Genomic DNA, 55777 nt, shown 5'->3' with positions numbered 1-55777 from the left:
AGATGACCGCCCGCCGGGAGCTCTTGGCCGAGGCGATGGACGTGCTCAACGATCGCGAGAAAGACATCCTCCAGCAGCGCCGGCTTTCCGACGACACGGTGACCCTCGAGGACCTGAGCGGGCAGTATGACGTGTCCCGTGAGCGGATCCGGCAGATCGAGGTGCGGGCGTTCGAGAAGCTGCAGAAGCGGATGCGTGAACTGGCGCGCTCGAAGGGCATGCTGAGCGCCTGATCCTTGCCACGGGCGCGCGTCGCGTCCTTGCTCAAATCCGAAGATCGAAGAAGGGGGCTTGGCGGCCCCCTTTTTCTTTGTGCATCCTAGCGTGAGCAAGGGAGGGCACATGGCGCATCTCAGGTGGGGCATACTCGGCGCGGCGAAATTCGCACGGGAGCATATGGGCCCGGCAATCCACGCCGCGCGGGGGGCTGAGCTTGCGGCCGTGTCCTCTCGGGATGCCGCAAAGGTGGCGCCCTTTCAGGAGATGGCTCCGGGATGCCGGGCCGTCGGCGGCTACGAGGCGCTTATCAATGACGCGGGTATCGACGCCGTCTACATCCCGCTGCCCAACCACCTGCATGTGGAATGGGCGCTGAAGGCGCTGGACGCAGGCAAGCATGTCCTCGTGGAAAAACCAGCCACCCTCCGCGCGCCCGAGTTCGACGATCTCATTGCCGCGCGGGAGGCCTCCGGCAAGCTCTGCGCCGAGGCCTACATGATCGTGCATCATCCGCAGTGGCACCGGGTGAAAGCCATGGTGGCGGACGGCGCCATCGGCGCGCTCCGGCACATCGCAGGCGCCTTCTCCTTCGACAATTCATCGGACACCTCCAATATCCGCAACACCGCCGGCATGGGCGGCGGCGCGCTGCGCGACATCGGGGTCTATATCTTCGGATCGGCGCGCTACGTCTCCGGCGAAGAGCCCGAGGTCAGGTCCGCGCGGCTCCGCATGGAGCAGGACTTCGACACCTTCGCCGATGTGCAGGCGATCACGCCGTCCGGGGTCACCTACTCGGCCTATGTCTCCACGCGCTTGCATCCGCGGCAGGTGATGGAGTTTCACGGGACAGAGGGGCTCATCCGCGTGACCACGCCGTTCAATCCCAATGTGTTCGATGGCGCACGGATCGAGCTCCACCAGCCCGATCTGGGCCTGCGCGTGGAGCGCTTCCCGGGCGACAATCACTACGTCTACCAGGTCGAGGCCTTCGGCGCGGCCGTAGCGGGCAAGGGCGCCTATCCTTGCCCGTTGGAATTTTCGCGCGGCACGCAGGTCATGATCGACCGCGTGCTCGAGATCGGGGAGGTGCTGTGATGGCCGACAAGGGTGAATTCGACGACGTGATGCCCGAAGCGCCGAGCAAGCGCGGGGACAAGGTGATCGAGGAGGGGCTGGGGCCGCGCTTCGTGTCCTCGATCATCATCTGGCTCATGATCCAGCTGGCGCAGACGCTCATCGCGTTCATCACGGTGGTGCAGTTCATCTTCCTTCTCATCGACCAGAAGAAGCCCAACCCGCGCCTTGCGGGTTTCGGCGAGGATGTGGGGATCTGGGTGGCGAAGGCCACGCGCTACCAAGCCGGGGCGAGCGAGGTGAAGCCGTGGCCCTGGACCGAGCTCGACTAGACAGCACAGCGCCGCCGAGGCTCGCCCGTGTGGCCTAGCGGCGGGCGGTGTCTCGGATAGGCTTCAATGGAAAGGAGCCTGTCCATGTCTGCGGATTTCTGGAACAGGATCGCCGCCCGCTATGCGCGCGACCCGATCTCCGATATGGCCGGCTACCAGGCGACGCTCGAGCGTACCAAACACTATCTCACGCCCACGGCGCATGTCTTGGAGCTGGGTGCAGGCACAAGCTCCACCGCGCTCGAGCTCGCGTCCCGCGTGGCGCGGTACCATGCCACGGATGTCTCCTCCGAGATGGTGCGCATCGGTCGTCAGAAGGCCGAGGGTACATCGATCGAGATCACTGTCGCCGACGCGGATGCGCCCGAGCTTCACACGGGTGATTACGACGCCGTCCTCGCCTTCAACCTCCTACACCTCGTGCCCGACCCGGCACGTACGCTTGCCCATGTGCGAAAGATGTTGGGCCCGGGTGGCGTCTTCATTTCAAAGACCGCTTGCCTGGGAGATGCAGCCCTCGCGCGCAGGTCTCTCATCGGGGCGATGATCCCGATCATGCAGGTGCTGGGGAAGGCACCGAGGCCGGTCCATTTCCTGCGCGGTCCTGCCCTCCTCGAGATGATCCGTGCAGCGGGCTTCGACATTCTGGAAGAAACCAGCAGCGGCGCGGCACTCCCGCGCCATTACATCGTCGCGCGGAAGGTCTAGCTTCTCGACCTGATAAAGTAGCCTGAGCTGGCCAAAAGCTCCCTGATCTCTTGGGGTGATTTGAGCCCGTCGCGGTGGATCATCGCGTGGCAATTCGGGCAAACGGCCACGAGGTCTTTCTCCGGGTCGACGAGGTGCGCCTCTTGGCGGTCACCGAGCGGATCGAGATGGTGGATATGGATGAACCCCGTGCCGACAGGCCCGTATCGTTCTTCGAAATCCAAGTCGCAGCAGACACATCGGAGCCGCCCGCCATTCTGTCGTTTGTTTGCAAGAACCGCCAAGCGCCTCAGCTCAGGGTCGCGCTGATACCTGTTCGTGGTGATCTGGCGTTCGGCACCGTCGACCCTCGACATGCTCGAAACGTCACCGGGAGCGAGAGCCGGGCGGTCGGCGCCAGAGAGCAGAAAGAAGAAGGTCCGCGCCTTGCGGGCTTCCGTTCCCTGCGCGCCGCTAAACCCAACTTGCGCCTCGCCCAGATAGCGAGAGGTATACTCAACGCACTCCGCCAGCGCCTTGGCCCAAAGTCGCTCGTGGATTTCCTGTCCATGGGTAATTTCAGCCAGGTCGAGCCGCTGCGCCGTAGCCCTTACCTGTCGATTTCCTCCCCGGTCCTTGGTCCAATCAGGCTCCAATGCGCGCATGACCCAGCCAAAGGGCACGATGGGGCCATGCGGAGCATCGAGCGCAAGGAACAGGCGTGTCGTGCGAAGATCTTTCGCGTAGTCCCGCGGGCGGGTGGCCTTTCGCTCAAGATAGGATAGGCGCCCGCCTCGAGATCCATCTTAGCCCTCCATGGCCTCCAGCTCGTCGATGAAGCCCTCGATCATGCTCAGTCCCTTGTCCCAGAAGGCGGGGTCGGAGGCGTCGAGGCCGAAGGGGGCGAGGAGCTCCTTGTGGTGCTTCGAGCCACCGGCCTTGAGCATGTCGAAATACTTCTCTTGGAAGTCGTCGCCGCCCTCTTCGTAGACGGCATAGAGCGCGTTCACGAGCCCGTCGCCGAAGGCATAGGCGTAGACGTAGAAGGGCGAGTGCACGAAGTGGGGAATGTAGGCCCAGAACGTCTCGTAGCCTTCCATGAAATTGAAGACCGGGCCGAGGGATTCGGCCTGCACCGACATCCAGAGCGCGTTGATGTCGTCGGGCGTGAGCTCGCCCTCCGCACGCGCTGCGTGGAGTTTGCACTCGAAATCGTAGAACGCGATCTGGCGCACGACGGTGTTGATCATGTCCTCGACCTTGCCGGCCAGCAGCACTTTCTTCTGCTCCTGCGTCTCGGCCGCGGCGAGGAGCTTGCGGAAGGTGAGCATCTCGCCAAAGACGCTCGCGGTCTCCGCCAGCGTGAGCGGCGTGGAGCTGAGGAGTTCGCCCTGACCCGCGGCCAGCACTTGATGCACGCCGTGCCCCAGCTCATGGGCCAGCGTCATCACGTCCCGCTGTTTGCCGAGATAGTTGAGCATCACGTAGGGGTGCGCCGTCGTCACCGTCGGATGGGCGAAGGCACCGGGCGCCTTGCCCGGCTTCACCGGGGCGTCGATCCAGCCTTTCTTGAAGAACGGTTCGGCGAGGTCGGCCATGCGCGGATCGAAGGCCGAATAGGCCTCCATCACCATCTGCTCGGCGGTGTCCCAGCCCACGACCTTTTCGTCCTCCATGGGCAGCGGCGCGTTGCGGTCCCAGACCTCCAGCGTGTCGAGACCGAGCCACTTGGCCTTGAGCTTGTAGTAGCGATGCGACAGGCGCGGATAGGCGGCGACGACGGCGTTGCGGAGCGCCTCCACCACCTCGGCCTCTACATGGTTGGCGAGGTGGCGGCCCGTCTGCGGCGTCGGCATCTTGCGCCAGCGGTCCTCGATCTCTTTTTCCTTGGCGAGCGTGTTGTGCACGCGGGCGAAGATCTTCACGTTTTCCTGGAAGGTGGCGGCGAGCGCCCGTGCGCCGGACTCGCGCTTGGCGCGGTCCTGCTCGGAGAGGAGGTTCAGGGTGCCCTCGATGCCCAGAACCTCGCCGTCGACGTCGAATTCGAGCCCCGCGATCGTCTCGTCAAAGAGCCGGTTCCACGCCGCCGCACCCACGGTGGATTGATCGTGCAGGAACTTCTCGAGCTCGTCGGAGAGCTGGTGCGGCTTCATCGCGCGCATGCGGTCGAAGACGGGCTTGTAGCGCGAGAGTTCGGCGTTTTCGGCCACGAGCCCCGCGAGGTGGTCGTCGGGCAGGCGGTTGAATTCGAGCGACCAGAAGACGAGCGGCGTCGTGGCCACGGTCATCCGGTCCTGCGCATCGGCCATGAACTTTGCCCGCCCGGCATCGGTCGTGACCTGGTAGTAGCGTAGTCCGGCAAAGGACATGAGCTTGCCACCGATGACGTCGATCTCCTCGTAGCGCTGAACCGCCCGCAAGAGGCCGGACGCGTCGAGCGTGGCGAGCTTGCCTTCGTACTCCGTGGCAAAGGCGCTGCACTCCTCCTCGATCCAGGCCATGTCCGACGCGAATGCCGGGTCATCTTCGCCCGCGTAGAGATCGCTCAGGTCCCATTCGGGGAGGTCGCCCAGGTCCTTGGTGCCGTGGCTCGGATTCGCGTCATGATACATGGAGGGCCTTTCGGATTGCTTGGGGGACTATGTGTGGCCTGCCGCGGGCGGGGGCAAGCGTGGAGGGGGCGGAATGCCTCCGGCGGGAGTTTTTAGGGCCAATGGAAGGAGGGACCTCATCTTTCACTGGCGAAGACTGCGCTGGGGGGCGCCTTCCTTTGCGTCCTTGGTTCGAGCAATAGGGGCGGCGGGCTGGCCGGCAGGATCAAAAGTCAAAGAGGCGCGCGGGGTTCGTCACGAGGATCTTCTCGCGGATCTCGCTCGAGGGGCAGGTCGCGTCGAACGCCTCCAGCAGGGTGTTGGCGCTGGGCTGGGCGGCATCGGCCAGCATCAGGAAGGGCCAGTCCGTACCCCAGAGGAGCGCGTCGGGGTTGGCTGCGATGGCGGCCTGCAAGAAAGGCGCGGCCGCGTCGTATGGCGCGGGACACAGGCGGTAGAGCGCGGAGAGCTTCAGGTGCACATGGTCCTCGCCCACGAGGGCGAGGAGCGTCTGGAAGCCCGGATCGTCCACACCGAGCGTGAGGTCGGGCCAACCCAGGTGGTCGATGACCAGTGGCGTGGGCAGGGCGCGGATGTCGCCCGCGATCTCGCGCACGTGGAGATGGCTGTGGAGCAGCATCTGGATGTGCAGACCGTGATCGGCGAGGGCGGGGGCCATCGCTTTTGCGCCGTCCCATGTCAGCACGCCGCCATGCACGTAGTTGAGCCGCACCGCCACCATCCGCGCCTCGGCGAAGGCTGCGATGTCCTCGCTGCGCGCGCCGTCTGCGAGGAGGCCCACGCCCTTGGCCTTGTGACCGAGCCTGCGCACGGCCTCCATCGTGAGGCTGTTGTCCGTGCCGTAGAGGATCGAATGCACGAGGACGGCCCGTTCGAAGCCCAGCGTCTCCATGACACTCGTGTAGCGCGCGAGCCATGTCTCGAGCGCGGCCTCATCGGCGGGGTCTTCTACGCGGCCTTCCCAGAGCGGGAAGTCGCTCCCCACGAGGTGAAGGTGGCTGTCCACCGCGCCCGGTGGCGCGCGCCGCGTGGGGCGCTCAGGGGCAGGGGGCATCAGGGCGCGCGGCATGGGCTCACTCCGTGGCGTGCGCGCGGCGCACGGTCATCCGTAGGTCTCGAGCATCGCGGTGAGATCGTCAAACGTGTTGGCCTCGTGGAGCGGCTTGTCCTTGCGCCACCGGCTCATGCGCGGGAAGCGCAGCGCCACGCCGGATTTGTGCCGCGTGGAGGCCTGGATCCCCTCGAAGGCGATCTCGAAGACGTGGTGCGGCGTCACCTGCCGCACGGGGCCGAAGCGCTGGAGCGTGTTCTTCTTCACCCAGGCGGTGATCTCGCGGAATTCCTTGTCGGTGAGGCCGCTATAGGCCTTGGTGAACGGCACGAGATCATTGCCCTTCCACACCGCGAAGGTGAAATCGGTGAAGAGGTTCGCCCGCCTCCCGTGGCCCGCCTGAGCGTAGATCATGACCGCATCGATCACGAGCGGATCGACTTTCCATTTCCACCAGTCGCCTTTCTTTCTGCCGCTGAGATAGGGCGAGGCCTTCCGCTTGAGCATGAGGCCTTCGGCATTGGCCTCCCGGCTGCCCTCGCGGGTCGCGGCAAGGCCCGCCCAACTCTCGAACGGGACGGTCGGGGAGAGCTGCACGGGGCAGCCCTCAGGCAGCGCGCGCACGAGGGCCTCGAGCTGCGCGCGGCGTTCGGCCATGGGCCGCGCGCGCAGGTCTTCGCCGCCATGCTCGAGGAGGTCGTAGGAATGGAGCACCACCGGCGCCTCGGCCAGCAGCTTCTTCGGCACGGTCTTCCTCCCGATCCGCTTCTGGAGCTGCGCGAAGGGCAGGGGCGCACCACCCGACCAGGCGAGCACCTCGCCATCGATCACGGTGCCGTCGGGCAGGAAATCCCGCGCCTGCGCGAGCTCCGGGAAGTGGTCGGTCATGAGCTCCTCGCCGCGCGACCAGAGGTGATGCTCACCGCCCCGCACGATGAGCTGACCCCGTATCCCGTCCCACTTCCACTCCGCTTGCCACTCGTCCGGCTGGCCCAGCTCCTCGGGCGGGTCGTCGAGCTGGTAGGCGAGGTAGAAGGGGTAGGGGCGCGACAGGTCGGCGGCCGGATCGTCTTCTTCGATGAGGCGGGTCCAGCTCGTCGTTTCGGGCGTCCACGCGCCCATGAGCTTGTGCGTGATCACCGGCTCGTCCTTACCGGTGGCCTGGGCCAGTGCGCGGGTCATGAGCTTCTGGCTGACACCCACGCGGAAGCCTCCGGTGAGGAGCTTGTTGAAGAGGAAGCGTTCGGTGGTGTCGAGCTCGTCCCAGGCGGCGAGGACGATGGCCTTTCTCTCTTCCTCCTCGAGCGCCGGCAATGACTTGATGACACCGATCCAGTGGGTGAGCGAATGGTCGCTCTCGCGCTGCGGTGGTGGGAGGACGAGGGCAATGGTTTCTGCCAGATCACCCACGACCGGATAGGCCTCCTCGAAAAGCCAGAGCGGGATACCGGCCCGCTCGGCGGCCCAGCCCCGCAGGAAGGGCGTCGTGAGCGTGCGCTTCGGGCGCCGCCCCGAGAAGAGCCCGATGCACCAGAGCCTGTCGTCCTCCGGCGCGGTCTCGAAATAGGATTTGAGGGCGGCGACCTTGGGCAAGGTCTTCGTCGTCTGATCGATCTTCGTGAAAAGCGCGGCGAAGTCTTTCATGCCTGCGCCTCGATGAAGGCGGCGGCTCGGGCCACGGCGTCATCCGCGAGCGGAGAGGAGCCCGCCATGAAGTGCCAGGCATGGGGCATGGACCGGACTTTCTCGAGGGTCACTTGCGCGCCGCATCCAGCCAGCCGCGCGGCGATCGCATCGCTGTCTTCCTCGAGGAACTCTTCTTTCACGCAATGGATGAGCGTGGGCGGCGCGCCGGTGTAGTCGCCGTGGACGGGCGCGAGGCGCGGGTCGCGCGCGTCCGCGTCGCGGGCATAGGCCGCGCCGATGCGGTGCAGCAGGACCTCGGGGAAAAGCAGGTCGTTCGCCTCGGGCACCGGGCGCTCCGGGTCGACGATCGTGGCCGGGCTGAAAAGAACGGTGCCGCCGATCTCTGTACCGGTCCGGAGCGCATGCTGGAGCGCCACGAGCGCCAGGCATCCGCCGGCACTGTCTCCCCCGAGAAAGATCGGCCCGAGATCACGCCGCCAGCCCCCGGCCGCGTCCGCGGCAGCCTCCACGTCATCGGCGGCAGCGGGGAAGGGGTTCTCGGGGGCGAGGCGATAGGCGGGCGCGAGGATGGCGGCATTGGCGGCCTTGGCGAGATGCGTCATAAGCACGAGATGCGTCTCTGGCGCGCCGAGCACGAACCCACCCCCGTGGATGTAGAGGAGACGCCGCGTCGGGGCCTTGGGCAGGATCTCCAGCGCGCCGAGCGGCCCGAGCGCCACCGACCGCCAGGAGATGCCCTTGGCGCGGGCGGATCGGCGGAGGCGGGCGGCGAGGCGAAAGCCCCGGCGATGGCTCTCCCAGCTCGCCTCCCGGCGCAAGCTGGGCTGCACGATGCGCTGCGCGCCCCAGGCGATGACGCGGTCGCGCCAGTGGCGGGGCTGGCCGTCCCAGGGAAATGTTGCGGTCATGCGGCCTCGTTGGCGGTGTCGTCCGAGGCGTCGAGACTGTCGCCCTCGTAATCGGTCTCAACGATGGCGGCGTCATAGCCTTGGGCCTCGAGCCATTGGCGGAAGACGGAGGTGTATCCATGGGTCACGAAGATCCGCTCCGCGCCCGTCTCTCCGATGGCCTCGTTGAGCCCGGCCCAGTCCGCGTGATCGGACATCACAAATCCGCGGTCCGCGGCGCGGCGCCGGCGCACGCCCCTGAGCGCCATCCAGCCTGAGGCAAAGGCGGAGGACGCGCCGCTGAAGCGGTGCGACCATGAGGAGCCGAGGGCCGAAGGCGGAGCGACGATGAGGGCGCCGGGATGGTCCCTCGCCTTGAGATCTGGCGTGACACGGAGCGTGTCGGGAAGCCGGTAGCCCTGTTTGCGCAGGACTTCGTTCGTGTTCTCCACCGCGCCATGGGTCAGGATCGGCCCGATGTCAGGCTCCACGGCGGCGAGGATGCGCTGGGCTTTTCCGAGGCTGTAGGCGCCGATGATGGAGGGGCGTCCCTCCGCCGCGTTCTTGCGCCACCACGCGTTGAGCGATGCTCGGACCTGCGGTTCGGGCGTCCAATTGAAGACGGGGAGGCCAAAGGTGCATTCGGTGATGAAGGCGTGGCAGGGCACGGGCTCGAAGGGCTCCGAGAGCCCATCGTCGACCACCTTGTAGTCGCCCGAAGCGACCCAGACCTCACCGGCCACCTCCACGCGGATCTGCGCAGAGCCCGGCACGTGGCCCGCCGGGAAGAAGCTGACCTCCGCATCTCCGATGCGCCGCACTTCGCCGTAGGACACCGTGTCGAGCGCGATGTCTCCGAGACGGTAGCGGATGACCGGGGCCGCGCCGTCCGTGCTGAGATAGCGCCCCATGCCCGGGCGGGCGTGATCGGCATGGCCGTGGGTGATGAGCGCGCGATCCACCGGGCGCCAGGGATCGATGTAGAAATCGCCCGCTGCGCAGTAAATCCCGCGATCCGTGAAGCTCAAAACCATGAGCCTAGGGTAGCAGGCCAAGGGCGCTTGCCAAGCGGAGCCGCCCGTGATGCTCTCGCGCGGGTCAAAGGGAGGGCACCATGGGCATTTCAGATTTCAAGAGCCGCATGATGGCCGGGGAGATGCTCGCGGGCACCTTCTTGAAGACACCGGCCTACGAACTCGTGGAGGTGCTCGCCGGCTCCGGCCTCGATTTTCTCTGCCTCGATGCCGAGCACGCCCCGTTTGACCGCGCGCGGATGGACATGTGCCTCGCCATCGGCCGGGCGCTTGATTTTCCCATCCTCGTGCGTCCCGGTGCGAATGCCGCGCCGGATATCCTGCAAGCCCTCGACGCCGGAGCCGTGGGGATCGTCGCGCCCCATGTGGATAGCGCGGAGAAGGCGGCGGCGCTGGCGAAAGCGGGGCATTTCGGGCTGGGCGGGCGCGGCTATGCCGGCTCGACGCGCTGGGCAGGCTTTGCCACCCGCAAGATGCCGGAGATCCTCGATCAGACGTCTGAGACGATCCTCATCGCGCAGATCGAGGAGCCTGCGGGCGTGGAGGCCGCTGACGCCATCGCCGCCACGCCGGGCGTGGACGGGCTCTTCCTCGGGCCCGCGGACCTGTCGGTGGGATACGGGAAACGCGACCAAAGCTCGGACGAATTGGCCGCGGCCTATGCGACCTGTGGCGCAGCCGCCAAGGCACATGGCAAGGCGTACATGACCTTTGTCGGAAACGCAGTGCAGGCAGAAAGCCTCGTGCATCACGGGCTGACGGTCTTCTTCATCGCGTCCGAGCACAACTGGCTCCGGGCGGGCGCCGCAGCGGAGGCCATGGGCGTTCACAAGATCAAGGGCTAGGTCCAGGAGGCCTTGGCCAAGGTGGCCGCTTTGAAGTGCTCCGCGCAGGCGTCGAACACCGCCTGGCGCACGTCGGGCTCCTCCATCATGACCTCGTGCTCGGCATCCTTGAATTCGATGAGCCGACCGCCGGGCCACTCCTCCATGCGCCGCTTGATGCGCGCAGGATCGACGATGCGCTCGTTCGTGCCGAGAAAGCAAAGCCCTGGCATCTCAGGCGAGGGCCGCGTGGAGAGGGTGCGCATCTCCCGGAGGGCCTCACGCAGCCAGATGATCGAGGGCGAGCCCAGCGCGATCTCGGGATGAGCCCGCGCCTGCCGCGCCATGTACTCCCACGTTTCGCGATCGTTGGTGAGCGTGTTGTCCTCGAATTCGCCGTCGAGCACGTAGACGATATCGTTGGTGCCGGGTGACTTCATGTTGCCGAGCCCAATTGGCGGCAGGACCGAGCTTAGCGTCCAGGCCACGGGCCTGAGGCCGGCCGAAATCTGAACGCCCCACATCGGTGCCGAAAACGCACAGGCGGCGACGTCGAGGCCGTCGAGCACGGCCCGGAGGCCGATGCATCCGCCCATGGAATGGCCGAGGAGGAACCACGGCCGCGGCAAGTCGAGCTGGCGCGCCGCGTCCATCACGGCGGCCACATCGTGCTGGTAGTCGCCGAAGCGCATGACATGGCCGATCCGGCCGTCTTCGAGCATGCGATCCGCAATGCCTTGCCCGCGCCAGTCCACGGCAACGGTCGCAAAGCCGCGCGTTTTCAGTTCGGTCGCCGATCGACCGTATTTTTCGACGTATTCCGTCCGCCCCGGAAAGATGAACACCGTCCCGTGCGTCCCGCCCTCGGGCCAGACGCCGATCCTGATCCGGAGGCCGTCGGAGGCGAGCAGCCAATGGGCTGACCCGCCGTCGGGCCCTTCGGCGACATCGGTATGGAGCGGTGCCGCCTCCATGGTGCCTAGCCCAGGACGCCCGCGAGCTTCATGGCCATGCCCATGTCGCCATCGACGCTGAGCTTGCCGGTCATGAATGCGGTCGTGGGGTTCACGTTGCCGTCGAGAATGCCCTTGAAGGTATCCGCGTCGGCCTTCAGCGTGACGTCAGCGTCACCATCGTCGGCGCGCACGCCGTCACGGTCGATGATGATCGAGCCTTCGTCGGCGATCTCGAATTTCGCGGTGCCGTCGAAGCCGCCGTCCACCTTCTCCTTGAGTGCGGCTACGGCCGTGTCGATCATGCTCATGTCTTGCTCCTTGCTTTCGCTCAGGCTGGTATTTGTCCTGCCCTCGGCTACATTCAATCGCGTCATGCTCACGTTTACAAACATCCGTCGATATACCGTTGCGGCACTTCTGATGGGGGTCGGGTTTTCCCTACCCGCCGCGGCGCAGCAAACAGACCTGGACCCGCTCTTTGAGCGTTTGCAGAACGTGGACCCCGCGGACTACGCGCCGCTCGAGCAGAAGATCTGGCAGGAATGGTCCAAATCGGGCTCGCCGGCCATGGACCTGCTTCTGGAGCGCGGCGAGGCTGCTCTTCAGGACGAGGATTTCGAGGCAGCCATAGAGCATCTCACGGCTCTGACGGACCACGCGCCGAAATTCGCGCAGGGCTTTCACGCTCGGGCGACGGCCTACTACAACGTCGGCAAATTCGGCCCGGCGCTCGCTGATCTGCGCCGCGCGCTGGCGCTGGAGCCGCGGCATTTCGGGGCCATGTCCGGCCTCGCGGTCATTCTTGAAGAGCTCGACATGCCCGAGGAGGCGCTTGAGGTCTACCATGCCGTGCGGGCTATACATCCCCACCGCGAAAACCTATCGGCGACGATAGAGAGATTGGAAAAAGCGACGGCGGGCCAGCGCCTTTGAACGACTGGCCCCTGTCTCGGGGGAGCACGCATGGCTGAGATGGGGCGGATCACCGCCGTCTTGGGGCCGACCAACACAGGCAAGACGCATTACGCGATCGAGCGCATGATCGCCTATCCCACGGGCATCATCGGGCTGCCTCTGAGGCTCCTTGCGCGCGAGGTCTACGACCGCATCGTCAAGCTGCGGGGGCCGTCCGTCGTGGCGCTCGTGACCGGAGAAGAGCGCATCGTGCCCGATCGCGCGGCCTACTGGGTCTGTACCGTCGAGGCGATGCCCGAGGGGCTCGGCTGCGATTTCGTGGCCATAGACGAGATCCAGATGTGTGCAGACCTGGACCGGGGGCATGTTTTCACGGACAGGCTCTTACATGCGCGCGGGACGCACGAGACGCTCTTCATGGGCGCGGATACGATGCGTTCCGCCATTTCTGCCATGGTGCCCAAGGCGCAGTTCCTGAGCCGGGAGCGATTCTCGGAGCTGACCTATACGGGCGAAAAGAAGCTCTCCCGCATGCGGCCCCGGTCGGCGGTGGTGAGCTTCAGCGTGGAGAATGTCTATGCCATCGCCGAGCTGCTGAAGCGTCAGCGGGGCGGGGCGGCCGTGGTCATGGGCGCACTCAGCCCGCGCACGCGGAACGCGCAGGTGGAGCTCTACCAGAACGGCGACGTGGACTTCATGGTCGCCACCGATGCCATCGGCATGGGGCTCAACCTCGACGTGGAGCACGTCGCGTTCTCCGGCACGCACAAGTTCGACGGGCGGCGCATGCGCCCCCTCATGGCGGGCGAGCTCGGCCAGATCGCCGGACGGGCCGGGCGCTATCGTACGAATGGCACGTTCGGTGTTACCGGTGAGGCAAGCCCGCTCCACGAGGAGGTCGTGGCGTCCATTCAGGAGCATCGCTTCGCGCCGGTGAAGAAGCTGCAATGGCGCAACTCGCGGCTCGAATTCGGCTCTCCCGAGCGGCTGATCCAGAGCCTGGAAGCGCCGACCTCCGACCCCTGGCTCACACGGGTGCGGGAAAGCGATGACCTCGCAGCGCTAAAGGCGCTGACGAGCGAGGCCGAAGTGCGTGCGAGATCGACGACTGGCTCCTCTGTGCGCCTTCTCTGGGACGTGTGCCGCGTGCCGGATTTCAGGGGCATCTCCCCCACGGAGCATGCCGGGCTCCTCGCGCAGATCTTCAAGTATCTCCACGAGGCGGGCCAGATCCCCAATGACTGGTTCCGACGGCAGGTGGCGCGGATCGACCGCACGGAAGGCGATATCGACACGCTTTCCAAGCGCTTGGCGTTTGTTCGCACATGGACCTACGTCGCGCAGCGCGCGGGCTGGGTGGAGGACGAATCCCATTGGCGCGGCGAGACCCGTGCCGTAGAAGACCGCCTGTCAGACGCGCTGCACACCGCGCTGACCGCGAGATTTGTCGACCGGCGCACGAGCGTCCTCATGCGCCGGTTGAAACAGAAGGAGAGGCTTTTGGCCGAAGTGAACGATCAGGGTGAGGTGACCGTGGAAGGTCACGTGGTGGGCAAGCTGGAGGGCTTTCGGTTCCGTCAGGACGAAAGCTCCTCCGCCGGAGAGGCCAAGACGCTGCGCTCCGCCGCGCTTCAGGCGCTCGCGCCCAAATTCCACCTGATGACAGACCGCTTCTACAACGCGCCCGATACAGAGATCGACTTCACCGAGCAGGGTGGCCTCATGTGGGGTGACCAGGCCGTGGGCAAGCTCGTGCAGGGCTCTGACCCGTTGAAGCCGCAGGTGAAAGCCTTCGTCGACGACGAGGCAGGGCCCGAATTGGCCGAGAAGGTCGCGCGCCGGTTGCAGCATTTCATCGATCGCAAGATCGCCGCGCTCTTCGAGCCGCTCATCGCCATGCAGCGCGATGAGGCGCTCACCGGGCTCGCGCGCGGCTTCGCCTTCCAGATGGTCGAGGCGATGGGGATCATGCCCCGCGCGGCCGTGGCAGATGACGTCAAGAATCTCGATCAGGACGCCCGTGGCCTCCTGCGCAAGCACGGCGTGCGCTTCGGACAGTTCACGATCTTTCTTCCGCTTCTCTTGAAGCCGGCGCCCACGCGCCTGCGGCTTGTGCTCATGTCACTGGCCAAGGGCGTGGATGTCTTCCCCGAGAGCCCTCCGCCCGGCCTCGTGTCCATTCCCACGGACAAGGACGCCGAGGATTGGTTCCATACCGCGGCAGGCTACCGCGCGGCCGGGGAGCGCGCGATCCGGATCGACATGCTCGAGCGCCTCGCGGACATGATCCGGACGCAGGACACGCGCGGCGGCTTTGAAGCGAGCGCCGACATGCTCTCCATCACGGGCATGACGCTAGAGCAATTCGCCGATCTCATGCAAGGCCTAGGATACCGCGCGGAGAGGGGCGAGCAGGTGAAACCCGCAAAGCCCGCGCCTGTCGTCGAGGACGCCGATGCCGGCATTCCTCAGCCGCCCGCTCCGCCTCCGACGCCGCCCGCCCCGCCGCCCTCCGAGGTCCCGGGAGAGACGCCTGGCGACGCGCCGGGGGAGGTGCCTCCACCGCCGCCTGCCGATCTGCCCCCGGATGCGCCCAAGCCTCCCGCGGAGGCGGCCTTGCCCGTGCCGGAGACTGGGCCGGAGACTGGGCCGGAGACCGCGCCGACCGAGGCGCCCACAGCGGAGCCAGCCGAGGCGGACGCCGCGCCGGAGATGGAGGTTTTCTTCACATTCACATGGGGTGGCGGTCGCCCGCGGGGAGCGCGTCCCGATGGCGCGAAACCCCGTGGCAAGGGTGGCAAGCCGCAGGGCCGTGGCAAAGGCCCGGCCAAGGGCAAGGGGGGCAAGCCGCAGGCGCGCGGACCCAAGACCTACGAGGCCAAGCCTCAGAAGAAAGACAAGATCGACCCGGACAATCCCTTCGCCGCGGCCCTCATGGGCCTCAAGGGCAAGGAGTGAGTGAGACCGACAGCATCCGCGTCGACAAGTGGCTTTGGCAGGCGCGGTTCTTCAAGACGCGCTCGCTTGCTGCGCGGGTCGTGTCGGAGGGGAAGGTTCGCGTGAACTCCACGCCGATCTCGAAGCCATCGCGCGCCATCGCACCGGGCGATGTGCTGACATTTCAGCAGCAGCGCGATGTGCGCGTCATTGAACTGGTTGCCGTCGGCACACGCCGTGGCCCAGCCCCTGAGGCACAGCAGCTCTACAAGGATCTCGCGCCGCCCGAAGCGCGCCCGCCGCGCGAAGAGCAGCATCCTGCCCGTGACCGGGCGGGGCGTCCCACCAAGCGGGATCGGCGCGCCATAAGTCGCCTTGAAGGCTCGGTCTTTGACGACTAGTTCTGCGGCACGAAAAGAGGACCGAACCCCCGATGACCTACGTGGTGACCGACAATTGCATTGAGTGCAAATTCACCGATTGCGTGGAAGTCTGCCCCGTGGACTGTTTTTACGAGGGCGAGAACACGCTGGTGATCCACCCCGATGAATGCATCGACTGCGGCGTGTGCGAGCCGGAATGCCCGGCGGATGCGATCCGGCCCGACACCGAGCCGGACATGGACAAGTGGGTCGAGTTCAACCGCAAGTATTCGCTCCAATGGCCCAACATCATCACGAAGAAAGACCCCATGCCCAACGCGGAGGAGCGCGACGGGGAAGAGGGGAAGCTTGAGAAGTACTTCTCCGAGGCACCCGGCGAGGGGGATTAACGCCGCGCAACGCCCTGAGAACGCGGCGGATTTTAAGAAGAGCTTACTTTTTCCTGATTCGTGTGCTATGTATTCAACGATGAAAATGTAGCCGACCCATCCCTTGCTGCCGCACTGGATGGTTTTTTTGACCCAATTCACGCCGTGCATCCCCAGCGTCGCCGCTGGTGCAGGGCGATTTGTCGTCTCAAGACCGGCGCTATTGCTTGAGGAAGGACCCAGATGAGCAAGAGCAAGAAAAGCGAGTTCAGTCCGAACGACTTCGTCGTGTACCCCGCCCATGGCGTGGGCAAGATCGTCTCCATCGAGGAGCAGGAGGTCGCGGGGATCTCTCTCGAGCTGTTCGTGATCTCGTTTGAGAAGGACAAGATGACGCTCCGCGTGCCGACGCACAAGGCGACGGAGGTGGGCATGCGCCCGCTCGCCGGGCCCGACGTGGTGAGCCAGGCCATGAAGACGCTGAAGGGCAAGGCCAAGGTCAAAAAAGCCATGTGGTCGCGCCGCGCGCAGGAATACGAGCAGAAGATCAATTCCGGCGATCTCATCGCGATTGCCGAGGTTGTGCGCGACCTGCACCGCCAGGATGATCAGCGCGAGCAATCCTATTCCGAGCGTCAGCTCTACGAAGCCGCGCTTGAGCGCCTCACGCGCGAGATCGCCGCTGTGAATGGGGCCGAGGAGGCTGTCGCAGGCGAGGAGGTCGCAGAGGTCCTCACGTCGCGCGCCGCAGCCTAGGCGAGCCGCCCCAACCAATTTTGAGAAGGCGCCCGGTTTCGGGCGCCTTTTTTCGTCAGAGCAAGGCCGCGAGGGTCAGCCAGCCCGCGAGTTGCGTGACTTGCTGGGCCGCGCCGAGGATGTCCCCGGTCTGCCCGCCAATCTTCGCGAGCGCGAGACGGCCCATTCCCGCGGCGACGCTGGCGACGACGATCCCCGCCGCGAGCCCGTCCCATCCAAGCGGCAGCAGGGCCACGAGGCCAAGCGCTGCCGCCAGCCAGATCGCTGCGCGCGGGGGGCGGCCGATGGCGGCGCTGACACCGCCCGGCCGGGCATGGGGCAGACCCATGAGCGCGGGCATGACGGCGCGGGAGGCGATCGGCAGGGAAATGATCGCCCAGTAGGCCCCCGCACGGAGGAGCTCGGAGAGCGCGAGCGATGACATGAGCACCATCATCACCAGGGCAAGGACGCCGTAGGCGCCGATGCGGCTGTCGTTCATGATCTCGAGCCTGCGCGCAGGCGTCCATCCGCCCCAGAGGCCGTCGGCTGTATCGGCGAGGCCGTCCTCGTGAAGCGCCCCCGTCACGACGATCGTGGCCGCAAGCCCCAGCGCGGCGGCAAGGCCACTGGAGAGGCCCAGCCTGGAGGCCGCGAAGGCTATGGCTGCCAAAAGCACCCCGACGAAGAGCCCGGCGAGCGGATAGGCCCATGCACTTCTCGCGCCTCGCGCCACGGCCCAGTCTCCATCGACGGGGATGGGCAACCGCGTCAGGAAACCGAGCGCCGCAGGAATGTCGCGCCAGTCGATGACGCTTTCGGTCCTTTCCATGCCTCGCTCCCGCTTGCCCTGCGCTGGGGCCGGGGTAAAGAGGCCGGGAGCACGTATCAAGAAGAAGGCATCCATGGCCCGTTTCTCCACTCTCGCTGAATTTGCCGACCGCCTGGCCGAAGCTCCTGGCCCCGATAAAGCCGCGCGCCAAGCGGCCCACGCCCGCAACGGACAACTCACCAAGCCTCCCGGTGCGCTCGGTCGCCTCGAGGATGTCGCGATCTGGCTGGCAGGCTGGCAGGGGACGGAGACGCCTCGGCTCGCCAAACCACAGATCCTGATCTTTGCAGGCAACCACGGCGTGGCGGCCCGCGGCGTCTCCGCGTTCCCCGCGGAGGTCACCGCGCAAATGGTGGCGAATTTCGAGCATGGCGGAGCGGCGATCAACCAGCTCGCCGACGCGTTCGGAGCTGAGATGAAGGTGATTGCGCTCGACCTCGGCACGCCGACCGCGGATTTCACGGCAGCACCCGCCATGACGGAGGCGGAATGCGTGGCAGCATTGGCCGCCGGCTGGGACGCGGTGGACCCGGACGCGGAAATTCTCGTCACCGGGGAGATGGGCATCGGGAACACGACGTCGGCTGCCGCACTCTGCACCGCTCTCTACGGCGGCGACTGGGTCGGCCGCGGCACGGGGGTCGACGATACCGGCCTCGCGCGCAAACGGCAGGTGGTGTCTGAAGGCGTGGATCGGCATGGCGGGGCCGGGCCCCTCGATATGCTGGCGCGCCTCGGTGGGCGTGAGCTTGCCGCCATGGCCGGCGCCATCGCCGGGGCGCGGGCCCATTCCATTCCGGTGCTTCTCGATGGCTTCATCTGCTCGGCCGCCGCTGCAATCCTCGCAGAGACCGAGGCGGGTGCACTCGATCACTGCCTCGCCGGGCACCAAAGCGCGGAGACCGCGCACGAGGCGCTCCTTGAGAAGATCGGAAAGGAGCCGCTCCTCGCGCTCGGCCTAAGGCTCGGCGAGGGCTCCGGGGCCGCGCTTGCGCTGGGCGTCATGAAGGGCGCCGTCGCGTGCCATTCCGGCATGGCCACCTTCGCGGAGGCGGGCGTCAGCGACGGCTAGTGCTCTTTTTCCGCGGCGGCGACGATCTGGGTCTCCACCTCTCGCTCAAGCTCTTTCGCCCGCGTGATATACGCCTTGTTTTGCGAAAGCGGCAAGCCCGGTTTCCAGAGCTCTGCGAGCTCGGCGAGCACGTGGCGGTCATGGCGGTAGAACGTCTTTTCATGCTCGTAGGCATCGAATTCCGCCACATCCATGGCCTGAAGCACGTAGCGCCCCGCCCGCAGCGAACTGTCGAAGGTCTCGCGCACCGTTTGTGACGCGCCCGCTTGCACGAGTTCGTAGGTGTGGATGCGGTCTCGCGCGCGGGAGATGATGTGGAGGTCGGGCCTCACCCGCCGGGCATAGCTGACGAGCGTCTTGGCCGCCTGGTCATCATCGACGGCCACCACCAGCACCTTGGCCTCCGTGAGCCCCGCGGCCTGGAGGAGGTCCGGGTTCGTCGGGTCGCCGTAGTATCCCTTGAAGCCGAGAGCGCGCATGAGCTGGATCGTTTCGAGATTGTTGTCGAGAACCGTGGCTGTCATGCCCGCCGATTGCACCATGCGGTTGACGATCTGACCGAAGCGACCGACGCCCGCGATGATGATCCGGCCCTCGGCATCGATCTCGTCCGGCTCCGGGTGCTCGAGATCGCCCAACCTGTGCGCGAGGCGCTCGTAGGCGATGAAAAGCAGCGGTGTCATGAGCATGGAGAGCGCCACGATGAGCAGAAGGATCTGCGAGAGCCGTTCGGGAAGCACCCGTGTCTGCGCCGCAAAGGCGATGAGGACGAAGCCGAACTCCCCGGCCTGGGCCAGTGAGAGCGTGAAGAGCGCGTGGGCCCTCCCGCGGAGCCGGAACACCCAGCCGAGAAGATAGAGCACGGTGCCTTTGAGCGCGATGAGGCCGAGCGTTGCGCCGAGGATGGTCGCCGGCGCGGAGGCGAGAAGGCCCAGATCGATGCCCGCGCCGACGGTGATGAAGAAGAGGCCGAGGAGGAGCCCCTTGAAGGGCTCCACCGCGCTTTCGAGCTCGTGCCGGAATTCAGACGAGGCAAGGACGACGCCTGCCACAAAGGCCCCGAGGGCAGGGGAGAGCCCCACCATGTTCATGAGCACGGCGATCGAGACGACGATGAAGAGGGCAAAGGCCGTATTGAGCTCGCGCAGGCGTGTCCTCGCGATGAGGTGATAGAGCGGCCCCGTCAGGTAGCGCCCCACGAGGGCGATGGCGGCCACGGCGCCGAGGGTGGCGAGCGTGACGCCCCATTGTGGCAGGCCATCGAGCAGATAGACGGTGCTGTGCGTGTCTGCGGCCGCGTCCTCGAAGGTCCGCGTGATGGATCCGTCCGGGGCCCCGACGACATCCGGCACAATCGCAAGGAGGGGCAGGATCGCCAAAAAGGGAATGACGGCGATGTCCTGCGCGAGAAGCACCGAGAAGGCCGAACGCCCCCCGCCGGTGGCCATGAGACCTTTCTCCGTGAGCGATTGCAGGACGATGGCCGTGGAGGACAGCGCGAAGATGAGCCCGATGGCCAGCGATGTCTGCCAGGGAAAACTGAGGGCCATGCTTGCGGCCATGATCGCCCCGACCGTCACCGCGATCTGGAGGCCGCCGAGGCCCACGAGGCGGGTCCGCATGGCCCAGAGCGTCCGCGGGTCGAGTTCCAGGCCGATGATAAAGAGCATCATCACCACGCCGAACTCCGCGAAGTGCTGGATGTCTTCGATGTCGCTGACGAGGCCAAGGGCGGGCCCGATGCAAAGCCCGGCGACGAGGTAGCCCAGCACGGAGCCGAGCCCAAATCGCACGGCGAGCGGCACCGCTATGAGACCGGCGCCGAGATAGAGCGTGGCTTGCAACAGGAACTCGGTCACAGCGGCAATCCCGCGTCGGCTTTGGGCTGGTCCATGACGATCTGGCTCTGGACGCGCGCGACCGCGTGCATGGGCAGGATCACGTCATGGATGAGGTGATTGAGGCGCGCGAGATCGGGGGTAAAGACCCGGAGCAGGTAGTCCGCCTCACCCGTGAGCGTCCAGGCGCTGATGATCTCGGGGCGCGCGCGGACGGTGCGAAGGAACTCGGCGGCATGGGCCGGGACCTGGCTGCCCATCTGAACCTGTATGAAGGCCTGCACGTCGAGCCCGAGTTTCGCAGGCTCGATCCGCGCGGTGTACTGCCGGATGAAGCCCGATGCCTCCAAGCTCTGTCGTCTCCGACCGGCTTGCGAGGCGGAGAGCCCGAGCGCCTCGCCAAGCTGATGCGTCGTGAGCTGTGCATCGCGCTGAAGGGCGGCGAGAAGCCGGATGTCTGTCGGATCAAGGGCCATCATGATGAAAGTCTGCAAGATGGCCGCCAATTGCGCAATTTTTCTGTGACATTCGTCCCCTGAAAGTTCGTTTTGCGCGGAAGCGGCATGGATTGCGGCACATATCTTCATCAAACAGAGGAGATAGTCATGGGTCCGTTCCCTCACGACGCGCCGCGCGCCAAGATCACCGAAGACAATCCCGCAGGCACGGACGGTTTCGAGTTCGTGGAATTCGCCCATCCTGACCCGGATGAACTCCGCGCCATTTTCCGCGCCATGGGCTACCAGCACACCGCCACGCACAAAGCGAGGGCGATCGAGCTCTGGCAGCAAGGGGATATCACCTACGTGATCAATGCCGAGCCCGGCTCCCATGCCGCGCAGTTCATCGAGGATCACGGCCCCTGTGCACCCTCCATGGCGTGGCGGGTCGTCGATGCCGAGCACGCCTTCCGCCACGCCGTTGCGCACGGGGCCGAGCCCTATGACGGCCCGGGCAAAGCGGTGAACTGGCCCGCCATCAAGGGCATCGGTGGCTCGCTGATCTATTTCACCGACCAGTATTTCGACGAAAACCCCTACAACGAGGAATTCGACTGGGTGGCGGCGGCCCATCCCGAGGGCGTGGGGTTCCATTATCTCGATCACCTGACCCACAACGTCTTCAAGGGGAACATGGAGACGTGGTTCCGCTTCTACGGCGATCTCTTCAATTTCCGCGAGATCCGCTTCTTCGATATCGAGGGGAAGTACACGGGGCTCCTGTCGCGGGCGCTCACCTCACCGTGTGGCCGCATCCGCATCCCGATCAACGAGGACCGGGGCGAGACCGGGCAGATCGTGAACTATCTGAAGAAATACAACGGTGAGGGCATTCAGCACATCGCCGTGGGCGCCCGGGACATCTACGACGCCACGGATGCCATCGCCGATCTCGGCGTGACATTCATGCCCGGCCCGCCGGACACGTATTACGAGCTCTCCAAGGATCGCGTGCAGGACCACGAAGAGCCCATCGACCGCATGAAACGACATGGCATCCTGATCGACGGCGAAGGGTTCGTCGACGGGGGCGAGACCAAGATCCTGCTGCAGATCTTCTCGAAGACGGTCATCGGGCCGATCTTCTTCGAGTTCATCCAGCGCAAGGGAGATGACGGCTTCGGCGAGGGTAATTTCAAAGCCCTCTTCGAAAGCATCGAAGCAGAGGAAATGGCCAACGGGGAGTACGGAACGGCGGCGGAGTGATCTCCGTCCCGCGCCAGCTTGGAGTGCGCCGCTGGTGCGCGACACACCGGCCATATTAGATCGGGTCTAGCCGGTAGGAAGGGCGAGCGTGATGTTGCGACCGCCTTTCACGTAGCGCAGCGCGCTTTCGCCTATGGCGGAGACGCGCCCGCCATCCACGCGATCGCCGACCTGCACTTTCACGAAGCGGCCATTCGCGAGCCGCACGAGGGCGCTTCGGTTTGAAGGTGTCCCGTAGACGCCGATGAGATTGACGCGCCGAAGGTTGATTGCATTGTCCGTCGTGGCCGCGCGCGCCACCGACGCGCGCGTCGTGCCCGAGGGCCGTGTTTCTCGCGGCACGGCGGGCGCGGCGACGGCAACTTGCGTGGGCTGGGAGGCGCGCGCCTGCTCCACGAGCGCCGCGATATTGCGCGGACGCTGCTCGGGACGGAGCGACGCCACCACCGCCAGGTCCGACGGTGGCGCATCTGGTTCTGCGATTTCCGCCTCGGCCTTGGCCGTCTCGGGGCGCACCCGGGGGCGCAGGGTGGCGATTTCTTCTCGCGTGCGGCCGCCGAATTGGCTGCGCTCTGTTGTTTCGGCGAGGGTCCCGGGCCGTGCGCGCGGGCGCAGGCCAGCCAAAGCGAGCTGTTCGGCCGTATTCTCCGCCGCGCCCGGGATGCGTAGCGGTGCCGTCACGGGGGGGCGACCGGCGAAGATCGTGATGCCTTGCGGAGAGATGGCGCCCTCTTCCGTGGCGATCACGAGGCCCCGTCCGTCAATGCGGAAGCGGATATCGGGCGGCGGCGGCACCGCCTGGGACGCGGGCCGGACATCATCCCGCTCCGAAGAAATCGCCGGTAGCGCGACAGGATCGGACATCGCAATGCTGCGATCAATCGACGTGATGTAAAAGGCATCAAGCGCGGTCGCCATGGGCGCGGAGGAGGCGTCCGGAGAACGAGGAAAGATCCCTGTCTCGGCATAAAAGCGGTCTAGGGCCTCGCCGTCGAGCGGCTCAGGCGCAGTGTCCGGTTCCGGCTCTCTTTCGATCTCTTCCGGCTCCGGCGGCACCTCCAAGGCCAGTTCTGTGGCGTCACCCGGCTGCGCCAGGGGCGGGGGTGCGATCAACGCCAGGTCGATGGACGGACGGCTGCTCGGACTGTCTGGTGCCACCTCCGCGATGTCCGGAGCTTCGAGGCGCGCGGGCGAAATCACCACGGCCTCGGGCGCGTGCTCTTGCGGCAGCACGGCCCCGGCGGGGTCATCTCGCTCGAAAAGACGCGCGAAGGCCGTGCGGTCCACGGCCGCGAAGGCCGCCACCGCCAGCAAAGCAAGGATCAAGAGGATCGTCAGCAATAGGCCGAGAAATCTCGGTCTGGCGCGGTCTTCGATGAGGGTGTCGCCTGCGGGAGCGCTGCTCTCGGCGCGCGGGCCGGCGTCCTTGCGCACCTTGGGCGCGTCGCGGCGGGCGGGTTGCGGCCCCGGGGGCTCCGCTGCAAGCCGAGGCGCTGCCACGCCTTCAGGGACAATTGTCGACGGTCGGACGATCTTTGGTGCCGTGGGGGAGGGTGCGTCCCGGTGCGTGTCGTCCGAGGCGGAAAGGGCATCGGTCAGGGGAAGCGGATCGCTGCCCGTCTCCGCTGGTGGCTCGTGTCGGACTGTCTTGAAGCTCGGCGCGTCGTCACCGGCTTTCTCTGCAGCGGGCTCAGGCGCAGTTTCGTAAGGTTCGGGGTCGCGGGAGGGCGCTGCCCCCGAGGCCGCGCCGGTGGCACCGAAGAACGCCTCGGTGCCGGACCACCCCTCCTCGGGCAGGGCGACGAATGCCACCGGTGCAAGAGCGTGCTCCGTCGCAAAGGCTTCGGCCTCGTCGAGGGTCTCTTGCGCCACGGCGGCGACGCGGGTGGCCCCGCCCTCGGTGCGCCAGTCAAACCTCAGCTCCGAGAGCGGATAGGGGGTCGCGCCTTCCAGCGCGCGTTCGATGGAGCTCCGGGACGGGTCGCCGTCGTGCAGTGTCAGAAGCTTGAGTTGGTCATTCGGGAGCACGAGCTTCGAGGCAAGGGTCTGCCCCTGCGCCTCTGCTGCCTGTCTCGCCTTGCCCGTGAGCGCGGCGAGCTCGGATACGAAGGCATCGCTCGAAAACCTGACCTCTCCGAGGCGCGCCCAGCCACGCGGCATCCTCTGGTCGAGCGCGATGCCGTCGACCGAGAAATGGACAGCGAAATCAGGCAACATCGCCACGCTCTCAAGGGCCTCCCGAGCAAGACTTGGCACAGGAAAGTGCCGCCTCCAGACGTTGGTTTAACCTAGCGCAGGCGGATCGAATTTGAAAGCGCACGGCGCGGTGCTTGCATAATTCGCGCCATGACCGGCGATAGCGCGCGAAGCCGGGTTGGATGCGCCTTTCGCGATTGCTAGGAGATGCGAAAAGAGAGGCCTCATGCTCACACCGTTCCACTTGGCGATCAACGTCCACGATCTTGCGATCGCGCGAGGTTTCTACTGCGGGCTTCTTGGTGCCAGCGAGGGCCGAAGCGCTGAAACCTGGGTGGATGTGAGCTTCTTCGGCCATCAGCTTTCGCTTCATATCGGGCCGCCACTGGCCACCGCTCGGACCGGCAGGGTGGGGGACGCGCTGGTGCCCATGCCGCATTTCGGCGTTGTGCTTTCGCTCAAGGATTGGCGCGCTGTCGCGGAGAGGCTCGAGGCTGCACAGATGGATTTCATCCTGGCGCCTCAAGTCCGTTTCGAGGGCGAGCCGGGAGAGCAATGGACCATGTTCTTCGAAGATCCATCGGGCAATCCGATCGAGCTGAAGGGCTTTGCGCGGGATGAAGCGATCTTTGCGCACTAGCGCATCCAGAAGCCTTCACGCTTGATCGTGTTGCGGATCTGCTGCTCCTTGCGCGGCAGGTTATCCTGGTCGAAGAGCTCCCGCACTTTCACTCCGCGCCCCTGGTAGATCATGCGCTTGAAGGCATCATGCTCCTTCAAGACCTTCTTGATCTTGTTCGGTTCGGTGACCCTTGCCAAGGCGCCGACGACCCGGTCGCTTTCGCGAGCGTAAAGAAGCGGCAAATAGCGATAGTGGCAGGTGGTCTCACCGTCGAGATATCCCGCGGGGAGGGTATCGCGACCACCACCAAGCGCATGGATGACCAAGGGCAGGGCGACCTGATCCAGCCAGGGATCGAGCTTCTGACAGACCAGAGGCTCTGGCGGGTCGTCCCGGATTGCCGTCGCGTATTCCGTGAAGAGCGCCCCAAACCGGCGCGGGCACGAGCCGAAGAAGAAGCCCGCGTTGAAATAGAGGTAGCGCTGCCAGTACTCGTCGGGCTGGGAGAGGTCGAGCGAGCTCCCGAAATCAAGGCCGAACTTGTCGTAGAGCGATTTCCAGATGGCCGTGTAGCCGGGGCCGTAGAGCTCGATCTCAGGCCAGGTGCCCGTGCGCTTGAGGGAGGCGGAGGGGCGCTCGAAATCGAAAGGCACCTCTGACAGGTCACCGGTCACCAGCGTGTCGCTGTCAAAGAAGACGAAGGGTTCGCCCTCGGGCAGGGCGCTCAAGACTTCGATCTTGTTGCCCGGCGGGTAGGCCGCGCCGAAATGCACGCTGTCGAATGGCAGGATCTCGGCCCCGTGCTCCTCGAGGAGCGCGCGGATGCCGGGCGAGGTCATGCGTGGATCTTGCGGCCATGCCGGCCCCGGCTGCGGCTCGCCCACGAAAACGCGACCCTGGAAGCCGGGGGAGAATTCGCGCAGCGACACGACGAAGAGCGCGGCCTCGTAGGAGAGCCTGCCTTTCTGACCAATGACGACGACGTTGAAGTCGGTCATTCGCCTAGCCCCCGCAAGCGGGCAGGGTCTCGAAGTATCCCGGGGCGTACCATTTCGCGTTGACGATATCCTCGTTGAAGCCCTCTCGGGCTGCCGGGTTGTTGAATTCGACCGCCACGGCGCCGTCCGCGGTGACTTCGAGCACCTGCCCCTGTTCCGGGATGGTGATGAGGATGTTGCCGTTGGGCAGATGCTGGTGCTTGCCGCGGAAGGCGCTCTTGAAGGGCACGTCGAGGCCGGGGATCGGATTCGTCACCTCGCGGGTCGTCGGATCGATGACCATGATCGACGAGTTCGGGCGGAAGCGGCTGTTGTTGTACACCGAGATCGTCCCGTCCGGGAGGAAATCCGGATCGTGCTGCTTGAGCCACGGCCCCTGTTGAGACCACTTCGTTTCGCCGGTCTCCGGGTCGATGATCGTCACGAGATCGAGCTCCCGGATCGACAGCATGAGATCGCCTGCGGCAAGCATCGGAAAGGCGTCTGCCATCTCCGGCAGGAGCTCCTCGGCATCATTGGGGTGAAAGATATCCAGCGGGTTCTCGTCGTCGGGCGTGAACGCGGCGCCCGGCAGGAAGGAATAGAGAAGCGCGGATTGCGCGTCCCGCATGACGACGTCCTCGGTGAAGGAAATGCGCGTGATGTCCTCGCCGGTCTCCGGGTCAAACTTCAGGATGTCCTGGATCTGACCGTAGGCGGTGAGCTCTCCCCACCATGTCCAAATGCCGCCGTCGGCGGCGGGTTCGAAGGAATGGTGATAAAAGCCCTCCCGCTGCCAGACAGGATTTCCGCATGCGTCGAGCCGCGCGACCGTGCCCAGCCAGTCGAAGCTCACCAGCACGGAGCCATCGGGGAGCATCTGCATGGCGTGGGGCGCGTTGGAATTGTGCTCGGCGCGCGCATCAAAGCTCATCTCGTCGATGGGCGTGGTGTGAAGCAGAGTGCCGTCGATGGCATGGAAGAAAAGCCCGTAATGCCCCGCGGCCACGTCCCAGCCGAGAAGCGCATAGTGACCCTCGCCCACGGCCGCGCCTGCATCGTGAAACGTGACCCGCTCGCGCGGCGCGCCGGCAGGGGCGGGGACGCGGCGGCCGGGCGGGATCACTTCCCCGTCCCGGATGAGGCCGGTGATGATCGTCGTCGCGTCTCGAACGGAACTCAGCGGCCAGGCATCGTTGCGCTCGGCCCGTGCCCCCAGCGCGTAGATCAGACCCGCAATGATGAGAAGGCCCGCGCCTCGTGAGATCGCGCGCGCGATCCTGTCGCCCTGGTTTTCTGCCATGATGCCTCGCTGCTCTCGGTCGCCGTGTTGCCACGTGTCGTTGCGCCGATAATGCCCGGTTCGCGGCCACCAAGCCAGCCCTTTGCACGGCCGTGGCCGCGGGAAATGCCCTGATTTCGCCGCATTTCGAACCGCAAAAATGCGCGCTTTTCACGGCTTTTCTCCTGCGGACTGGAACGGTGCCCGTGTCGAGGCGCCGACTTGGAGGCAAAGCAATGAAGAATCTTTCCCTGATCGCTCTTTTCGCGCTCATCGCCGCCCCTGCGCAGGCCTATGTGGGCCCCGGCGCAGGTGCCGGCGCGATCCTCGCGGCCGTGGCCGTCTTGGCCGGGGTCGTCCTGCTGATCGCGGGCTTTCTCTACTTCCCGATCAAGCGCGCGCTGAAAGCGCGCAAAGCAGCCGCACAGGACTAACATGGACGCGAGCATGGCTCCGCTCGTCATCGCGCTCCTCGCGGTGGCGGGATTTGCCTATGCCCTGTGGCGGGCGCGGGTTCTGAGTGTCGTGGGCGGCATGGCCGGCGAGGTGACCGGCGGGCTCTCCGCCATGTTCGACCCAAGCCTCGATGATGATGCCAAGGAGCGCGCCGTCCGGCAGGCCGGTTTCGCGCTCTTCCGCCGCGCGTGGGCGATCCTGTGGCGCATGGCGGCGGCGCTCGGTGCCGCGGCCCTTCCCATATACGCGGCCGCGCAGCTGGGGCTCGTGCCAAGCGCGGCCTCATTCGACGTGCTGCTTCGTGTCGACTTCATTCTTGCCGTGTCGCTCGTGGCCTGTGCCTCGGCCTGGACCCTGAGCCGCGGACAGGAGCGGGAGAGCGGTGCGGGCGATCAGACGCTGCACAATCTCGCCTTTGCGAGCCCCGCCCTGCAGCGGGGCCTGTCGCGCATCGAGGACCGCCTCTTCGCGCGCCGCATCAACGCCGCGGAGATGGACGCCCCGATCTTTGTGACGTCACTGGCGCGGGGCGGAACGACAGCCCTGCTCAACGCCCTGGCGACGGTGCCCGGCACCGCGACCCTGCGCTACCGAGACATGCCTTTCGTGACGGCCCCGATCCTCTGGGATGCCCTCTCCGGCAAGCGTCAGGTGACGCGGACCGAACGCGCCCACGGAGATGGGATGGAGATCGACCTCGACAGCGCCGAAGCCTTCGACGAGGTCTACTGGATCCAGCATTGGCCCGAGGCATACGAGGTGCCAGTGATCCCGCTTTGGAGGGATACCGATGCGGAAAAGACCACCGCCCTCCGCCATGCCTTTCAGAAGGTCACGGCGCTCCGCGCGCCCGGCGGCCGGTATCTTTCCAAGAACAATGCCAACATCGCCCGCCTCGATATTCTGCCAGAGATGTTTCCGGGCGCGCAGATCGTGATCCCCGTCCGGCACCCGGCCGCGCATGCCGCATCGCTCATGCGGCAACACCAACGCTTCACGGAGCGGCACAAGACCGACGAATTCGGCCGAAAATACATGGCCGATATCGGTCATTTCGAGTTTGGCGCATTGCACAAGCGACTGGGTTTCGAGGGTGCTTTCGACGGGCTCACGCCCGACATGCCGGACTACTGGCTCGCCTACTGGATCGCTGCCTTCCGCCATGTGTCTGCCCACCGCGAGGGCGCCATCCTCGTGGATCAGAACCGCCTGCGCGCCGCGCCAAACGAAACGATGCAGGCCCTGCTCGGGACCCTCAATCTCGCGTCCAAGCAGGATTTCAGCACCTACTTCCGCGCGGGATCGGATGACGCGCCGACGCATCTCTTCGACGCCCAGCTCATGGCGGAAGCCGAGGCGTTCTACCAGTCACTGGCGGCCGCCTCGCTCTGACATCTTGGAGTGAAGTGGTGGGCGACCCTGGAATCGAACCAGGCGTGCGTCTCCGCGAGGGAGTTACAGTCCCCTGCCACACCTTGCGGCCTGTCGCCCACTGCTGGCGGGTGCTAATCGGGCCGCCGGGGAGGGTCAACATGAAAAAGCCGCCACTGGTTTCTTCCCGGAACGGGCGCTAGGGACGCGGGCATGAAGAAGCCGAAATGGGTCATCGAGAAAGAGCGGGGCAAGCGCGCCTCGGAGGCTGCGACCCTGTGGCTCTTCGGCATTCATGCGGTGCGCGACGCGCTTCTCAATCCGCGCCGGGAGCGGCTTCGTCTCGTCCTCACGAAGAACGCCGCTGACCGGCTTGCCGAGGCCGTGGCCGAAAGCGGCATGGCCCCGGAGATCGTCGATGCGCGGAAATTCGACGTGCCGATCGATGCGGGCTCCGTGCATCAGGGTGCCGCGCTCGAGGTGAAGCCGCTGGACTGGGGCAGCCTGTCGGAGGTCTGCGCCCCGCGCGGCGAGGCCAAGCCCCGGGTGCTCCTCCTCGACCGTGTGTCCGATCCTCACAATGTCGGAGCGATCCTGCGTTCGGCAGAGGTCTTCGGAGCGCGGGCTGTCATCGGGACGCTGCGCCATGCCGCGCCTGAAACGGGCGCGCTTGCCAAGACGGCCTCCGGCGCGCTCGAGCGGCAGCCCTACCTCCGCGTGCGCAACCTCGCGCAGGCGATGGGCGAGCTGAAGGACATGGGCTATCACGTGGTGGGCCTTGACGGTGAGGCGGGGGACGACACGCGCGGCCTCGCAGAGGAGGGGCCCCTGGCGCTCGCCCTCGGAGCGGAGGGACCCGGCCTGCGTGACCTGACCAAGACGACCTGTGACCGGCTGCTCAAAGTGCCCGCGGCAGGCGATTTCGGCTCACTCAACGTCTCAAATGCCGCCGCGATCGCCCTATATGCCTCTCGACATGGATAAGAAAGTCGCCACCTGCTGCTATTGCGGCACCCGCGCCGCGCTCGTATTGCGCGGCAGTCATCGCCACGAGCTGGCGTGCTCCTCCTGTGGCGCGCCGCTTCATGACCTGAAGATGTTACCGAAACGCGATGCCAAGGCCTCGGGAGAGGTCAAGCGCAGCCGCCCGCCGAAGCAGGACAAACGCGACTATTACGAAAGCTACCGAAAGCCCAAAAAGCGCAAGAAAAAGAAGGGCTTCGGCATGAAGATCATGGAAGAGCTGTTCGACGTCATCGAAGACATCATCGACTGAAACAATCGCTCGCGCCGGGGTCTCGGGGCCTCACGGGTCGGTGAAGTGGCTTCATAAGAGACGCTTCGGCGCGCATCTTTGGGGCATCAGACACCGACCTTCACACCACGACTGATCCCCGGAGCCCATCATGATCACCCGCCGCACCTTCCTCGCCGCCAGCGCCGCAGCCCCGCTCGCCCTGTCCCTTGCAACACCCGCCATGGCTGAAGAGCCTCCGGTCTTTGCCGAGGGGGGCGTGGCGATCAATGGCTACGACCCGGTGGCCTATTTCACGGAGGAAAAGCCGGTGGAGGGCTCCACCGAGTTCAGCGCGGAGCACATGGGCGCGACGTTCCACTTTGCCTCCGCGGAGAACCGCGATCTCTTCGCAGCAGATCCCGATGCTTTCGCGCCCCAGTACGGCGGCTACTGCGCCTATGCCGTGTCGCGCGGCTACACCGCCTCGACATCGCCGAATGCCTGGACCGTCCACGACGGCAAGCTCTACCTCAACTTCAACCGCGCCGTCCGGACACTTTGGTCCCGCGACATCCCCGGCAACATCGCCGAGGGTGATCGCAACTGGCCCAGCGTCTTGAGCGCCTGAGGCGCCGATCACGGTTTGCTGACCGGGCCTAGTGTCCGGGGCGGCCGTGCATATTTCTACTGCGTCGCCGGAGAGGAACACCCGAGCGACATACACTGTCCCTCGTTCCGCACTCCACGCCCGGGCCTGAACCCGGGCGTTTTTTTATCGGCTTGCCTTTTCCTCGATGCCGGAGGTCCCGGCGCGCCGGCTCAGTTCTGCCTCGACGTCCTCAAGTGAGACGTCGCGTGAGGCCAGCATGACGAGGAGGTGGTAAAGGACATCCGCGGCCTCGGCCGTGAGCCGCTCCCGGTCTCCCTTCACGGCCTCGATGACGGCCTCCACCGCCTCTTCGCCGAACTTCTCCGCGCATTTCTCGGGCCCCTGCGACAGGAGCTTTGCCGTCCACGAGCTATCGGGCTCGGCGGCTTTTCGTGCGGCGATCGTGTCTGCCAGACCCTTGAGGCTCATGCCGCGAGCCTCATGGGCAGGCCTGCGGCGGCCATATGTGCCTTGGCCTCGCGGATCGTGAAGTCTCCAAAATGGAAGATCGAGGCCGCGAGGACCGCGCTGGCCCCGCCTTTTGTCACGCCCTCGACGAGGTGGTCGAGCGTACCGACGCCGCCGGAGGCGATGACGGGGACGTCGACCGCCTCCGAAATGGCCTTGGTCAAGGGCAGGTTGAAGCCCGCCCGGGTTCCGTCGCGGTCCATGGAGGTCAGAAGGATCTCGCCTGCGCCTTTCTCCGTGACGGTTCGCGCGAATTCGACGGCGTCTATGCCGGTGGGTCGGCGGCCGCCATGCGTGAAGATCTCCCATCGGTCGTCGGCCACGGATTTGGCGTCGATGGCGCAGACGATGCACTGGCTGCCGAAGCGGTCCGCCGCCTCGGAGAGAACATCGGGGTTCGCGACAGCGGCGGAATTGAAGCTGACCTTGTCCGCCCCGGCGAGGAGGAGGGCCCGCACGTCCTCGTGTGTTCGCACGCCCCCGCCCACCGTGAGCGGGATAAAGCAGCTCTCCGCCGTGCGGCGCACGGTATCGAACATCGTGCCGCGGTTCTCGTGGGTGGCGTGGATATCGAGAAAGCAAAGCTCGTCCGCACCCGCTGCATCATAGGCGCGGGCAGCCTCCACGGGATCACCGGCATCGCGGAGGTCGACAAAGTTCACGCCTTTGACCACGCGCCCATCGGCGACGTCGAGGCAGGGAATGATGCGCACTTTCAGCATGGCGGCGGCTTAGCCTATCGCGAGCGTCTCGGAAAGCCTCAGGCCAGGGCGCTCAGTGCCGCCTTGAGGTCGATAGCCCCTTCGTAGAGCGCCCGCCCGGAGATCGCCCCGGCGATGACGCCGGTATCCCGAAGCGCCATCAGATCGTCGATCGAGGACACGCCACCGGAGGCAATGACGGGCAGGTCCACCGCCCGGGCGAGGGCCTCTGTCGCAGCCACGTTGGGCCCGCCCATGGCGCCGTCCCGGTCGATGTCTGTGTAGATGATCGCCGCGACGCCGGCGTCTTCGAACGTCTTGGCGAGATCGGTGACCGTGACGTCGGTCTCTTCTGCCCATCCTCGTGTGGCCACCCGCCCGGCGCGCGCATCAAGACCCACCGCGACTTTGCCGGGAAACGCCCGCGCGGCGTCGCGGACGAGAGCAGGGTCCTCCACCGCAACGGTCCCGAGGATGACGCGGGCGAGGCCCTTGGTGAGCCAGGTCTCGATCGTCGCCATGTCGCGGATGCCACCGCCGAGCTGCGCCGGAACGGACGTCGCCGCGAGGATGGCCTCGACCGCAGCGCCATTGACCGGCTCTCCGGCGAAGGCGCCATTGAGATCGACGAGGTGAAGCCATTGGCAGCCGGCGCCTTCAAACTCCTTGGCCTGCGCCGCGGGCGCGTCGCTGAACACGGTGGCTTGGTCCATCTCCCCGCGCAGGAGGCGCACGGCCTGACCGTCCTTCAGATCGATGGCGGGGTAGAGGATCATCGCTTGCTTCCTTCGCTAAGGCCCGCGCCCTAAAGCATGGGAGAAGGCAGGATGCAAAGGACCTTACGTAAGACTTGATTGACAGGCAGGGCGGCTGCAGGCTGCGGTCAACTCAGGGAGGAGTAACCTACATGAAAACCACATTCGCAGCGGCCGTGCTGGCCCTTCTGGGAACCGCGGCCTCGGCCGACGATGTGCTCGGCAACTGGAAATCCGAGCCGGGCGAAAGCGGCGGCTTCATCCATGTGAACCTCGCCCAGTGCGGCACGAAGATCTGCGGCACGATCACGGACGTGATCGGCAACGACAACACGTCCATCATCGGGCGCCAGATCATCGCCGACATGTCGCCCAACGGCGGCGGAGCCTATTCCGGCGGGACGATCTGGGCGCCGGACAATGACCGCACCTACCGCTCGAAGATGCAGCTCAGCGGCAATTCACTGGAGGTGGAAGGCTGCGTGCTCGGCGGCGCGATCTGCCGCGGCCAGACTTGGACCCGCCTGAACTAAAGCAGGCCACAGAGGCTTCGGAACGGCGCTCCCTTGCGAGCGCCGTTTTTCGTTTGAGGCACGTGGCGACGACGGCCTCAGGGCGCCCAGGTGAGGAAATTCGAGATCAGTCGAAGACCGGTGGCCTGGCTTTTCTCCGGGTGAAACTGCGTCCCGATCCGGTTGTCCTTGGCCACCACGGCCGTGACGTCGCCGCCATATTCCACGTGGGCGAGCCGTTCGGACGACGTGCCCATCTCCATGTGATAGCTGTGCACGAAGTAGGCGTGATCGCCGGTGGCGATGCCATCGAGCACGGGATGCGCCGCGCCGAGGACGAGATCGTTCCAGCCCATATGCGGCACCTTGAGGCCAGGCGCGTCCACGGGCACCACGCGCCCGTCCACCCATCCGAGGCCGGGGGTGAGTGCGTATTCCGTGCCCTCGCGCGCCATCAGCTGCATCCCCACGCAGATCCCGAGGAATGGCACCGCGCGGCGTTCCACGGCGTCCACCATGGCGTCAAAGCAGCCGGACGACCGCAACGCAGCCGCACAGGCAGGGAACGCGCCATCCCCCGGTAGAACGATGCGGTCAGCGCGTGCCACGTCCTCCGGGCGGCTGGTGACGATGACCGTCCCGGCATCGGCCTCCCGCGCCATTCGCTCAAAGGCCTTGGCCGCGGAATGCAGGTTGCCGCTTTCGTAGTCGATGAGCGCTGTCAGCACGTCAAAGGATGCCCTTTGTCGAGGGGATGGCGTCGCCCTTCCGAGGGTCTGCGTCGAGCGCATCTCTCAGGCTGCGCGCGACGGCCTTGAAGGCGGCCTCGGCGATATGGTGGCTGTTGATCCCGTGGAGCTTGTCCACGTGGAGCGTGATGCCGCCGTGGGTCGACAGCGCCTGGAAGAATTCCCGCACGAGCTCGGTGTCGAAGGAACCGATCTTTTGCGTTGGCATCTCGCAGTTCCACACGAGGAAGGGTCGGCCTGACAGGTCCAGCGCACAGCGGACGAGCGCATCGTCCATGGCGAGGTGGCAATCGCCGTAGCGGCGGATGCCACGCTTGTCGCCCATGGCCTCGGTCAGGGCTTGCCCGATCGCGATTCCCACGTCCTCGACCGTGTGGTGGTCATCGATGTGGAGGTCGCCCGAACACCGGACGCGGAGATCCAGAAGCGCGTGGCGTGCCAGCTGATCGAGCATGTGATCGAAGAAGCCGACCCCCGTCTGATTGTCGAAAGATCCGCTTCCATCGAGGTCGAGCGCGATCTCGATCTCGGTTTCGGAGGTTTTGCGGGTGATGGTGGCGTGCCGCATGGCGCTCTCTCCTGACGTCCTGCGCTCTATGGCAAAGGCTGCGGGGAGGGGCCAGCCTCTGTCATTGACAGGCGAAGGAAGCGTCACGCTTCTGCCACTGGTCGCCGGGGTGAGACATGTGAGAAGCGTTTAGGCGACGGCTGATGCGGGGCACCTCGCAAGACGTGCCGTCCGGTCGGCTGCCAAATCTGTGGTGGTGTTTGGAGCGGGCGATGAGATTCGAACTCACGACCCTTACCTTGGCAAGGTAATGCTCTACCCCTGAGCTACGCCCGCGTCCATTGGGTGGGCGTTGCCTACTCGGCCCGTCGCAGACCTGCAAGGGGCTTTCGCGGCCCGCGCTGCATTTTTCCGACCGTTGCTTGAGAACACAGAGCGCGGCGTCTCCCATGTGCGCCGGGCAAGGGGCGGGTGGAAGCGTGGTGGCTGCTGCCAATTCCTGTAGGGCAGAGGTATTGTTTCGCCGTCCTTCGCCCCTGGGTTGAGTGATGCAGTAGAGGCGCGCGGTGAAACAACCTGAGGTTTAGTCTCTCGCTTTTTCCACAATAGCGATTTGCATTTGCGGCGCATTTGTGACGACTTTCAGGCACTGAAGGGTACTGGAAGTGAGTTCTTATTGGCCGGGGATTGCTGCGAAGCGGGATGGGTGTCCCACGCGCGGCAGACATACGTGACGACAGCTCCGCATGAGAAAGACTTTCATTTGATTCCTCCGCGCCGCGGGCATCCGACGCCGCTTGCGGACACTTGAATTGGGCATCCCGGTCGCGCCGGGCCGCTCGTGTAGGGCCGCTTTAACCGGCGGCTTCGTTTTGGGAGCGTGTTGCATGTTGCTTCGCTCCCCAACCAGGAGACGATTTAATGACCAAGCACTTTCTCGGAAGCGCCGCTGTTCTCGCCTTGATGGCGAGCGGCGCCGGGGCTGACACCAACGAAGCGTATCTCGATCAGATGGGCACCGGAAACTCCGCGCTCATCACGCAATCGGGCGAGCTTAACGATGCCGGTGCGGATTCCGCTGGGCTGGCCATCGATCAGAACGGGACCAACAACACGCTGGAGTTCACTCAATCCGGCGATCTCAACAGCATCGCTGACGGCCCCAACGGCACTGGCTTCAATCAGGTCGGCGCCAACAACTCCGCGACCATCACGCAGACATCCAAGGGCAACAACGTCAACCAGATCTCCCAATCGGCCGGTGCGACGGCGGGCGGTGCGACCAACACACTGACCATCACGCAGGGCGCATCCGATGACGATCCCTTCCCGGTGTCGAACAATCGCGCCATCCAGGGCAACCTTGTCACGAATGTCGACCAGACCCACGGGGGCGGTGCAGCCAACGCGATCACCATCGACCAGGAGCGTCGCGGCCGCTTTGAGACGAACGCGCGGGACGACTATCTCGTGATCGGTAATGACGGCTATACCGGCGGCGCCTACCAGGTGGACCGCTACCTCAATGGCGGTGTCATTCAGAACGGTTCCGGCAACACGGCGACACTCACGCAGCGCGGCTACAAGAACGAGATCCGCCTCGTGGAGCAGCTCGGCGACGCCAACACGGCGACCGTTTCCCAACTCAGCGGGCTCAACAACATCGTAGAGCGCGTCTTCCAAGACTCACGGGGTGGCGCTTCAGGCAACACAGCCACCATGGTTCAGGACGGTCGTGGCAACGGCAACGGCGCATTTTCGGCGGGTGGCCCCGCGGCAAATGTCAGCCTGGTCACCAACGATGCGATCGATCAGATCGGGTCCGGCAACATCGTCGATGCTATGATCACGGGTAATTCCAACGAGACCGGGTTCTACCAGGAAGGCAACGGCAACTCTGTCGGCACGATCACGGTCACGGGCGATTTCAACGAAGTGGCCGTGTCCCAAGTCGGCGATGCGAACTTTGCCAACATCTCCGACATCGCAGGATCTTCCAACCAGCTCGGCGTGTCGCAAACCGGGACCAACACTGCCGATGTCACGCTTTCGGCGACGTCCGACTTCAACCTCCTAAGCATTAGCCAGGACAACACGGGCTTTGCGGCGGATCGCAACCTGGCCGACTTCGACGTGACCGGCAGCTTCAACGAGGCGACGCTCACCCAGTCTGGCGGCGGCGACAACTCGTTTGACCTGGAGATCATTGGCGACAACAACAACGCCGGTTCGCTCTTTGGTACGGCAGCGTCGCTCGGCCTCACGGCTGGCGTCTTCGATCAGATCGGCTCGAGCAACTCCGCCGATATTGACGTGTTCTCGAGCTCGAACGCCTTCGCGACGCTGCAGAATGGCGCATCCAACACGATCATGGCGAGCGTGTCGGGTGGAGACGGAAACTCGTTCGGCATCGTGCAGATGGGGGCGTCAAACATGGCCGCGCTCACGCAGATCGGCGGCGGCAACACCGCAGGCATCAGCCAGTAAGCCTCTGAAGTCCAAAGACTTAGACGCCCGGCCAGGACATCCCTGGCCGGGCGTTTTCATTTTGAGAACGCGCGCCCTTCGGGCTCGCTCACTCCAGTTCGACGAGAAGGTCCTTCGCGTCGATCTGGGCGCCGGGCGTGATGTGGACCGCTGCCACGACGCCGTCTCGGTCGGCGTGGATGCCGGTCTCCATCTTCATCGCCTCGATCGTGAGGAGGAGATCGCCTTCTTTCACCTTCGCGCCCGCGTGCGCCGCCACGCTCGCGACAACGCCCGGCATGGGGGCCCCGATGTGGTTTGCGTTGGTGGGGTCGGCCTTGGGACGGCTCACCTTTGTCGCCTGCACCGCGCGGTTCGGGACCCGGATCACGCGAGGCTGGCCGTTGAGCTCGAAGAAGACCTTCGCCTCCCCGTCCTCGTTTGTCTCGCCCATGGCCTGCATGCGGATCTCGAGGGTCTTGCCGGGGTCGATCTCGGCGGTGATCTCCTCGCCGGGCTGCATGCCGTAGAAGAAGGTCTTCGTGGGTAGCGTCCGAACGGGCCCGTAGGTCCGGTGACGGCCCATGTAATCGAGGAACACCTTCGGATACATCAGGTAGCCGTTAAGGTCCTCGTCATCGACGACCTTGCCTTCCATCTGCTTTGAGACGTCCGCCCGGACAGCATCGAGATCCACCGGTGCGAGCTCTGCCCCGGGCCGCTTTGTGGAGCCTTTCTCGCCCTTGAGCGCTTTTTTCTGGATGGCTTTCGGCCAACCGCCGGGCGGCTGCCCCAGATTTCCGCGCATCATGTCGATGACGGAATCAGGGAATGCGACGTCGATGTCCCCCTCCACATCGGCGCGGGTGAGGCCTTGGGAGACCATCATCAGCGCCATGTCCCCCACGACCTTGGAGGAGGGGGTCACCTTCACGATGTCGCCAAACATCTGGTTCACGTCAGCATAGGTCTGCGCGACCTCGTGCCAGCGCTCCTCGAGACCGAGCGAACGGGCCTGCGCCTTGAGGTTGGTGAATTGTCCGCCGGGCATCTCGTGGAGGTAGACTTCCGACGCGGGTGCCTGCAGGCCGCTTTCGAAGGCCGCGTAGTGGCCCCGCACGGTCTCGAAGTAATTGGAGATGTCGCGGATGGCTGCGATGGAGAGGCCGGTGTCGCGCTCATCGCCCTGCAGGGCTTCCACGACTGTGCCGAGCGTCGCCTGGGACGTGTTTCCGGAGAAGCTGTCCATGGCCGCGTCCACTGCGTCGACGCCGGCTTCGGCCGCGGCGAGGATGGTCGCCGTCGCGATCCCGGCCGTGTCATGGGTGTGGAAATGGATCGGCAGGCCGACCTCGTCCTTCAGGGCCTTGATGAGGACGCGGGCGGCGGCGGGCTTCAGAAGGCCTGCCATGTCCTTGAGGCCCAGCACATGGGCGCCCGCCTTCTCGAGCTCCTTGGCCATGGCGACGTAGTATTTCACATCGTATTTCGAGCGCTCGGGATTGAGGATGTCGCCGGTGTAGCAAACGGTGCCTTCGCAGACCTTTTCATTTGCGATCACGGCATCCATGGCCACGCGCATGTTCTCGACCCAATTGAGCGAGTCGAAAACGCGGAAGACGTCGATCCCCGTCTCGGCGGCCTGTTTCACGAAGAACTGCACGACGTTGTCGGGATAGTTCGTGTAGCCCACGCCGTTCGCCCCGCGCAGCAGCATCTGCGTCATGATGTTGGGCACCCGCGCGCGGATATCGCGGAGCCGCTGCCACGGGCATTCCTGGAGAAAGCGGTAAGCGACGTCGAACGTCGCGCCGCCCCAGCATTCGAGGCTGAAGAGGCCGGGCATGTTGGCCGCGTAGGTGGGTGCCACCCGGATCATGTCAATGGACCGCATGCGCGTGGCGAGGAGAGACTGGTGCCCGTCGCGCATAGTCGTGTCGGTGATGAGAAGCTGCTTTTGCTCCTTCATCCAGTCGGCGACGGCTTGTGGCCCGAATTCCTCGAGGATGTTGCGTGTCCCGGGCGTGGGCGCCTCGGTCTTGGGCGCCGGGGGGCGCGGGTCCTTCACATCGGCCCGTGGTTTTGGGCGGTCCAGCGTCTCCGGGTGACCGTTGACGGAGATGTCGGCGATGTAAGTGAGGATCTTCGTGGCGCGGTCGCGGCGCTTCTTGAACGAGAAGAGCTCCGGCGTCTCGTCGATGAACTTCGTGTGGTACTCGTAGTTGAGAAATGTCGGGTGCTTGAGCAGGTTCTCGACGAAGGCGATGTTGGTGCTCACGCCCCTGATGCGGAACTCGCGCAGCGCGCGATCCATCCGCGCGATGGCCGCTTCGGGCGTAGGGGCCCAGGCGGTGACTTTTTCCAGCAGCGAGTCGTAGTAGCGCGTGATGACGGCGCCCGAATAGGCCGTACCCCCGTCGAGGCGGATGCCCATGCCCGTCGCCCCGCGATAGGCGGTGATGCGGCCATAGTCGGGGATAAAGTTGTTGAGCGGGTCTTCCGTGGTCACGCGGCACTGGATGGCATGGCCGGAGAGCTGGACGTCGTACTGGCTGGCGATGCCGGTCGCTTCAATGAGGCTCTTGCCCTCCGCGATCTTGATCTGGGCCTGGACGATGTCTATGCCGGTCACCTCCTCGGTGACGGTGTGCTCCACCTGGACGCGCGGGTTGACCTCGATGAAGTAGAATTTGCCCGTGGCCATATCCATCAGGAACTCGACCGTGCCCGCGCATTCGTAGTTCACGTGCTCGCAGATCTTGCGGCCGAGCGCGCAGATTTCCTCGCGTTGAGCCGGCGAGAGGTAGGGGGCCGGGGCGCGCTCCACGACCTTCTGGTTGCGGCGCTGGACGGAGCAGTCCCGCTCGTAAAGGTGGTAGATCTCGCCGTTCTTGTCGCCGAGGATCTGCACCTCCACGTGGCGCGCCTTGAGGATCATCTTTTCCAGATAGCCCTCGCCGTTGCCAAAGGCGGCCTCGGCCTCGCGACGGCCCTCGAGCACTTTTTCCTCGAGCTCGTCTTCAGACATGATGGGCCGCATGCCGCGCCCGCCGCCGCCCCAGGAGGCCTTGAGCATCAGCGGATAACCGATCTCCTTGGCCTCTTTCTTGATGGCTTTCATGTCGTCGCCGAGCACGTCGGTGGCCGGGATGACAGGGACGCCGGCCTCGATGGCCACGCGCCGCGCACTGGCCTTGTCGCCCAGGGCGCGCATGGTCTCGGCCTTCGGGCCGATGAACGTGATCCCTGCCTCCGTGCAGGCATCCACGAAATCGGGGTTCTCCGACAGGAGGCCGTAGCCGGGATGGATCGCATCCGCGCCGCACATCTTGGCCACGCGAATGATCTCTTCGATGGAGAGATAGGCCTGCACCGGCCCCAGCCCCTCACCGATCCGGTAGGCTTCGTCCGCCTTGAAGCGGTGGAGGCCCAGCTTGTCCTCCTCGGCGAAGACGGCCACCGTCTTCTTTCCGAGCTCGTTGGCCGCGCGCATGACGCGGATGGCGATCTCGCCGCGGTTGGCGATGAGGATTTTCTGGAATTCGGCCAAGGAGATGTCCCCGCTTGAGAGTGGTAGCGCGTGGTTATGTGGTTTTAGACCCTCCGGCAATCAGTGGAAATGGGGAGGCGGGGGCCGGAAATTGCCGTTTCGGACAAGAAGCTAGTTGCGCACCAATCTGCGCGGCAGATCGCTCAAGGAGTGAGCACCGATCTGAGCCATCGAGAGCTTCATGTCGTCGGTCAGGATGTGGACGAGGTGGTCGATGCCCGCTGCGCCGAAGGCCGCGACCGCGTAGTGCCATGCCCGACCGAGCATCACGAAGTCCGCGCCGAGCGCCAGCGCGCGCATGACATCGGCCCCGGTCGTGACGCCTGAATCATAGATGAGCGGGGCGTCCGGCAGAGCCGCCCGGATCAGCGGGAGCTGCTCAATGGCCGCAGGCCCGGGCTCGAACTGGCGGCCGCCGTGGTTCGACACCCAGATCGCATCGGCGCCTTCTTCCATGAGCCGCTCGGCGAGGGCGGGGTCGAGCACGCCCTTCATGATCAGGTCTCCCTCCCAGACATCGCGCACCCATTTGAGCGTGTCCCAGTCCGGCTTGCCGCGAATGAGGTGACCGGCATGATCGAGGGAGGAGCGGGGATCGTGCTTCTCAAGGTAGCTTTCGGCCAGCGCGATCCGCGGCACGCCTTCCCGGAGCGTGCCAAGCGACCAGCCGGGATGTGTGACGAGCTCCCAGACAAAGCGCGGCGTGATCTTGGGAGGCAGCGACAGGTTCGCGCGCCGCTGCCGCTCCCGCCGGCTGTCATCGGGGACATCGAGGGTGAAGACGAGTTTGGAGAAGCCCGCGTTCTTCGCACGGCGCAGCATGTCGCGGCGGATCTCCTCGTTCTCGGGGCAATATAGCTGGAACCAGCCCATGTCTCCCGCGTGCTGGCCCACATCTTCAGGCACCTTGGTGGCCACCGTGCTCAGGCAGTAGGGCAGGGTGTGCTGCGCCGCCCCCTGCGCGAGCAGCCGTTCCGCGCCGGGCCAGATCATCCCGCTCATGCCCACTGGCGCGATCCCGAAGGGCCGCGCATAATCTGTTCCCATGAAGGGGGTGGTCCAGTCAGGGTCGACGTTTCCCACGAGGACGTCCGGCAGAAAATGCACCGCGTCGAGCGCGTCCCTGTTGCGCTGCACCTGCAGCTCCCGTCCCGTGCCGCTGTCCAGATATTCGTAGGCGAAATGCGGAAGGCGGCGCTTGGCGCGGCGCTTGAGATCGTCGACGGCGGGGTAGGAGAGATCGAGGTCCATGGCCGCACCCTCCTGCGCTGCTCGGCCGCGCGCAAGCGAACAATCTGCGAACTTCCCCTTTGAGGCCGCGCACGCTACATTCTCGCCCATGAGCAGTTATGACGATTTCGACGCCTTCGAGGAGGCTGCGAAGCCTAGCCTTTCGCAGCGCGCCGTTGCAGCCCAGAGCGGCGGTGTCGGCCCCTACATGGATGGGCTCAATGATGCGCAACGCGAGGCGGTTGAGGCGCTCGATGGCCCCGTCTTGATGCTCGCGGGCGCAGGCACGGGGAAGACGAAGGCCCTGACGACGCGCATCGCGCATCTTCTCCACACCGGCACGGCACGGGAGAACGAGATCCTCGCCGTGACGTTCACCAACAAGGCCGCGCGAGAGATGAAGTCGCGCGTGGCGAGCCTCCTGCGGCGCGAGGATGCCGGCATGCGCTGGATGGGGACGTTCCACTCCATCTCGGTCCAGCTCCTGCGTCGCCATGCGGAGCTTGTCGGGCTCAAATCGAACTTCACGATCCTCGACACCGATGATCAGCTCCGCCTGCTCAAGCAACTGATCGTGGCCAACGAGATCGACGAGAAGCGGTGGCCACCCCGCATGCTCTCCGGGATCATCGACAGCTGGAAAAACCGCGCCTGGACGCCGGATAAGGTGCCCGCCTCGGAGGCGTCGGCCTTCAACCACCGGGGCCCGGAGATCTACGCGCAATACCAAGCGCGCCTGAAGGAGCTCAACGCTACTGATTTCGGCGATCTGCTGCTGCACTGCGTCACGATCTTCCAAAATCACTCGGATATCCTCGAGCAATACCAGCGCTGGTTCCGCTACATCCTCGTGGACGAATACCAGGACACCAACGTCGCGCAGTACATGTGGCTGCGCCTCCTCGCGCAATCGCACCGCAACATCTGCTGCGTGGGCGATGACGACCAGTCGATCTACGGCTGGCGCGGCGCTGAGGTGGGCAACATCCTGCGCTTCGAGAAGGATTTTCCGGGCGCGAAGGTGATCCGGCTCGAGCAGAATTACCGCTCCACGCCCCACATCCTCGGCGCGGCCTCTGGCGTCATCGACGCCAATGAGAGCCGGCTGGGCAAGACGCTCTACACCGAGCTCGAGGAGGGCGAGAAAGTCCGTCTCATCGGGCACTGGGACGGCGAGGAAGAGGCGCGCTGGATCGGCGAGGAAATCGAGGCCGCCCAGAAGGGCACGCGCGGCATGCATCCCTTCGGACTGGACAAGATGGCTATCCTCGTCCGCGCCTCGCATCAGATGCGCGCCTTCGAAGACCGCTTCCTGACAATTGGGCTGCCCTACCGCGTCATCGGCGGGCCGCGCTTTTACGAGCGCATGGAGATCCGGGACGCCATGGCCTATTTCCGCCTGGCCGTCTCGCTCGACGACGATCTGGCCTTCGAGCGGATCGTGAACACCCCCAAGCGCGGCCTGGGCGACAAGGCGGTCCAGACGATCCAGGTCATGGCGCGGTCGAACGGGGTCTCGCTCTTCGAAGGGGCGCGGCTCGCCGTGCAGGCAGGCCAGATCAAGGGCAAGGGCGGATCCAACCTCCGGGACCTCGTGGAAGGCCTCGACCGCTGGAACCGGCAGGTCCGCGACGAGGAAGACACCCATGTCGAACTCGCGCAGATGATCCTCGATGAGAGCGGCTACACCGCCCATTGGCAGAACGAAAAGACACCCGAGGCGCCCGGGCGACTGGAGAACCTGAAGGAGCTCGTGAAAGCGCTGGAGAATTTCGAGAACTTGCAGGGCTTCCTCGAGCACGTCTCGCTCGTCATGGACAACGAACAGGACGATGGCGGTGAGAAGGTCTCCATCATGACCTTGCACGCGGCCAAGGGCCTCGAATTCTCGATGGTGTTCCTGCCGGGCTGGGAGGACGGGCTCTTCCCGTCGCAGCGGTCGATGGACGAGAACGGGATCAAGGGGCTCGAGGAGGAGAGACGCCTCGCCTACGTGGGCATCACGCGGGCCGAGGAGGTCTGCACGATATCCTTTGCGGGCAACCGTCGCATTTTCGGCCAATGGCAATCGGCCATGCCCTCGCGGTTTATCGACGAGCTGCCGGAGGAGCATGTCGACGTTCTCACGACGTCGTCGGCCCTGCATCAATCCGGCTATGGCATGGGGGGCTCCATGATGGGGCAGGCCTCGCCCGTGCTGCAGGCCACGGCACAGTCGGACCTTCATGATCGCGCCAGCCGCGCGGACGTCTACAATTCCCCCGGTTGGAAACGGCTCCAGGCCCGCAGCCAGCGGCGCGGCATGAGCCAACCGCAGGAAAGCCGGAACATGGTCATCGACATGACGGCCACCTCCGCCTTCACGGTCGGCGACCGCGTTTTCCACCAGAAGTTCGGCTATGGCGAGGTGATGGAGATCGAGGGCGACAAGCTCGAGATCGAATTCGACAAGGCCGGGTCAAAAAAGGTGGTGGCCAAGTTTGTCACGAGCGCGGACGCGGCCAACGACGTGCCATTCTGACGGGCACGCACATCAAACATCTGGACTGTTGGGAAGATAGGCGGCGGCACCCAGGGGGGAGAGAGAAGGGTGCCGCCGCTGATGCAGATCGCGCTTCGAAAGGGGAGGGAGAGAGAAGAAACGCGCCCTGATGTGCGAGGTGAACTCCGCTCGCTTGAAACGGGTTCCACGAAAAAACGCGTCTCAATGAAAATTCTTCGTTTGTAGCATGCGCAACGTTTTCGCTGCGCGGGCTCTGCAAAGAAAAAGCGGCGGCACCCAGGGAGAAAAAGGTGCCGCCGCTTTCAAGAGAACGCCCATGTGGGAGGAGATCGGGCGCCCTTTGTTCGTCTTTATTTACCGTAGACCGTCTCGGTCGCGACGGCCTTGAGCACGCCGCGGGAAAGGCCGAGGTCCTGAAGCTCCCGGTCGGAAAGCTCCATCAGCTCGTTGAAGGTCTGACGATACATGCTGTAGCGCGCCCAAGCGTCGGCTGCGTCAGCCGCAACAGCGCGAAGCCGTGCAACGAGGCCGAAGGAAAGGGGTGCTGTGGTGTTGCTTGCGTATGCCATTGTTGTCTCATCTGCGTCGGTTCAGCGGCCCATCCGCTGAGGGTTCGGGTGTCAGCGGCTCATCCGCTGATGCCCGCTATGTAATCGTATGCTGCAGGTGCAAAACCCCCGATGCGGCAACGCCGTCATGCACCAATTGCATGTCTGTCCCTGCGTCATTTGGCTTGACCCCGGGACGTGGTGGCATACCGATTTCGCGTCCTTGAGGCGCAGGAGGCCCGATGACCCGTGATGACATCCTCGACACCCTGAGAGGGCTTCCGCTCCCGAGCGGCGGCGACATCGTGAGCCGTGACATGGTGCGCGCGCTCAACGTGGCCGACGGAAAGGTCCGCTTCGTGATCGAGGCGGAAAGCCCGGCTGAGGCGCAGGCCCTGGCTCAATTCAGGACCTCCGTGGAAGAGGCTCTGCTGGCGCTGCCGGGGGTCGAGGACGTCTCCGTCATTCTCACGGCCCACGACGCGAAGGAGCCGCCCAAAGGGCTGAAGGTCGGGCGCCACCCACAAAAGCAGGCCGGGCGGCTCAAGCCCACGGGCGTCGACCGGATTCTGGCCATCGCCTCCGGCAAGGGCGGCGTCGGAAAAAGCACCGTCTCCACCAATCTCGCCGTGTCACTCGCCAAACGCGGGCGCCGCGTGGGCCTCCTCGATGCGGACATCTACGGGCCCTCCGTGCCGCGCATGATGGGGCTGTCCGGGCGCGCCCGCTCGCCGGACGGGAAGGTGATCGAGCCCATGACCGCACACGGGGTCACCGTCATGTCGATCGGCCTGATGGTCGAGCCTGAGAAAGCCATCGTCTGGCGGGGTCCCATGCTCATGGGCGCGCTGCAGCAGATGATGGGGCAGGTGGCCTGGGGCGATCTCGACGTGCTGATCGTGGATCTGCCGCCCGGGACGGGAGACGTGCAGCTCACGCTGTGCCAGCGTACCGAGCTCACGGGCGCCGTTGTGGTGAGCACGCCGCAGGATGTCGCGCTACTGGACGCGCGGAAGGCGCTCGACATGTTCCGCACGCTCAAGACCCCGGTGCTTGGTCTGATCGAGAACATGTCGACCTTTCACTGCCCGAAATGCGGGTACGAAACGCAGATCTTCGGGCATGGCGGCGTGGCGGCGGAGGCCGAGGCGCTCGGATTGCCATTTCTCGGTGCTTTGCCTGTGGATCTCGAGACGCGGCTGGCGGGCGATGGAGGCACGCCTGTCGCTGCGGGCGATGGAGCCATGGAAGCCGCCTACGCGCAACTCGCGGAGCGACTGGTCCTCGGTGGAATGGCCTGACAGGGCGCCATGGGAAATCATGGGCTGATCAAATCAAGGGGCATGTGAAGGCCTCTCTCAGCATTCCCGAGGCTTCAGGTCTCGGCCATGAAGTCGGAAAAATACTGCTTTTCTGAGCGCCCTCAGCCCGATTGAACTGCGGATGAGCGGAAGTTGCGAAGAAATTTGCTGATCCCCGGGAATTTATGGGCGTGCTCGTGCGCCAATAGTCGGCACTATTTGTAGTGGTTGTCCTCCATCAGATCACAATATGTGTCCGTTTCATGCGGTCTGACGCTACTACATGTAGTTTTTCAGCCACATCAAATCCCACAGCTTGTGTCTTTTTCCCATAATTTCCCTTGCGTACCATCAAATCCCGTGGCATCCCTTGTTCATCGAAGGCGAGCAACTAACAACCGGGGCGCAAAGAACCCCACCAGCGGAAAGAAATCGCAGGTTTCATACAGGCACTCGCATTCGAAACTGAGATCCGGCGCGCGAGCGAGCAGACATCCCCCCAGGTGGCGCGCGCAGCTGGACTTCCCGCAAAGCGGGACGAGGACGGCGGATCAGACAGTGGCAGCAGTCTGATCCGCCTCTTTCGTTTCTGGGGTTGGGGTGTGGCTCAATTACGGGCCGAGACAGGTGAAGAGGGGCCAGCGTGGCGCGCAGGTTCAGAGGTGAAAGCCACCACAAGGTGGATACGAAGGGCAGGGTCTCGATCCCGGCCCATTTTCGCCGTGTGCTCGAAGCCGCCGACCCCGACTATATCCCCGGCGCCAACCCAGAGCTCGTGATCGTCTACGGCGATCACCGCCGCAAGTTTCTAGAATGCTACACGATGGAAGCCATCGCTGAGGTGGACGAGAAGATCGACGCCCTCCCGCGCGGCTCCAAGGAGCGAAAGGTCCTCCAGCAGCTCTTTCACGGCCAGTCCCTGCCGACGAGCGTGGACGAGACCGGACGCATCGTTCTTCCCGCAAAGCTCCGTCAAAAGATCGGCCTCACGGGCGAGGCCTTTTTCATCGCTGCCGGCGACACGTTCCAGATATGGCGACCCGAGACCTATGAGGCCGAGGAGTTGTCGAAGACGGAGGCGTTCCTCGACGACATGCCGGACGACTTCGATGTGATGTCGTTCCTGGATGCGCCGGGAGAGTAAAGGGAATGTCTGCTGCCGCACCTCACATTCCCGTCCTTCTCGATCCGATCCTGAGGCACTGCGCGCCCATTGAGGGCGTCTGGGTCGACGGGACATTCGGGGCAGGGGGATATTCGCGCGGCCTCCTCGAGGCCGGGGCAGGCAAGGTCATCGCCATTGATCGCGATCCGGCCGTCTTCGAGATGGCTGCGCCCTGGGCGCGCCTATACGGGGACCGTCTCCAGCTCGTCGAAGCGACGTTTTCCGACCTCGCCGAGCATGCGGACATGGTCGATGGCGTCGTCCTCGATCTCGGTGTTTCGTCCATGCAGATCGATCAGGCGGACCGCGGCTTTTCCTTCATGAAGGACGGCCCGCTCGACATGCGCATGAGCCAGTCCGGGCGTTCGGCGGCTGACATCGTTGCAGAGGCGAGCGAGGCGTCGCTCGCGGATATCCTTTTCCACTTTGGAGAGGAGCGGGCCTCCCGCCGCATCGCGCGCGCCATCGTGAAGGCGAGAGATGCAGCGCCCATCCTGAGAACGCTGAGGCTGGCGGAGATCGTCGAGGGCGCGCTGCCGCGTCCGAAGCCTGGCCAGTCGCACCCGGCCACGCGCAGCTTTCAGGCGCTGCGCATCGCCGTAAATGCCGAATATGACGAGCTTTTTGCTGGCCTCATGGCCGCCGAGCAGGCCCTGAAGCCGGGCGGGCTTCTCGCCGTTGTCACCTTCCACAGCGTCGAGGACCGCATCGTGAAGCGCTTTCTCCAGTTGCGCGGCGGCAAGGCCCCCGCCGGGAGCCGCTACGCGCCGGAGGTGATGCGCCCCGCCGCGCCCTTCGAGATCGTCACACGCAAGGCCGTGGAGCCTTCGGACGAAGAGGTCGCCGCCAATCCTCGCGCACGCTCGGCAAAGCTTCGCATCGCGCGCCGGACGACCGAGACCGCGCCCGCGCCGGAGCCGAAGGCGCTCGGTCTCCCGCAGCTGCCGGAGGCGCGCCGATGAGAGCATTTCTCTATTCGCTCGCGGCGATGATCGTCATGGGGCTCGCATTCTGGGCCTATTCCGAGAATTACCGCACGCAGGAAGCCATCGGGCAGGTGGAAACCCTCCATCGCGACATCGCGGCGGCCCGCGCGCGCGTGGCGGTCCTCAAGGCGGAATGGGCCTACCTGAACCGTCCTGATCGCCTGCGCGATCTGGCCGAGATGAACTTTCTCAATCTCGAGCTCTTGCCGCTTGCCCCCGACCAGTTCGGCGACATCGATCAGATCGCCTATCCCGTCGAGCCGCTTCCGATATCCGACGCCATCGAGGTCATGGAGGTCCGCCCGTGATCCGCACACCGCTCCGTCCGCTCGCCCGTATCCTCGGCGCCCGCGCCGCCGGAGAAGATCCCGACTGGATCGAGCGGGAAAACATCCGCAAGCGTCACGAAGTGATGCGCGACAAGCAGCGCGTGCAGGCCGAGGGGCGTCTGCTCGTGCTCGGACTGTTCTTCGTTGCGGGCTTTGCGCTCATCGGGGCGCGCATGACGCTCCTTGCCGTCTCCGAGCCCATGGAGCCGCGCACCACCGCATCTATCACGCAGATCGTCGCCCAGCGGGCAGACATCCTCGATCGGCAGGGCCGCGTCCTGGCGACGAATTTCGATACGCACTCTCTCTACGCCCACCCGCAAGACCTCATTGATCCGGCCGGTTCGGCGGCGGCCCTCGTGGAGATCTTCCCTGATCTCGATGCGGAGCGCCTGCTCAAGGACCTGACGGGGGATCGCAAGTTCCTCTGGTTGAAGCGCCGGATCAGCCCCGAGCAGAAGCAGGCCGTGCATGATATCGGCGATCCGGGGCTGCTGTTTGGCCCCCGTGAGATGCGCCTTTATCCGAACGGGGCCGTGGCGGCCCACGTGCTCGGCGGCGCCTCTTTCGGCAAGGAGGGCGTAAGCAGCGCCGAAGTGATCGGCGTGGCGGGTGTCGAGAAGCACTTCGATGGCTTTCTGCGCGACCCAGCCAACAATGGCGCGCCGCTCGAGCTCGCGCTCGACCTCAGTGTGCAGGCCGCCGCGGAACGGGTGCTCGCGGGGGGCATGTCGCTCTTCAGCGCGAAGGGCGCGGCGAGCGTACTCATGGATGTGCATACCGGCGAGGTCATCTCCCTCGTCTCCCTGCCGGATTTCGATCCAAACGATCGCCCGCGTCCCCTCACGCAGGGGGATCAGGCCGACAGCCCGCTCTTCAACCGTGCGCTGCAGGGCGTCTACGAGCTGGGATCAGCGTTCAAGATCTTCACCGCGGCGCAGGCCATGGAGCTCGGGCTCGCGGGGCCGGAGACGGAGATCAACACGAAGGGTCCGCTTCGCTGGGGCCGCTTTCGCATCGGCGAGTTCCAGAACAAGAACTATGGGCCGACGCTGACCTTGAGCCGGGTGATCGAGAAATCATCCAATATCGGGACCGCACGCCTCGCCCAGGAGATCGGCGCAGAGCGACAGAAGGCCTTCCTCGGCGAGCTGGGCTTCCTCGAGCCCACGCCCCTCGAGATGGTGGAGGCCGCGGGTGCCGCGCCGCTCTACCCCACGAATTGGTCCGAGCTGTCGACGATGACGATCAGCTACGGCCACGGCATCTCCACCTCGCCCATGCACCTGGCCGCCGGCTATGCGACGCTCTTGAATGGCGGTCGAAAGGTGACGCCAACGCTTCTCAAGCAGGGTCGCGCGCAGCTGGGCGCGCAGGTGGTGTCGCCGGAGGTTTCTGCCGCGGCGCGTATGATGCTCCGGCGCGTCGTGACCGAGGGAACGGCAAGCTTTGGCGACGTTCAGGGCTACGCCGTGGGCGGAAAGACCGGGACGGCCGACAAGCCACGCCCGCGCGGCGGCTACTATGACGACCGGACCATCACGACCTTCGCAAGCGTCTTCCCGGCCCATGATCCGCAATATGTCCTCGTGGTGACGCTCGACGAGCCGGTCGAGACCTCCGGCACCGAGCCGCGTCGCTCGGCCGGTTGGACGGCGGTCCCGGTGGCCGCGGAGCTCATCCGCCGCGTGGCCCCGCTCCTCGGCCTCCGGCCGGAGATTGAACCCGCACCACTGGCCAGTATAACGCTGTCATCGAGTGACTGAGAAAGGGGCCGAGCCCCGCCATGGCATCAAAGCAACTGAGTGACCTGGGTCTCACGGGGCAGGGCGGGGAAAACCCCGCGGTATCGGGCTTGGCTGTCGATAGCCGTGCCGTGGAGCCCGGCTTTCTCTTCGCCGCACTGCCGGGGAGCCGCGTGCATGGCGGCGAGTTCGTGGAATTCGCGCTACGCATGGGCGCGGTGGCGGTTCTGACGGATGCGGAGGGCGCGCAGATCGCCGCCCCGGCCTTTAGAGCCCATCCCGCCGCGCTCGTGGTGACAGAGGACCCGCGCGGGGCGCTCGCTGCCGCAGCAGCGCTCTGGTCCGGGAGCCAGCCGGAGACCATGGTCGCCGTCACCGGCACGAATGGCAAAACCAGCGTGGCGAGCTTCACGCGCCAGCTTTGGTCGGTGATCGGAGAAGACGCCATCAACCTCGGCACGACCGGCGTCGAAGGGGCCTTTGAAACCCCGCTGAAGCATACAACGCCCGAGCCCATCACCCTGCACGCCGCCCTTGCCGCGGCGGCGCGGTCCGGCGTGACGCATGGCGCGATGGAGGCGTCCTCCCACGGGCTCGAGCAGCGGCGTCTCGACGGCGTTCTCCTGAAGGCCGCGGGCTTCACCAACTTCTCCCAGGATCACCTCGACTATCACGGAACATTCGAGGCCTATTTCGACGCCAAGGCACGCCTCTTCCGAGCCGTGCTCCCCGACGACGGGACAGCCGTCATCAACATGGACGACCCAAAGGGGGCGGACATGGCCCTGATCGCCAAGGCGCGAGGGCAGAACGTGCTGCGCATCGGGCGGTACACGGAGGCCGATATCAGGCTCACCGCGCAGCGCTTTGACGGGACCGGGCAGGACATCCGGGTTGTCTATGGCGCGGCATCTTTCACCGCGCGGCTGGAGCTGATCGGCGGCTTTCAGGCGGATAACGTTCTCATGGCTGCCGGTCTCTGCATCGCCACCGGGTCGAGCCCCCGCGAGGTCTTCTCGGCTATGTCCCACCTCAGGACCGTGCGGGGCAGGATGGAGCACGCGGCCACGCGGGCCAATGGCGCGGCTGTCTTCGTCGACTACGCACATACCCCCGATGCGGTGTCGACGGCGCTTCGCGCGATGCGCCCCCATGTGCTTGGTCGCTTGCTCGTCATCATCGGGGCGGGCGGCGACCGCGATGCCACCAAGCGGCCCCTCATGGGGCGCGCGGCGGCCGAGCACGCGGACGTGGTCTTCGTCACGGACGACAATCCGCGGAGCGAGGACCCCGCGCTCATCCGGAGAGCCGTCATGGAAGGCTGCCCCGACGCCACCGAGGTGGGCGATCGCGCCGAGGCGATCTTGCGCGCGGTCGATGCGCTGGGTCCCGGTGACACGCTGCTCATCGCTGGGAAGGGGCACGAGACGGGCCAGATCGTCGGAGATGCCGTCCTGCCCTTCGATGATGTCGAGCAGGCATCCATCGCTGTTGCCGCCCTCGAAGGGGGCCTCGCGTGAGCCTCTGGACATCCGCGGATGCCGCTGCGGCCACGGGCGGTTCGACAGGCGACTGGGAGGCGACGGGCGTCAGCATCGATACGCGAACCCTCGCCCCCGGGGATCTCTTCATCGCGTTGAAAGCCGCCCGCGACGGGCATGATTTCGTGGGCCAAGCCCTCGAAAAAGGCGCGAGCGCCGCGCTCGTCTCCCGCATCCCGGACGGGGTTGACCCCGCGCGCTGCCTTCTCGTGGGCGACGTGCAGGCGGGCCTCGAAGCGCTTGGTCGGGCGGGACGGGCGCGCAGCAAAGCGCGCGTCGTCGCCATCACCGGCTCCGTCGGCAAGACGTCGACCAAGGAGATGCTCCGGGACGTGCTTTCTGCCCAGGGGAAAACCCATGCCGCCGAGGCGTCCTACAACAATCACTGGGGCGTGCCGCTGACGCTGGCGCGCCTGCCTGCGGATGCCGACTACGCCGTCATCGAGATCGGCATGAACCATCCCGGTGAGATCGCGCCGCTTTCCGAACAGGCAGAGCCCCATGTCGTGATGATCACAGCCATCGCCGCGGCCCATCTCGAAGCCTTCGAAAGCCTCGCCGGCATCGCCGAGGAGAAGGCGTCCATCGTTGCGGGCCTCGTGGAGGGCGGTACGGCCGTCCTGAATTCGGATACCGATCACGCGGACATCCTGGTGGCGCGCGCGCGCCAAGCCGGGGCCGAGATCGTCCGCTTCGGCGCCGAGGGCGAGCAACCGCTGACGTCGCTGACCCTGCGCGCTGACTGCACGGTGGTTGAAACCGTCATCGAGGGGGATCGGGCCCTCCTGAAGATCAACGCCCCCGGGCGCCATTTCGGAATGAACGGGCTCGGGGTCGTGGCAGTGGCGAAAGCCCTCGGCGCGGATGCCGGTCGTGCGGCGCTCGATCTTGGGCTCTGGTCGCCGCCATCCGGGCGTGGCACCCGCGAGATCAGGGATCTCGACCCCGCCGATCCGGCCATGTCCTTCGAGCTCATCGATGACGCGTTCAATGCCAATCCAGCCTCCATGGCCGCGGCGTTCGAGGTCCTCGCAGCGGCCAAGCCCACCGATGATATCGGTCGCGTCATGCGGGGACGGCGCCTTGCGATCCTCGGCGACATGCTCGAGCTCGGGCCCACAGAGGCCGAGGCGCACGCGGCGCTTGCTAGCAACATCCATCTCGGGCTCGCGCTCGTCCATTGCGTGGGGCCGCGCATGCAGCATCTCCACGACAGCTTGGCGCCCGCGCAGCGGGGGCGCTGGTTCGAGACAGCCGAAGAGGCGGCCGCCGTTGCCCATAAACTCATCGATGCCGGCGATGTTGTCCTCGTGAAGGGGTCGAAGGGCAGCCGGGTGAGCCTTGTCGTTGACGCGCTGCGCAAGCTAGGGCATCGGCGCGAGCAATGAATAATAAGCGGGGGCAGGGCACATGCTCTATTGGCTGACGGCACTTTCAGACGGCGGGGATTTCTACAATCTCTTCCGCTACATCACCTTCCGGGCGGGCGGCGCTTTCCTGACGGCGCTCATTTTCGCGTTTCTCTTCGGGCGCCCACTCATCAACCTCTTGCGCAAGAGCCAGGGAAAAGGGCAACCGATCCGCGAAGACGGACCGGCGACGCATTTCTCCAAGGCGGGCACGCCCACGATGGGCGGCGCACTCATCCTTGGAGCGCTCATCGTCTCCTCGCTCCTTTGGGCGCGCCTCGACAACGGCTTCGTGTGGCTGGTGCTCTTCGTCACGGTGGCCTTCGGAGCGGTGGGCTTCGCCGATGACTACGCCAAGGTATCCAAGCAAAACGTGAAGGGCGTGCCGGGGCGTCTTCGTCTCGGGATCGGGTTCATCATCGCCACGCTGGCGGCTGTCTTTGCCTTTTATCTTCACCCTGCCGAGCTCCAGGGCCAGCTTGCTTTCCCGGTCTTCAAGGACACGCTGATCAATCTCGGGTTCCTCTTCATCCCCTTCGCGCTCATCGTCATCGTGGGCTCCGCCAACGCGGTAAATCTGACTGATGGCCTCGACGGCCTCGCCATCATGCCCGTGATGATCGCGGCGGGCACGCTCGGCATCATCGCCTATGCCGTCGGACGCGTGGACTTCACGCAGTATCTGGACGTGCACTACGTGCCGGGCACGGGAGAAATCCTGATCTTTACCGCGGGCCTCATCGGCGGTGGGCTCGGCTTCCTTTGGTACAATGCCCCGCCTGCCGCCGTCTTCATGGGCGATACCGGCTCGCTTGCCCTCGGCGGCGCGCTCGGCGCCATCGCCGTGGCCACGAAGCACGAGATCGTGCTGGCCATCGTCGGCGGGGTCTTCGTCGTCGAGGCGCTCTCGGTCATCATCCAGGTGGCATATTTCAAGAGCACCGGCCGCCGGATCTTCCTCATGGCGCCGATCCACCACCACTACGAGAAGAAGGGCTGGGCCGAGCCGCAGATCGTGATCCGTTTCTGGATTATCTCGCTCATCCTCGCGATGATCGGCCTTGCCACGCTCAAGGTCCGGTAAGGGGGCCGCGTCATGCAAATGCGTGCAGGCCTTTTCCTTTGCGGTGCGACGCATGATGTGTTCGCGGATGGCCCAAGAGCGCAGCGGCCGCCGAGATCGCTGGCACGCGCCCGTTTTTCAGAGGGTCCTGTGAAGCGTCCCGAAGGCCTCTGTGGCCGCATGCCCCTCGGGCAAAGCGCCGCGAGACGCTGAAATGATCGTCGCAACAGGATTTCAGGGTAAGGAGGTGGCGGTCCTCGGGCTCGCGCGGTCCGGTCTGGCCGTCGCGCGCGCATTGGAGGCCGGCGGCGCGAATGTCATCTGCTGGGATGATGGCGCAGCGGCACGGGAGCGCGCGGAGGAAGCAGGGCTCACGATCCGCGATCCCTTGGAGGACGGCGTCATGGAGCAACTGGCTTGCCTCGTCACCTCCCCGGGGATCCCGCATCTCTTCCCAGTGCCACATCCCGTGATCGCAGCCGCCCTTGCCGCAGGGATCCCGGTCGACAACGATATCGGGCTCTTCTTCCGATCCTTCGCCTCCGCGGACTGGGCCGAGCTCGGAACGCTGCCCCGCGTCGTCGCGGTCACCGGGTCCAATGGAAAATCCACCACCGCCGCCCTCATCCATCACATTTTGGAGGTCACCGGCCGGCCAACACAGCTCGCAGGCAATATCGGCCGCGGGGTGTTTGACCTCGAGCCCGCAGAGGACGGCGAAGTCGTGGTGCTCGAGCTCAGCTCCTACCAGACCGAGCTTGCCCGCGCGCTCACGCCCGATGTGGCCGTCTTCACAAATCTCACGCCAGATCACCTAGACCGCCACGGCGGCATGGGCGGCTATTTCGCGGCCAAGCGCAGGCTCTTTGCCGAGGGCGGGCCGGATCGCGCTGTCATCGGCGTCGATGAGATCGAGGGCAGGTACCTCGCCACTGAACTGGGGCAGGGCCCGTCTGATGATCGCGTGATCCGGGTCTCGACCGGGCCCCTGCAGGGGCCGGGCTGGTCCGTGACGGTGAAGAAGGGCTTTCTCTCCGAGCACCGCAAGGGCCGTCAGGTGGCCTCCATTGACCTTCGGCCTCTCAAGACGCTCCCCGGGACACACAATCATCAGAACGCCTGCGCGGCTTTCGCCGCGTGTCGCGCGCTGGGGCTGGGACCGCGGGAAATCGAGGCCGCGCTCCGGACCTTTCAAGGCCTCCCGCATCGCTCGGAACTCGTCGCCGAACAGGGTGGCGTGCGATACGTCAACGACAGTAAGGCCACCAATGTCGACAGCGCCGCCAAGGCGCTGCAGGCCTTTTCGCGGATCCGTTGGATCTGCGGCGGGTTGGAGAAGGAAGGCG

The 55777-nt window shown here is 65.4% G+C and carries 52 protein-coding genes and 2 tRNA genes (2 of these 54 only partly in view); 30 read left to right on the top strand and 24 right to left on the bottom strand.

The features are described from left to right. The 4 genes from rpoH to AAFM92_07585 form a co-directional block, all read left to right on the top strand. On the top strand, positions 1-233 hold the 3' portion of the coding sequence (rpoH, locus tag AAFM92_07600; GenBank protein MEL7300233.1) for an RNA polymerase sigma factor RpoH. The gene continues 661 nt to the left of window position 1, outside the view; the window shows 233 of its 894 coding nt (coding positions 662-894); the start codon falls outside the window, past its left edge; the stop codon is at positions 231-233. A 109-nt stretch (positions 234-342) separates the two neighbouring features. Continuing rightward, positions 343-1317: a Gfo/Idh/MocA family oxidoreductase gene (locus tag AAFM92_07595; GenBank protein ID MEL7300232.1), complete on the top strand. Its 975-nt coding sequence runs from the start codon at positions 343-345 to the stop codon at positions 1315-1317. Then, on the top strand, positions 1317-1628 hold the full coding sequence (locus AAFM92_07590; protein ID MEL7300231.1) for a DUF4389 domain-containing protein: 312 nt from the start codon (positions 1317-1319) through the stop codon (positions 1626-1628). Before AAFM92_07595 ends, AAFM92_07590 begins: the two co-directional genes overlap by 1 nt. An 84-nt stretch (positions 1629-1712) precedes the next feature. Continuing rightward, positions 1713-2336, top strand: a complete 624-nt coding sequence (locus AAFM92_07585) for a class I SAM-dependent methyltransferase (protein MEL7300230.1) — start codon at positions 1713-1715, stop codon at positions 2334-2336. Here the strand turns inward: AAFM92_07585 and AAFM92_07580 are convergent. The 6 genes from AAFM92_07580 to AAFM92_07555 all read right to left on the bottom strand — a co-directional run bounded on the left by AAFM92_07580 (position 2333) and on the right by AAFM92_07555 (position 9546). Next, positions 2333-2980: a hypothetical protein gene (locus AAFM92_07580; protein MEL7300229.1), complete on the bottom strand. Its 648-nt coding sequence runs from the start codon at positions 2978-2980 to the stop codon at positions 2333-2335. The two genes, AAFM92_07585 and AAFM92_07580, sit on opposite strands and share 4 nt — an antisense overlap. 141 nt (positions 2981-3121) lie before the next feature. Beyond that, positions 3122-4927 (bottom strand): M3 family oligoendopeptidase, encoded by a 1806-nt coding sequence (locus AAFM92_07575; protein ID MEL7300228.1) that lies wholly within the window; start codon positions 4925-4927, stop codon positions 3122-3124. Between the two features lie 205 nt (positions 4928-5132). Then, complete coding sequence (locus AAFM92_07570; protein MEL7300227.1) at positions 5133-5996, bottom strand: amidohydrolase family protein; 864 nt, start codon at positions 5994-5996, stop codon at positions 5133-5135. Positions 5997-6029: 33 nt separating this feature from the next. Beyond that, positions 6030-7622 carry an ATP-dependent DNA ligase gene (locus AAFM92_07565; protein MEL7300226.1) on the bottom strand — a complete coding sequence of 531 codons (1593 nt, stop codon included), beginning with the start codon at positions 7620-7622 and terminating at the stop codon, positions 6030-6032. Next, a complete protein-coding gene (locus tag AAFM92_07560) occupies positions 7619-8533 on the bottom strand; it encodes an alpha/beta hydrolase fold domain-containing protein (GenBank protein ID MEL7300225.1) in 915 nt (304 codons plus the stop codon). The genes AAFM92_07565 and AAFM92_07560 overlap by 4 nt, the downstream gene beginning before the upstream one ends. After that, the gene (locus AAFM92_07555; protein MEL7300224.1) at positions 8530-9546 is read right to left on the bottom strand and encodes a ligase-associated DNA damage response exonuclease; all 1017 of its coding nucleotides are present in this window, start codon (positions 9544-9546) and stop codon (positions 8530-8532) included. The genes AAFM92_07560 and AAFM92_07555 overlap by 4 nt, the downstream gene beginning before the upstream one ends. Before the next feature lie 80 nt (positions 9547-9626). On the opposite strand from AAFM92_07555, the gene AAFM92_07550 reads away from it, so the two are divergent. After that, positions 9627-10391: an aldolase/citrate lyase family protein gene (locus tag AAFM92_07550; protein ID MEL7300223.1), complete on the top strand. Its 765-nt coding sequence runs from the start codon at positions 9627-9629 to the stop codon at positions 10389-10391. Here the strand turns inward: AAFM92_07550 and AAFM92_07545 are convergent. Next, complete coding sequence (locus AAFM92_07545) at positions 10388-11344, bottom strand: alpha/beta hydrolase (protein ID MEL7300222.1); 957 nt, start codon at positions 11342-11344, stop codon at positions 10388-10390. The two genes, AAFM92_07550 and AAFM92_07545, sit on opposite strands and share 4 nt — an antisense overlap. Before the next feature lie 5 nt (positions 11345-11349). Continuing rightward, positions 11350-11634 carry an SCP2 sterol-binding domain-containing protein gene (locus AAFM92_07540; GenBank protein MEL7300221.1) on the bottom strand — a complete coding sequence of 95 codons (285 nt, stop codon included), beginning with the start codon at positions 11632-11634 and terminating at the stop codon, positions 11350-11352. Between the two features lie 64 nt (positions 11635-11698). Here AAFM92_07540 and AAFM92_07535 point away from each other — a divergent pair, with 64 nt between their 5' ends. The 5 genes from AAFM92_07535 to AAFM92_07515 all read left to right on the top strand — a co-directional run bounded on the left by AAFM92_07535 (position 11699) and on the right by AAFM92_07515 (position 16685). Further along, the gene (locus tag AAFM92_07535) at positions 11699-12259 is read left to right on the top strand and encodes a tetratricopeptide repeat protein (protein MEL7300220.1); all 561 of its coding nucleotides are present in this window, start codon (positions 11699-11701) and stop codon (positions 12257-12259) included. Positions 12260-12289: 30 nt separating this feature from the next. Beyond that, on the top strand, positions 12290-15199 hold the full coding sequence (locus tag AAFM92_07530; protein MEL7300219.1) for a helicase-related protein: 2910 nt from the start codon (positions 12290-12292) through the stop codon (positions 15197-15199). Next, positions 15196-15579 (top strand): RNA-binding S4 domain-containing protein, encoded by a 384-nt coding sequence (locus AAFM92_07525; protein MEL7300218.1) that lies wholly within the window; start codon positions 15196-15198, stop codon positions 15577-15579. The genes AAFM92_07530 and AAFM92_07525 overlap by 4 nt, the downstream gene beginning before the upstream one ends. Positions 15580-15611: 32 nt before the next feature. After that, the gene (fdxA, locus tag AAFM92_07520) at positions 15612-15950 is read left to right on the top strand and encodes a ferredoxin FdxA (GenBank protein MEL7300217.1); all 339 of its coding nucleotides are present in this window, start codon (positions 15612-15614) and stop codon (positions 15948-15950) included. A 222-nt stretch (positions 15951-16172) separates the two neighbouring features. Next, positions 16173-16685, top strand: a complete 513-nt coding sequence (locus tag AAFM92_07515; protein MEL7300216.1) for a CarD family transcriptional regulator — start codon at positions 16173-16175, stop codon at positions 16683-16685. A gap of 55 nt (positions 16686-16740) precedes the next feature. On the opposite strand, the gene cobS is transcribed toward AAFM92_07515, so the two are convergent. After that, entirely contained in the window at positions 16741-17496 is a 756-nt protein-coding gene (gene cobS, locus AAFM92_07510; protein MEL7300215.1) for an adenosylcobinamide-GDP ribazoletransferase, read from the bottom strand. A gap of 73 nt (positions 17497-17569) precedes the next feature. Between cobS and cobT the strand changes: the two genes are divergently transcribed. Then, positions 17570-18568 (top strand): nicotinate-nucleotide--dimethylbenzimidazole phosphoribosyltransferase, encoded by a 999-nt coding sequence (gene cobT / locus AAFM92_07505; GenBank protein ID MEL7300214.1) that lies wholly within the window; start codon positions 17570-17572, stop codon positions 18566-18568. On the opposite strand, the gene AAFM92_07500 is transcribed toward cobT, so the two are convergent. Together AAFM92_07500 and AAFM92_07495 are read right to left on the bottom strand one after the other, a co-directional pair. Further along, entirely contained in the window at positions 18565-20427 is a 1863-nt protein-coding gene (locus AAFM92_07500) for a cation:proton antiporter (protein MEL7300213.1), read from the bottom strand. The two genes, cobT and AAFM92_07500, sit on opposite strands and share 4 nt — an antisense overlap. Then, positions 20424-20882, bottom strand: coding sequence for an Lrp/AsnC family transcriptional regulator (locus AAFM92_07495; protein ID MEL7300212.1), 459 nt, complete (start codon positions 20880-20882; stop codon positions 20424-20426). Before AAFM92_07495 ends, AAFM92_07500 begins: the two co-directional genes overlap by 4 nt. Before the next feature lie 129 nt (positions 20883-21011). Here AAFM92_07495 and hppD point away from each other — a divergent pair, with 129 nt between their 5' ends. Beyond that, positions 21012-22112, top strand: a complete 1101-nt coding sequence (hppD, locus tag AAFM92_07490; protein ID MEL7300211.1) for a 4-hydroxyphenylpyruvate dioxygenase — start codon at positions 21012-21014, stop codon at positions 22110-22112. A 66-nt stretch (positions 22113-22178) separates the two neighbouring features. Here hppD and AAFM92_07485 read toward each other — a convergent pair whose 3' ends face one another. Further along, positions 22179-24329, bottom strand: a complete 2151-nt coding sequence (locus tag AAFM92_07485) for a hypothetical protein (protein MEL7300210.1) — start codon at positions 24327-24329, stop codon at positions 22179-22181. 205 nt (positions 24330-24534) lie between these two features. On the opposite strand from AAFM92_07485, the gene AAFM92_07480 reads away from it, so the two are divergent. Further along, positions 24535-24948 (top strand): VOC family protein, encoded by a 414-nt coding sequence (locus AAFM92_07480; protein MEL7300209.1) that lies wholly within the window; start codon positions 24535-24537, stop codon positions 24946-24948. Here AAFM92_07480 and AAFM92_07475 read toward each other — a convergent pair. Together AAFM92_07475 and AAFM92_07470 are read right to left on the bottom strand one after the other, a co-directional pair. Further along, entirely contained in the window at positions 24945-25928 is a 984-nt protein-coding gene (locus AAFM92_07475; GenBank protein ID MEL7300208.1) for a hypothetical protein, read from the bottom strand. The genes AAFM92_07480 and AAFM92_07475 overlap by 4 nt on opposite strands. A 4-nt stretch (positions 25929-25932) precedes the next feature. Beyond that, entirely contained in the window at positions 25933-27210 is a 1278-nt protein-coding gene (locus AAFM92_07470) for an arylsulfotransferase family protein (protein ID MEL7300207.1), read from the bottom strand. Positions 27211-27425: 215 nt separating this feature from the next. On the opposite strand from AAFM92_07470, the gene AAFM92_07465 reads away from it, so the two are divergent. Together AAFM92_07465 and AAFM92_07460 are read left to right on the top strand one after the other, a co-directional pair. Continuing rightward, a complete protein-coding gene (locus AAFM92_07465) occupies positions 27426-27623 on the top strand; it encodes a hypothetical protein (protein ID MEL7300206.1) in 198 nt (65 codons plus the stop codon). Between the two features lie 13 nt (positions 27624-27636). After that, positions 27637-29037 (top strand): sulfotransferase, encoded by a 1401-nt coding sequence (locus AAFM92_07460; protein ID MEL7300205.1) that lies wholly within the window; start codon positions 27637-27639, stop codon positions 29035-29037. A gap of 15 nt (positions 29038-29052) precedes the next feature. Here the strand turns inward: AAFM92_07460 and AAFM92_07455 are convergent. After that, a tRNA-Tyr gene (locus AAFM92_07455) sits at positions 29053-29136 on the bottom strand. A 93-nt stretch (positions 29137-29229) separates the two neighbouring features. Between AAFM92_07455 and rlmB the strand changes: the two genes are divergently transcribed. The 3 genes from rlmB to AAFM92_07440 all read left to right on the top strand — a co-directional run bounded on the left by rlmB (position 29230) and on the right by AAFM92_07440 (position 30881). Then, positions 29230-30000 (top strand): 23S rRNA (guanosine(2251)-2'-O)-methyltransferase RlmB, encoded by a 771-nt coding sequence (gene rlmB, locus AAFM92_07450; GenBank protein ID MEL7300204.1) that lies wholly within the window; start codon positions 29230-29232, stop codon positions 29998-30000. Continuing rightward, positions 29993-30292 carry a hypothetical protein gene (locus AAFM92_07445; protein MEL7300203.1) on the top strand — a complete coding sequence of 100 codons (300 nt, stop codon included), beginning with the start codon at positions 29993-29995 and terminating at the stop codon, positions 30290-30292. Before rlmB ends, AAFM92_07445 begins: the two co-directional genes overlap by 8 nt. Before the next feature lie 130 nt (positions 30293-30422). Then, on the top strand, positions 30423-30881 hold the full coding sequence (locus AAFM92_07440) for a YHS domain-containing (seleno)protein (GenBank protein ID MEL7300202.1): 459 nt from the start codon (positions 30423-30425) through the stop codon (positions 30879-30881). A 144-nt stretch (positions 30882-31025) separates the two neighbouring features. Here the strand turns inward: AAFM92_07440 and AAFM92_07435 are convergent, their stop codons facing one another. From AAFM92_07435 to hisA, 3 genes are read right to left on the bottom strand one after another with little or no spacing between them, the layout of a single operon-like run. Beyond that, positions 31026-31331 carry a phosphoribosyl-ATP diphosphatase gene (locus AAFM92_07435; GenBank protein ID MEL7300201.1) on the bottom strand — a complete coding sequence of 102 codons (306 nt, stop codon included), beginning with the start codon at positions 31329-31331 and terminating at the stop codon, positions 31026-31028. Continuing rightward, positions 31328-32092 carry an imidazole glycerol phosphate synthase subunit HisF gene (gene hisF, locus AAFM92_07430; protein MEL7300200.1) on the bottom strand — a complete coding sequence of 255 codons (765 nt, stop codon included), beginning with the start codon at positions 32090-32092 and terminating at the stop codon, positions 31328-31330. Before hisF ends, AAFM92_07435 begins: the two co-directional genes overlap by 4 nt. Before the next feature lie 38 nt (positions 32093-32130). After that, positions 32131-32847 (bottom strand): 1-(5-phosphoribosyl)-5-[(5-phosphoribosylamino)methylideneamino]imidazole-4-carboxamide isomerase, encoded by a 717-nt coding sequence (gene hisA, locus AAFM92_07425; protein MEL7300199.1) that lies wholly within the window; start codon positions 32845-32847, stop codon positions 32131-32133. 131 nt (positions 32848-32978) lie between these two features. Here hisA and AAFM92_07420 point away from each other — a divergent pair, with 131 nt between their 5' ends. Further along, positions 32979-33359, top strand: coding sequence for a DUF2147 domain-containing protein (locus AAFM92_07420; GenBank protein MEL7300198.1), 381 nt, complete (start codon positions 32979-32981; stop codon positions 33357-33359). Between the two features lie 77 nt (positions 33360-33436). Here the strand turns inward: AAFM92_07420 and hisH are convergent, their stop codons facing one another. The 3 genes from hisH to AAFM92_07405 form a co-directional block, all read right to left on the bottom strand. Then, positions 33437-34066: an imidazole glycerol phosphate synthase subunit HisH gene (gene hisH, locus AAFM92_07415; protein MEL7300197.1), complete on the bottom strand. Its 630-nt coding sequence runs from the start codon at positions 34064-34066 to the stop codon at positions 33437-33439. A gap of 1 nt (position 34067) precedes the next feature. Beyond that, the gene (gene hisB / locus AAFM92_07410) at positions 34068-34655 is read right to left on the bottom strand and encodes an imidazoleglycerol-phosphate dehydratase HisB (GenBank protein MEL7300196.1); all 588 of its coding nucleotides are present in this window, start codon (positions 34653-34655) and stop codon (positions 34068-34070) included. Between the two features lie 201 nt (positions 34656-34856). Next, positions 34857-34931: transfer RNA gene (locus AAFM92_07405), tRNA-Gly, on the bottom strand. Between the two features lie 585 nt (positions 34932-35516). Between AAFM92_07405 and AAFM92_07400 the strand changes: the two genes are divergently transcribed. Then, positions 35517-37082, top strand: coding sequence for a hypothetical protein (locus AAFM92_07400; protein MEL7300195.1), 1566 nt, complete (start codon positions 35517-35519; stop codon positions 37080-37082). Between the two features lie 88 nt (positions 37083-37170). Here AAFM92_07400 and AAFM92_07395 read toward each other — a convergent pair whose 3' ends face one another. Both AAFM92_07395 and AAFM92_07390 read right to left on the bottom strand, forming a co-directional pair. Then, entirely contained in the window at positions 37171-40611 is a 3441-nt protein-coding gene (locus AAFM92_07395; GenBank protein MEL7300194.1) for a pyruvate carboxylase, read from the bottom strand. A 111-nt stretch (positions 40612-40722) separates the two neighbouring features. Next, on the bottom strand, positions 40723-41862 hold the full coding sequence (locus AAFM92_07390; protein MEL7300193.1) for an alpha-hydroxy acid oxidase: 1140 nt from the start codon (positions 41860-41862) through the stop codon (positions 40723-40725). Between the two features lie 88 nt (positions 41863-41950). Between AAFM92_07390 and AAFM92_07385 the strand changes: the two genes are divergently transcribed. Then, positions 41951-44362 (top strand): UvrD-helicase domain-containing protein, encoded by a 2412-nt coding sequence (locus AAFM92_07385; protein ID MEL7300192.1) that lies wholly within the window; start codon positions 41951-41953, stop codon positions 44360-44362. Positions 44363-44694: 332 nt separating this feature from the next. Here the strand turns inward: AAFM92_07385 and AAFM92_07380 are convergent, their stop codons facing one another. Next, complete coding sequence (locus AAFM92_07380; protein ID MEL7300191.1) at positions 44695-44913, bottom strand: DUF1127 domain-containing protein; 219 nt, start codon at positions 44911-44913, stop codon at positions 44695-44697. 221 nt (positions 44914-45134) lie between these two features. On the opposite strand from AAFM92_07380, the gene AAFM92_07375 reads away from it, so the two are divergent. From AAFM92_07375 to murD, 9 genes are all read left to right on the top strand, one after another. Next, positions 45135-46193, top strand: a complete 1059-nt coding sequence (locus AAFM92_07375) for an Mrp/NBP35 family ATP-binding protein (GenBank protein ID MEL7300190.1) — start codon at positions 45135-45137, stop codon at positions 46191-46193. Between the two features lie 643 nt (positions 46194-46836). Continuing rightward, positions 46837-47337, top strand: a complete 501-nt coding sequence (mraZ, locus tag AAFM92_07370; GenBank protein MEL7300189.1) for a division/cell wall cluster transcriptional repressor MraZ — start codon at positions 46837-46839, stop codon at positions 47335-47337. A 5-nt stretch (positions 47338-47342) separates the two neighbouring features. Next, the gene (gene rsmH / locus AAFM92_07365; GenBank protein MEL7300188.1) at positions 47343-48320 is read left to right on the top strand and encodes a 16S rRNA (cytosine(1402)-N(4))-methyltransferase RsmH; all 978 of its coding nucleotides are present in this window, start codon (positions 47343-47345) and stop codon (positions 48318-48320) included. Further along, on the top strand, positions 48317-48652 hold the full coding sequence (locus tag AAFM92_07360) for a cell division protein FtsL (GenBank protein ID MEL7300187.1): 336 nt from the start codon (positions 48317-48319) through the stop codon (positions 48650-48652). The genes rsmH and AAFM92_07360 overlap by 4 nt, the downstream gene beginning before the upstream one ends. Continuing rightward, on the top strand, positions 48649-50439 hold the full coding sequence (locus AAFM92_07355; GenBank protein MEL7300186.1) for a penicillin-binding protein 2: 1791 nt from the start codon (positions 48649-48651) through the stop codon (positions 50437-50439). The genes AAFM92_07360 and AAFM92_07355 overlap by 4 nt, the downstream gene beginning before the upstream one ends. 20 nt (positions 50440-50459) lie before the next feature. Further along, positions 50460-51938, top strand: coding sequence for a UDP-N-acetylmuramoyl-L-alanyl-D-glutamate--2,6-diaminopimelate ligase (locus tag AAFM92_07350; protein ID MEL7300185.1), 1479 nt, complete (start codon positions 50460-50462; stop codon positions 51936-51938). Next, a complete protein-coding gene (murF, locus tag AAFM92_07345; GenBank protein MEL7300184.1) occupies positions 51935-53347 on the top strand; it encodes a UDP-N-acetylmuramoyl-tripeptide--D-alanyl-D-alanine ligase in 1413 nt (470 codons plus the stop codon). The genes AAFM92_07350 and murF overlap by 4 nt, the downstream gene beginning before the upstream one ends. A 22-nt stretch (positions 53348-53369) precedes the next feature. Further along, on the top strand, positions 53370-54452 hold the full coding sequence (mraY, locus tag AAFM92_07340) for a phospho-N-acetylmuramoyl-pentapeptide-transferase (protein ID MEL7300183.1): 1083 nt from the start codon (positions 53370-53372) through the stop codon (positions 54450-54452). A 193-nt stretch (positions 54453-54645) separates the two neighbouring features. Next, positions 54646-55777, top strand: the 5' portion of a protein-coding gene (gene murD, locus AAFM92_07335) for a UDP-N-acetylmuramoyl-L-alanine--D-glutamate ligase (protein ID MEL7300182.1). 278 nt of this gene lie beyond the right edge of the window; the window shows 1132 of its 1410 coding nt (coding positions 1-1132); its start codon is at positions 54646-54648; its stop codon lies beyond the right edge, outside the window.

It is taken from the genome of Pseudomonadota bacterium, assembly GCA_038533575.1.
Lineage (GTDB): Bacteria > Pseudomonadota > Alphaproteobacteria > Rhodobacterales > Rhodobacteraceae > Shimia_B.
This window is presented reverse-complemented; position numbering and strand designations above follow the sequence as displayed.

Excerpts from the sequence above, each read along its gene's own strand:
- AAFM92_07595 (MEL7300232.1), top strand. The coding sequence starts at position 343 with ATGGCGCATCTCAGGTGGGGCATACTCGGCGCGGCGAAATTCGCACGG.
- AAFM92_07590 (MEL7300231.1), top strand. The coding sequence starts at position 1,317 with ATGGCCGACAAGGGTGAATTCGACGACGTGATGCCCGAAGCGCCGAGC.
- AAFM92_07585 (MEL7300230.1), top strand. The coding sequence starts at position 1,713 with ATGTCTGCGGATTTCTGGAACAGGATCGCCGCCCGCTATGCGCGCGAC.
- AAFM92_07580 (MEL7300229.1), bottom strand. The coding sequence starts at position 2,980 with ATGCGCGCATTGGAGCCTGATTGGACCAAGGACCGGGGAGGAAATCGA.
- AAFM92_07575 (MEL7300228.1), bottom strand. The coding sequence starts at position 4,927 with ATGTATCATGACGCGAATCCGAGCCACGGCACCAAGGACCTGGGCGAC.
- AAFM92_07570 (MEL7300227.1), bottom strand. The coding sequence starts at position 5,996 with ATGCCGCGCGCCCTGATGCCCCCTGCCCCTGAGCGCCCCACGCGGCGC.
- AAFM92_07565 (MEL7300226.1), bottom strand. The coding sequence starts at position 7,622 with ATGAAAGACTTCGCCGCGCTTTTCACGAAGATCGATCAGACGACGAAG.
- AAFM92_07560 (MEL7300225.1), bottom strand. The coding sequence starts at position 8,533 with ATGACCGCAACATTTCCCTGGGACGGCCAGCCCCGCCACTGGCGCGAC.
- AAFM92_07555 (MEL7300224.1), bottom strand. The coding sequence starts at position 9,546 with ATGGTTTTGAGCTTCACGGATCGCGGGATTTACTGCGCAGCGGGCGAT.
- AAFM92_07550 (MEL7300223.1), top strand. The coding sequence starts at position 9,627 with ATGGGCATTTCAGATTTCAAGAGCCGCATGATGGCCGGGGAGATGCTC.
- AAFM92_07545 (MEL7300222.1), bottom strand. The coding sequence starts at position 11,344 with ATGGAGGCGGCACCGCTCCATACCGATGTCGCCGAAGGGCCCGACGGC.
- AAFM92_07540 (MEL7300221.1), bottom strand. The coding sequence starts at position 11,634 with ATGAGCATGATCGACACGGCCGTAGCCGCACTCAAGGAGAAGGTGGAC.
- AAFM92_07535 (MEL7300220.1), top strand. The coding sequence starts at position 11,699 with ATGCTCACGTTTACAAACATCCGTCGATATACCGTTGCGGCACTTCTG.
- AAFM92_07530 (MEL7300219.1), top strand. The coding sequence starts at position 12,290 with ATGGCTGAGATGGGGCGGATCACCGCCGTCTTGGGGCCGACCAACACA.
- fdxA (MEL7300217.1), top strand. The coding sequence starts at position 15,612 with ATGACCTACGTGGTGACCGACAATTGCATTGAGTGCAAATTCACCGAT.
- AAFM92_07515 (MEL7300216.1), top strand. The coding sequence starts at position 16,173 with ATGAGCAAGAGCAAGAAAAGCGAGTTCAGTCCGAACGACTTCGTCGTG.
- cobS (MEL7300215.1), bottom strand. The coding sequence starts at position 17,496 with ATGGAAAGGACCGAAAGCGTCATCGACTGGCGCGACATTCCTGCGGCG.
- cobT (MEL7300214.1), top strand. The coding sequence starts at position 17,570 with ATGGCCCGTTTCTCCACTCTCGCTGAATTTGCCGACCGCCTGGCCGAA.
- AAFM92_07495 (MEL7300212.1), bottom strand. The coding sequence starts at position 20,882 with ATGGCCCTTGATCCGACAGACATCCGGCTTCTCGCCGCCCTTCAGCGC.
- hppD (MEL7300211.1), top strand. The coding sequence starts at position 21,012 with ATGGGTCCGTTCCCTCACGACGCGCCGCGCGCCAAGATCACCGAAGAC.
- AAFM92_07485 (MEL7300210.1), bottom strand. The coding sequence starts at position 24,329 with ATGTTGCCTGATTTCGCTGTCCATTTCTCGGTCGACGGCATCGCGCTC.
- AAFM92_07480 (MEL7300209.1), top strand. The coding sequence starts at position 24,535 with ATGCTCACACCGTTCCACTTGGCGATCAACGTCCACGATCTTGCGATC.
- AAFM92_07475 (MEL7300208.1), bottom strand. The coding sequence starts at position 25,928 with ATGACCGACTTCAACGTCGTCGTCATTGGTCAGAAAGGCAGGCTCTCC.
- AAFM92_07470 (MEL7300207.1), bottom strand. The coding sequence starts at position 27,210 with ATGGCAGAAAACCAGGGCGACAGGATCGCGCGCGCGATCTCACGAGGC.
- AAFM92_07465 (MEL7300206.1), top strand. The coding sequence starts at position 27,426 with ATGAAGAATCTTTCCCTGATCGCTCTTTTCGCGCTCATCGCCGCCCCT.
- AAFM92_07460 (MEL7300205.1), top strand. The coding sequence starts at position 27,637 with ATGGCTCCGCTCGTCATCGCGCTCCTCGCGGTGGCGGGATTTGCCTAT.
- rlmB (MEL7300204.1), top strand. The coding sequence starts at position 29,230 with ATGAAGAAGCCGAAATGGGTCATCGAGAAAGAGCGGGGCAAGCGCGCC.
- AAFM92_07445 (MEL7300203.1), top strand. The coding sequence starts at position 29,993 with ATGGATAAGAAAGTCGCCACCTGCTGCTATTGCGGCACCCGCGCCGCG.
- AAFM92_07440 (MEL7300202.1), top strand. The coding sequence starts at position 30,423 with ATGATCACCCGCCGCACCTTCCTCGCCGCCAGCGCCGCAGCCCCGCTC.
- AAFM92_07435 (MEL7300201.1), bottom strand. The coding sequence starts at position 31,331 with ATGAGCCTCAAGGGTCTGGCAGACACGATCGCCGCACGAAAAGCCGCC.
- hisF (MEL7300200.1), bottom strand. The coding sequence starts at position 32,092 with ATGCTGAAAGTGCGCATCATTCCCTGCCTCGACGTCGCCGATGGGCGC.
- hisA (MEL7300199.1), bottom strand. The coding sequence starts at position 32,847 with ATGATCCTCTACCCCGCCATCGATCTGAAGGACGGTCAGGCCGTGCGC.
- AAFM92_07420 (MEL7300198.1), top strand. The coding sequence starts at position 32,979 with ATGAAAACCACATTCGCAGCGGCCGTGCTGGCCCTTCTGGGAACCGCG.
- hisB (MEL7300196.1), bottom strand. The coding sequence starts at position 34,655 with ATGCGGCACGCCACCATCACCCGCAAAACCTCCGAAACCGAGATCGAG.
- AAFM92_07400 (MEL7300195.1), top strand. The coding sequence starts at position 35,517 with ATGACCAAGCACTTTCTCGGAAGCGCCGCTGTTCTCGCCTTGATGGCG.
- AAFM92_07390 (MEL7300193.1), bottom strand. The coding sequence starts at position 41,862 with ATGGACCTCGATCTCTCCTACCCCGCCGTCGACGATCTCAAGCGCCGC.
- AAFM92_07385 (MEL7300192.1), top strand. The coding sequence starts at position 41,951 with ATGAGCAGTTATGACGATTTCGACGCCTTCGAGGAGGCTGCGAAGCCT.
- AAFM92_07380 (MEL7300191.1), bottom strand. The coding sequence starts at position 44,913 with ATGGCATACGCAAGCAACACCACAGCACCCCTTTCCTTCGGCCTCGTT.
- AAFM92_07375 (MEL7300190.1), top strand. The coding sequence starts at position 45,135 with ATGACCCGTGATGACATCCTCGACACCCTGAGAGGGCTTCCGCTCCCG.
- rsmH (MEL7300188.1), top strand. The coding sequence starts at position 47,343 with ATGTCTGCTGCCGCACCTCACATTCCCGTCCTTCTCGATCCGATCCTG.
- AAFM92_07360 (MEL7300187.1), top strand. The coding sequence starts at position 48,317 with ATGAGAGCATTTCTCTATTCGCTCGCGGCGATGATCGTCATGGGGCTC.
- AAFM92_07350 (MEL7300185.1), top strand. The coding sequence starts at position 50,460 with ATGGCATCAAAGCAACTGAGTGACCTGGGTCTCACGGGGCAGGGCGGG.
- mraY (MEL7300183.1), top strand. The coding sequence starts at position 53,370 with ATGCTCTATTGGCTGACGGCACTTTCAGACGGCGGGGATTTCTACAAT.